Annotated in this window: 48 protein-coding genes and 3 pseudogenes (1 of these 51 running past the window's edge); 19 read left to right on the top strand and 32 right to left on the bottom strand. The window is 71.7% G+C overall.

Annotation, left to right across the window (positions count from 1 at the left end; translation table 11 throughout):
* Positions 1-236 precede the first annotated feature (236 nt).
* Both PV342_RS28725 and PV342_RS28730 read left to right on the top strand, forming a co-directional pair.
* A complete protein-coding gene (locus PV342_RS28725) occupies positions 237-734 on the top strand; it encodes a hypothetical protein (protein ID WP_234018497.1) in 498 nt (165 codons plus the stop codon).
* Between the two features lie 135 nt (positions 735-869).
* Complete coding sequence (locus tag PV342_RS28730; RefSeq protein WP_500319201.1) at positions 870-1,376, top strand: DUF1153 domain-containing protein; 507 nt, start codon at positions 870-872, stop codon at positions 1,374-1,376.
* A gap of 367 nt (positions 1,377-1,743) precedes the next feature.
* Here PV342_RS28730 and PV342_RS28735 read toward each other — a convergent pair whose 3' ends face one another.
* Positions 1,744-2,478: a polyamine aminopropyltransferase gene (locus PV342_RS28735; RefSeq protein WP_500319203.1), complete on the bottom strand. Its 735-nt coding sequence runs from the start codon at positions 2,476-2,478 to the stop codon at positions 1,744-1,746.
* Between the two features lie 1,839 nt (positions 2,479-4,317).
* Between PV342_RS28735 and PV342_RS28740 the strand changes: the two genes are divergently transcribed.
* The 3 genes from PV342_RS28740 to PV342_RS28750 are packed head-to-tail and all read left to right on the top strand — an operon-like array spanning position 4,318 to position 7,582.
* Positions 4,318-5,541: a sensor histidine kinase gene (locus PV342_RS28740; protein ID WP_400804979.1), complete on the top strand. Its 1,224-nt coding sequence runs from the start codon at positions 4,318-4,320 to the stop codon at positions 5,539-5,541.
* Entirely contained in the window at positions 5,538-6,323 is a 786-nt protein-coding gene (locus tag PV342_RS28745) for a response regulator (protein ID WP_400804981.1), read from the top strand. The genes PV342_RS28740 and PV342_RS28745 overlap by 4 nt, the downstream gene beginning before the upstream one ends.
* 59 nt (positions 6,324-6,382) lie before the next feature.
* Positions 6,383-7,582, top strand: a complete 1,200-nt coding sequence (locus tag PV342_RS28750) for a serine hydrolase domain-containing protein (RefSeq protein ID WP_500319205.1) — start codon at positions 6,383-6,385, stop codon at positions 7,580-7,582.
* A 131-nt stretch (positions 7,583-7,713) separates the two neighbouring features.
* Here PV342_RS28750 and PV342_RS28755 read toward each other — a convergent pair whose 3' ends face one another.
* The 12 genes from PV342_RS28755 to PV342_RS28810 form a co-directional block, all read right to left on the bottom strand.
* On the bottom strand, positions 7,714-8,643 hold the full coding sequence (locus tag PV342_RS28755; RefSeq protein WP_500319207.1) for a S66 peptidase family protein: 930 nt from the start codon (positions 8,641-8,643) through the stop codon (positions 7,714-7,716).
* Positions 8,644-8,705: 62 nt separating this feature from the next.
* Positions 8,706-9,875, bottom strand: a complete 1,170-nt coding sequence (locus tag PV342_RS28760) for a M20/M25/M40 family metallo-hydrolase (protein WP_500319209.1) — start codon at positions 9,873-9,875, stop codon at positions 8,706-8,708.
* Positions 9,868-10,707 (bottom strand): M55 family metallopeptidase, encoded by an 840-nt coding sequence (locus PV342_RS28765; RefSeq protein ID WP_386992725.1) that lies wholly within the window; start codon positions 10,705-10,707, stop codon positions 9,868-9,870. Before PV342_RS28765 ends, PV342_RS28760 begins: the two co-directional genes overlap by 8 nt.
* The gene (gene menC / locus PV342_RS28770; protein WP_500319211.1) at positions 10,704-11,858 is read right to left on the bottom strand and encodes an o-succinylbenzoate synthase; all 1,155 of its coding nucleotides are present in this window, start codon (positions 11,856-11,858) and stop codon (positions 10,704-10,706) included. The genes PV342_RS28765 and menC overlap by 4 nt, the downstream gene beginning before the upstream one ends.
* 32 nt (positions 11,859-11,890) lie before the next feature.
* Positions 11,891-12,685: a hypothetical protein gene (locus PV342_RS28775; RefSeq protein WP_400804991.1), complete on the bottom strand. Its 795-nt coding sequence runs from the start codon at positions 12,683-12,685 to the stop codon at positions 11,891-11,893.
* 56 nt (positions 12,686-12,741) lie between these two features.
* Positions 12,742-13,770, bottom strand: coding sequence for an ABC transporter ATP-binding protein (locus tag PV342_RS28780; protein ID WP_500319214.1), 1,029 nt, complete (start codon positions 13,768-13,770; stop codon positions 12,742-12,744).
* Complete coding sequence (locus PV342_RS28785) at positions 13,767-14,807, bottom strand: ABC transporter ATP-binding protein (RefSeq protein WP_391580849.1); 1,041 nt, start codon at positions 14,805-14,807, stop codon at positions 13,767-13,769. The genes PV342_RS28780 and PV342_RS28785 overlap by 4 nt, the downstream gene beginning before the upstream one ends.
* A 5-nt stretch (positions 14,808-14,812) precedes the next feature.
* A complete protein-coding gene (locus PV342_RS28790) occupies positions 14,813-15,778 on the bottom strand; it encodes an ABC transporter permease (RefSeq protein WP_361008868.1) in 966 nt (321 codons plus the stop codon).
* A complete protein-coding gene (locus PV342_RS28795) occupies positions 15,775-16,833 on the bottom strand; it encodes an ABC transporter permease (protein ID WP_018557549.1) in 1,059 nt (352 codons plus the stop codon). The genes PV342_RS28790 and PV342_RS28795 overlap by 4 nt, the downstream gene beginning before the upstream one ends.
* A 3-nt stretch (positions 16,834-16,836) precedes the next feature.
* Positions 16,837-18,684 carry an ABC transporter substrate-binding protein gene (locus tag PV342_RS28800; RefSeq protein ID WP_500319217.1) on the bottom strand — a complete coding sequence of 616 codons (1,848 nt, stop codon included), beginning with the start codon at positions 18,682-18,684 and terminating at the stop codon, positions 16,837-16,839.
* A 261-nt stretch (positions 18,685-18,945) separates the two neighbouring features.
* Positions 18,946-20,319: a M20/M25/M40 family metallo-hydrolase gene (locus PV342_RS28805; protein WP_500319219.1), complete on the bottom strand. Its 1,374-nt coding sequence runs from the start codon at positions 20,317-20,319 to the stop codon at positions 18,946-18,948.
* A gap of 133 nt (positions 20,320-20,452) precedes the next feature.
* The gene (locus PV342_RS28810) at positions 20,453-21,505 is read right to left on the bottom strand and encodes a MurR/RpiR family transcriptional regulator (RefSeq protein ID WP_500319221.1); all 1,053 of its coding nucleotides are present in this window, start codon (positions 21,503-21,505) and stop codon (positions 20,453-20,455) included.
* 308 nt (positions 21,506-21,813) lie between these two features.
* Between PV342_RS28810 and PV342_RS28815 the strand changes: the two genes are divergently transcribed.
* From PV342_RS28815 to PV342_RS28825, 3 genes are all read left to right on the top strand, one after another.
* The gene (locus PV342_RS28815) at positions 21,814-22,353 is read left to right on the top strand and encodes a helix-turn-helix domain-containing protein (protein WP_400804999.1); all 540 of its coding nucleotides are present in this window, start codon (positions 21,814-21,816) and stop codon (positions 22,351-22,353) included.
* A gap of 4 nt (positions 22,354-22,357) precedes the next feature.
* Positions 22,358-23,746 (top strand): diaminopimelate decarboxylase, encoded by a 1,389-nt coding sequence (gene lysA / locus PV342_RS28820; protein ID WP_400805001.1) that lies wholly within the window; start codon positions 22,358-22,360, stop codon positions 23,744-23,746.
* A gap of 223 nt (positions 23,747-23,969) precedes the next feature.
* Positions 23,970-26,042 (top strand): prolyl oligopeptidase family serine peptidase, encoded by a 2,073-nt coding sequence (locus PV342_RS28825; protein ID WP_500319223.1) that lies wholly within the window; start codon positions 23,970-23,972, stop codon positions 26,040-26,042.
* 312 nt (positions 26,043-26,354) lie between these two features.
* On the opposite strand, the gene PV342_RS28830 is transcribed toward PV342_RS28825, so the two are convergent.
* The 18 genes from PV342_RS28830 to PV342_RS28915 form a co-directional block, all read right to left on the bottom strand.
* Complete coding sequence (locus PV342_RS28830) at positions 26,355-26,762, bottom strand: YobF C-terminal domain-containing protein (RefSeq protein WP_500319225.1); 408 nt, start codon at positions 26,760-26,762, stop codon at positions 26,355-26,357.
* Positions 26,763-26,980: 218 nt separating this feature from the next.
* Positions 26,981-27,781 carry a maleylpyruvate isomerase family mycothiol-dependent enzyme gene (locus PV342_RS28835; RefSeq protein ID WP_400805010.1) on the bottom strand — a complete coding sequence of 267 codons (801 nt, stop codon included), beginning with the start codon at positions 27,779-27,781 and terminating at the stop codon, positions 26,981-26,983.
* 793 nt (positions 27,782-28,574) lie between these two features.
* Positions 28,575-29,741 (bottom strand): ROK family protein, encoded by a 1,167-nt coding sequence (locus PV342_RS28840; protein ID WP_500319227.1) that lies wholly within the window; start codon positions 29,739-29,741, stop codon positions 28,575-28,577.
* Between the two features lie 279 nt (positions 29,742-30,020).
* Entirely contained in the window at positions 30,021-33,341 is a 3,321-nt protein-coding gene (locus PV342_RS28845; RefSeq protein ID WP_500319229.1) for a PQQ-dependent sugar dehydrogenase, read from the bottom strand.
* Positions 33,342-33,457: 116 nt separating this feature from the next.
* Complete coding sequence (locus tag PV342_RS28850; RefSeq protein ID WP_386992753.1) at positions 33,458-34,426, bottom strand: sugar phosphate isomerase/epimerase family protein; 969 nt, start codon at positions 34,424-34,426, stop codon at positions 33,458-33,460.
* 88 nt (positions 34,427-34,514) lie between these two features.
* Positions 34,515-35,465: a hypothetical protein gene (locus tag PV342_RS28855; protein ID WP_500319230.1), complete on the bottom strand. Its 951-nt coding sequence runs from the start codon at positions 35,463-35,465 to the stop codon at positions 34,515-34,517.
* A gap of 534 nt (positions 35,466-35,999) precedes the next feature.
* Positions 36,000-36,266, bottom strand: coding sequence for a hypothetical protein (locus tag PV342_RS28860; protein ID WP_500319231.1), 267 nt, complete (start codon positions 36,264-36,266; stop codon positions 36,000-36,002).
* Positions 36,267-36,353: 87 nt separating this feature from the next.
* Complete coding sequence (locus PV342_RS28865; protein WP_400805017.1) at positions 36,354-37,604, bottom strand: DUF418 domain-containing protein; 1,251 nt, start codon at positions 37,602-37,604, stop codon at positions 36,354-36,356.
* Positions 37,605-37,950: 346 nt separating this feature from the next.
* Entirely contained in the window at positions 37,951-38,322 is a 372-nt protein-coding gene (locus tag PV342_RS28870) for a fic family toxin-antitoxin system, toxin component (RefSeq protein WP_329190579.1), read from the bottom strand.
* Entirely contained in the window at positions 38,319-38,642 is a 324-nt protein-coding gene (locus tag PV342_RS28875; RefSeq protein ID WP_392612334.1) for a hypothetical protein, read from the bottom strand. The genes PV342_RS28870 and PV342_RS28875 overlap by 4 nt, the downstream gene beginning before the upstream one ends.
* 211 nt (positions 38,643-38,853) lie before the next feature.
* On the bottom strand, positions 38,854-39,681 hold the full coding sequence (gene larE / locus PV342_RS28880; protein ID WP_400805018.1) for an ATP-dependent sacrificial sulfur transferase LarE: 828 nt from the start codon (positions 39,679-39,681) through the stop codon (positions 38,854-38,856).
* Positions 39,671-40,861: a nickel pincer cofactor biosynthesis protein LarC gene (larC, locus tag PV342_RS28885; protein WP_400805019.1), complete on the bottom strand. Its 1,191-nt coding sequence runs from the start codon at positions 40,859-40,861 to the stop codon at positions 39,671-39,673. The genes larE and larC overlap by 11 nt, the downstream gene beginning before the upstream one ends.
* Positions 40,858-41,547: a nickel pincer cofactor biosynthesis protein LarB gene (gene larB, locus PV342_RS28890; protein ID WP_400805021.1), complete on the bottom strand. Its 690-nt coding sequence runs from the start codon at positions 41,545-41,547 to the stop codon at positions 40,858-40,860. Before larB ends, larC begins: the two co-directional genes overlap by 4 nt.
* The gene (gene larA, locus PV342_RS28895) at positions 41,544-42,824 is read right to left on the bottom strand and encodes a nickel-dependent lactate racemase (protein ID WP_400805023.1); all 1,281 of its coding nucleotides are present in this window, start codon (positions 42,822-42,824) and stop codon (positions 41,544-41,546) included. Before larA ends, larB begins: the two co-directional genes overlap by 4 nt.
* Positions 42,821-43,768, bottom strand: a complete 948-nt coding sequence (locus tag PV342_RS28900; RefSeq protein ID WP_500319232.1) for an amidohydrolase family protein — start codon at positions 43,766-43,768, stop codon at positions 42,821-42,823. The genes larA and PV342_RS28900 overlap by 4 nt, the downstream gene beginning before the upstream one ends.
* Positions 43,765-44,754 (bottom strand): aldo/keto reductase, encoded by a 990-nt coding sequence (locus PV342_RS28905; protein WP_400805027.1) that lies wholly within the window; start codon positions 44,752-44,754, stop codon positions 43,765-43,767. The genes PV342_RS28900 and PV342_RS28905 overlap by 4 nt, the downstream gene beginning before the upstream one ends.
* The gene (locus PV342_RS28910) at positions 44,754-44,945 is read right to left on the bottom strand and encodes a hypothetical protein (RefSeq protein WP_400805029.1); all 192 of its coding nucleotides are present in this window, start codon (positions 44,943-44,945) and stop codon (positions 44,754-44,756) included. The genes PV342_RS28905 and PV342_RS28910 overlap by 1 nt, the downstream gene beginning before the upstream one ends.
* A gap of 83 nt (positions 44,946-45,028) precedes the next feature.
* Entirely contained in the window at positions 45,029-45,748 is a 720-nt protein-coding gene (locus PV342_RS28915) for a FadR/GntR family transcriptional regulator (protein ID WP_500319235.1), read from the bottom strand.
* A 305-nt stretch (positions 45,749-46,053) separates the two neighbouring features.
* On the opposite strand from PV342_RS28915, the gene PV342_RS28920 reads away from it, so the two are divergent.
* The 7 genes and pseudogenes from PV342_RS28920 (at position 46,054) to PV342_RS28950 (ending at position 54,494) form a co-directional block, all read left to right on the top strand.
* Entirely contained in the window at positions 46,054-47,361 is a 1,308-nt protein-coding gene (locus tag PV342_RS28920) for an enolase C-terminal domain-like protein (protein WP_500319237.1), read from the top strand.
* Positions 47,358-48,113: an SDR family NAD(P)-dependent oxidoreductase gene (locus tag PV342_RS28925; RefSeq protein ID WP_400805031.1), complete on the top strand. Its 756-nt coding sequence runs from the start codon at positions 47,358-47,360 to the stop codon at positions 48,111-48,113. The genes PV342_RS28920 and PV342_RS28925 overlap by 4 nt, the downstream gene beginning before the upstream one ends.
* A gap of 104 nt (positions 48,114-48,217) precedes the next feature.
* On the top strand, positions 48,218-49,288 hold the full coding sequence (locus tag PV342_RS28930) for a sugar ABC transporter substrate-binding protein (RefSeq protein ID WP_400805032.1): 1,071 nt from the start codon (positions 48,218-48,220) through the stop codon (positions 49,286-49,288).
* 101 nt (positions 49,289-49,389) lie between these two features.
* A pseudogene (locus tag PV342_RS28935) lies at positions 49,390-49,767 on the top strand (ATP-binding cassette domain-containing protein); the annotation flags it as partial.
* Positions 49,765-50,817: an ATP-binding cassette domain-containing protein gene (locus PV342_RS28940; protein ID WP_500319258.1), complete on the top strand. Its 1,053-nt coding sequence runs from the start codon at positions 49,765-49,767 to the stop codon at positions 50,815-50,817. The pseudogene PV342_RS28935 and the gene PV342_RS28940, both read left to right, overlap by 3 nt.
* On the top strand, positions 50,810-51,871 hold the full coding sequence (locus PV342_RS28945) for an ABC transporter permease (RefSeq protein WP_018557521.1): 1,062 nt from the start codon (positions 50,810-50,812) through the stop codon (positions 51,869-51,871). The genes PV342_RS28940 and PV342_RS28945 overlap by 8 nt, the downstream gene beginning before the upstream one ends.
* A gap of 202 nt (positions 51,872-52,073) precedes the next feature.
* Complete coding sequence (locus tag PV342_RS28950) at positions 52,074-54,494, top strand: glycoside hydrolase family 95 protein (RefSeq protein WP_500319239.1); 2,421 nt, start codon at positions 52,074-52,076, stop codon at positions 54,492-54,494.
* A gap of 522 nt (positions 54,495-55,016) precedes the next feature.
* On the opposite strand, the gene PV342_RS28955 is transcribed toward PV342_RS28950, so the two are convergent.
* Positions 55,017-56,027, bottom strand: a complete 1,011-nt coding sequence (locus PV342_RS28955) for an NAD(P)-dependent alcohol dehydrogenase (RefSeq protein ID WP_449705982.1) — start codon at positions 56,025-56,027, stop codon at positions 55,017-55,019.
* Positions 56,028-56,639: 612 nt separating this feature from the next.
* Between PV342_RS28955 and PV342_RS28960 the strand changes: the two are divergent.
* From PV342_RS28960 to PV342_RS28975, 4 genes and pseudogenes are all read left to right on the top strand, one after another.
* A pseudogene (locus PV342_RS28960) lies at positions 56,640-56,822 on the top strand (aldehyde dehydrogenase family protein); the annotation flags it as partial.
* 20 nt (positions 56,823-56,842) lie between these two features.
* Positions 56,843-56,980 carry a hypothetical protein gene (locus PV342_RS28965; RefSeq protein ID WP_500319241.1) on the top strand — a complete coding sequence of 46 codons (138 nt, stop codon included), beginning with the start codon at positions 56,843-56,845 and terminating at the stop codon, positions 56,978-56,980.
* Between the two features lie 73 nt (positions 56,981-57,053).
* On the top strand, positions 57,054-57,581 hold the full coding sequence (locus PV342_RS28970; RefSeq protein ID WP_500319243.1) for a YbhB/YbcL family Raf kinase inhibitor-like protein: 528 nt from the start codon (positions 57,054-57,056) through the stop codon (positions 57,579-57,581).
* 59 nt (positions 57,582-57,640) lie between these two features.
* A pseudogene (locus PV342_RS28975) lies at positions 57,641-57,671 on the top strand (helix-turn-helix domain-containing protein); its annotated part runs 47 nt beyond the window's last position; the annotation flags it as partial.

Here is a 57,671-nt window from a genome sequence, read left to right on the forward strand (position 1 = left end):
CGAGGCAGGCCCCGGCAGCAGGAATCAACGACCAAATTTCCCGTTGTCGGTCCGGATATTTCTCCGGCAATCCCATTGAATTCTCTTTTCTGAGGAGTTCCGTCATGTTTCACAGCACTCAGAGTTCTGGTCAGGTTCGTTCCCCGCGGCGTGGGCTTCGAGCGGTGGTGCTCTTCGCTTCGGCTGGTTTGATCTCCGGAGCCATCGCACTGCCGGCCTCGGCGGCGACGGTGGAGGTGAGCAGGAGCACCACCGCCGCGGCAGCTGTGGTGACCGACGGCGGAAAGGGCGGCGAGGGCGGCGCGGGGGGCAGCAGCGTGTTCGGTCCCGGCGGGTCCGGTGGCTCCGGTGGTTCCGGCGGGGGCAGCGTCTTCGGCAACGGTGGGGCGGGTGGGACCGGTGGTGCCGGTGGCGGCAGCGTCTTCGGCCCCGGCGGGGGCGGCGGTGGCGGGGGTGGCGGCGGCGAAAGCGTCTTCGGGAACGGCGGCAGGGGCGGCAACGGTGGTTCCGGCGGGGGCAGCATCTTCGGCAACGCCGGTAACGGCGGCGGCGCGGGCTCCGGTGGGGGCAGCGTCTTCGGCGCGGGAGGTGGCGGCGGCAACGGAGGCTCCGGCGGGAACAGTGTCTTCGGCGACGGCGGGAACGGCGGAAAGGCCGGCGGCGGTGGCGGCAGCGTCTTCGGCCCCGGTGGTTCCGGCGGTGTCGGTGGCGCCGGCGGAATCAGCATCTTCTGAGCACCCTTTGCGATCCCCTGGCGACCCGTTGCGGACGGCCCGCACCCTCCGTGAGGTGCGGGCCCCGCACCCTCAGTCCCGTCCCGGCCTGGCCCCTGGGGCCGGGACGGGACCCGAAGTCCCTCTCCGACGGATGTGGAGAAGCCGATGCAGTCACATCGTGTATGGAAGCGTCCTTTGGCCCTGGTGGTGATGGCGGCCGCGGTCGCCGGTGGCGGTGCCTGCTCGTTCCAGGGCTCGTCCTCAGAAGCATCGCCCGCACAGACCCGCCACGACGGCAGCCCAGGCGGGGACGGTGCTCGCGGAAGCGACTCCGTCGCCGGTCTTCTGGCGGGCTGCGCCCGCGGCGGGGAAGGCGGCCAGGGCGGCCGGCCCGGCGAGCCGGGGCAACCGGGCCGGCCGGGCGAGCCGGGTGGGGCCGCGTGTCTGCGGCTCGCTGACCTGCCGTCCGAACCCGCAGAGAGGCTGTCGGCGGTGGACAAGGCGCGGATCGTCCTGACCGTGACGTCCGGCCGTGCCACCCGCGCCGAGGTCGCCGAGAAGTACAAGGTGCCCGAGAAGACGTTCGACGTATGGAAGGAACAGGTTCTGGACGGTGACTGGCTCGGGTTGTCCGGCCGGGGTTTCCCCTTCTCGACCTGATGCCCCGGGCGTGCGGGCGACCGTGAGCCCCGAACCCGCCGATATGCCCCGGCCCGGTGCGGCCGGGGCATTCGGATGCGACGCCGTCGAACGAGTCATCAACCGGCTCAAGCAACGTTCGGCAACGTTGCGGTCCTTCAATTGAACGGCATCGAAGACTGGGGGGCGCGTGGTCGGGTGCCTGCCGATCCCCGGTGCTGCCGGTTGGCCCGATATCAAGTCGGTGCGGGTCGCCGCGGTGGAGCGGACCGGGCCGGTCGCCTGTCCGGCTGCGACGGGCAGCGGCTCCCGTACCTACGCCGGGTGGGGGACCGCTGTCGTGTCCGGGGTCAGGGCAGGCGGGCAAGGGACCTTGGCGGCGGCCTGCTCAGGTGAGGTGTGCGTATGCTGCTTTTCTCGCCACGTAGACGGTGTTGGCCGCTGTGCCTGATTGGAGCGGGTTGTCGAATTCGACGACGTGGGCTTCCGATTCCGCGAAGACTTGTGTGAGTACGGCGGTGAAGTTCTCGTCCGGCGCGTCGTTGGACCACAGGGCGAAGATGCCGCCCGGGTGGAGGTGTTCGGCGAGTGCGCGTAGTCCTGCGGGTTGGTAGAGCGCGGCGTGGCGTGGGTGGAGAACATGGCGTGGTGAGTGGTCGATGTCGAGCAGGATGGCCTGGAAGAGACGGTCCGGTGTCCGGGGGTCCAGGCCGTGCGGGTCGCCGGCCATCGCGAAGAAGTCACCCTGGACGAGCCGGCAGCGGGGGTCCGACGCCAATCGGGCGCCGAGCGGCACCATGCCGCGTTGATGCCATTCGATGACCTCGGCAAGCGCCTCGACCACGACGAGCGAGCGCACCCGTGGGTCGTCCAGTGCCGCCTTTGCCGTATACCCGAGGCCGAGCCCGCCCACTGCGACGTCCAGTTCGGTACCCGGTGCTTCGGCCAGGCCGAGTCGGGTGAGGGCGATCTCGCCTGCGGTGAAGAGGCTGGACATCAGGAACTCGTCACCGAGCTTCACCTCGTACACGTCGCTGCCGGTCTCCGGGTCTCGCCGACGGCGCAGACTGATGTCGCCCATGGGCGTGGGGCGCCAGTCGATCTCCTCGAAACGCGCGCTCATCGGTTGACCTTCCTCATCACCGGTGCCGGCGAGCTGCGTGGCCGGGCCATCGCAGGTCGTGGTGACGATCCGTGTGATGCATCGAACGGGGGCACCGCCCGCAGCTTATGCCGCCCGGTGAATCCGCAGCCGTGGTGAGGGCCTTCGGGATGGCGGCGTGTCGCTGCACCATGTGGTCGGGGTTGCCGCTTTCGCAAACCTGCGAGGAGAAGCACCCGGTGCCCGCCCATTGACGCGAGTCCGTCTGGCCCCCGGCACCGGACACCAATACGGCATACCTCACCTCCCCGCAGCCGGCGGTGGGAACGTCGCCACTGCCGACAGCGTGGGCGCTTGGGAGGTTCGGCCCTTGAGAACGTCATTTCCACGGGCTTCGAGCGGTGCCGCACGACTTCCAGTAGGACTGACTCGGCGCCTCGGGACATGGCCACCGCCGAGCCGTGAAGGCGTGGTGGAGGGGTTCCGATCGTGCAGCAGACCTGAGTGACGGTTGAATGAGGTGTGCCCAAGAGCGACGACTACGCGAGAACGAGCGCCAGACTGACCATGTGGGGGTGTCTTGCCGGGATGGTCGTGGCTCTCGCCATTCCAGTGTTGATCTTCGTGGGCGTCCTGCTGTGGGGGATGCCGACCCCGTAGGATTCCGTGGCTGTCAGACCCCGGGTCGGCGTGGCCGTGACGGTCGCGGGTGGAGCGGGGCAGGCGCTATTCCACTTCCCCGCCCACAAGTACCAACTCCACGAGTGCCGGCAAGTAGGGCATCAGAAGGACGATCGCGGCACCGGCAACGAGCGCGAGTATCAGCAGGATCACGCCTGCAGATCCACGAACGCCAAGGGGTACGTTCGCAGTTGGGTCTTCGTCAGTCACAAGTCCTCGCCGAAGGTTCCTGGCCGGTGTCCCCTCGATCCTGCCTTGGCGCGCGGGCCTCCGCCAGAACATGCGGGAGGTCAAGGAGAATCGCGGTGCGCAGGGGGACACGCCGCCCACTACGTCCGAGGTGGGGAATCCACAGGTCAGGCCGCTGATCGTCCCGCCTCGCTCCTGAAGCGGCGGTACCAGAACCCGTTTGCGACCGCGCGTCCTCGAGCGGTCGGTACGGCGTCGGCGCTCTCTGCACCCGACGACTCACAGCACGCCGTCATACGGATGGGCAACGACGAAGATCACGTATGCTACCGAGGCTCCGCTTCCGGTCAGGGAAAGCGCAATGCCGGCTGTAGCCCGAGACCTACTCGCCTGTGTACGTACTGCTGCCCGGAATTCGATGACGCCTCGTACCAGACCGGCCATCCCACCCCGCGCGAGCGCGGCCGCGGGATCTCCGCCCGGCTCGGAGCCGGTCCCGGCGGGGCGCGTTCCGTGGACGTCCACACGGCCCGGCGGGTGCTGCGTCACCTGCAACACGTGGACGAGAGCATCCAGGGGCTTGCCCGGACCTTGGAACTGCCCGTCCGTGACGCCCCGTAGAGCGGGCACCGCCAGGTCCTCGCCCAGCGGTGCGAACGGCTGCCGGCGCCGTGGCCCCTCGCGGGCTCGAGGGCCGTGAGATATTCCGCTTCCCGCGGTCACCGTTCGCGGCAGGTCGACGTACCGGGCCCGAGCCTGGCAAGGTCAGCACCGGCATTCACGGCGCAGGGGAGCGGAAGTGGCAGGGACGAGCGGCCGCACGGCGAGTGGGAAGCGGGGTCCGCAGGCCGTTCGTTCGGACACCGCGGACCATGCGCGTGTCCGGGACGACGGGCGCCGCGGCGGGTTCTGGGACCGGATCACCGCGGTGTACCCGGCCCGACAGGGCCGGGAGGCGGCGCGGTCCGGTCGGCCCGCCGGTACACCGTGATGGCAGCCCGCTGCTCGAGGCACTCGGCCTCCCGCCTTCGACTGCCGCTCGCCAACCCCTGGGTGGTGGACGCGGCGCTGATGCTGCTCGTTCAGGCGGCCGAGACGATCCCGTTCGTCGTGCCGCGTGCGCCGTCACTGCCGCCCGCCACCTGGGCGTCGTACGGTCTCACGACGCTGGGGGTGCTGCCGCTGCTGTGGCGGCGCAGGGCGCCGGTGACCGTCCTCGCCGCGGTCCTCGCCGCTCAGGTGCTCTACCGGTTCACGCTCGACGGGCCGGGGCAGCCCCTGCCGTACAACGCGTTGGTGGCGCTCTACACGGTCGCCGAGCTGACCCCGGCAAGGTGGCGCATCCCCGTGGGTGCGGGAACGCTGGTGCTGATCTTTCCGTCGGTGGCGCTGAACTCCGGTGAGGCCAGGGAGCTGCTGTTCTCGCTGTTCCTCTTCGGCGCGGCCTACGGATTCGGCCGTCTCACGCACACCCGGAAGGCCTACACGGCGGCCCTGGAGGACCGGGCGACCCAGCTGGAGCGGGCGAACCGCATCGAGGCGGAGCAGGCGGCGGCGGCCGAACGGGCCCGGATCGCACGGGAGATGCACGACATCCTCTCGCACGCGGTGAGCCTGATGGTCGTGCAGGCCGAGGCCGGCCCCGTCGCGGTCCGGACGGCGCCGGAGCGGGCCGAGGCGGCCTTCGAGGTCATCTCCGAGACGGGACGGGACGCGATGACGCAGCTGCGCCGGATGCTGGGGGTGCTCAGGCAGGACACGGGAGCGCCGGAGCCCGCGTCCCGCAGACCCCTGCCCGCTCTCGCCGATCTTCCGCTGCTCGTGGAGCAGGTGGCCTCGGGCGGCCTCGCCGTCGATTACGTGACCGTCGGTCCTCCGCGATCGCTGCCGCCCGCCACCGAGGCGACCGTCTACCGGATCGTGCAGGAGTCGCTGACCAACGTGGTCAGACACGCGTCGGCCGAATCCGCGACCGTGCGCGTGGAGTTGGGTGCCGAGACCGTGGAGGTCACGGTCACCGACAACGGCAGGGGAGCCCCGGTCGGCTCCGGGGGCCGGCCGGACAGGAGCACGGGGCACGGCCTGATCGGGCTGCGCGAGCGCGCCGCGGCGCTCGGCGGGACCGCCGAGACGGGCCCGGGCCCGGACGGCACAGGGTTCCGGGTGAGAGTGCGGTTTCCGCTGGCCGACGTCTTCACGGAGGTGGACGGGTGACCATCCGGGTGGTGGTGGCCGACGACCAGGAACTGGTACGCAGCGGCTTCGCCATGATCCTCGACGCCCAGCCCGGCATCGAGGTGGTCGCGGAGGCGGCGGACGGCGCCGAGGCCGTGGAGGCCGTGCGACTCCAGGGCGCGGACGTGGCGCTCCTCGACATCAGGATGCCGGGCACGGACGGCATCGAGGCGTGCCGCGCCATCAGCACGGCAACCGACTGCCGGACGATCATGCTCACCACCTTCGACTCCGACGAGTACGTGTACGAGGCGCTGCACGCTGGGGCGAGCGGCTTCCTCCTCAAGGACGTCAGGCGCGACGACCTGGTCCACGCGGTGCGCGTGGTCGCCGAGGGCGAATCCCTGCTCGCCCCCACGGTGGCGCGCCGGCTGGTCGAGGAGTTCAGGAGCCGGCCCCGGCCGGCGTGGGCACCTTCCTCGGCCGCGCTCGACACGTTGACCACCCGTGAGCGCGAGACCCTGCTGCATCTGGCCCGGGGACTGTCCAACTCCGAGATCGCGGCCGCGCTGACGGTCAGCGAGCACACCGTGAAGACCCATGTCGGCAACGTGCTGGCCAAGCTGGGGCTCAGGGACCGCATCCAGGCGGTCATCTGCGCCTACGAGACCGGGCTCGTGACGGCAGGGGCACCGGCCGCCGCCGGGCTCCCGGCAGACGATCCCTCGGCCGGGGGAGACGGATCCGCCGGATCCCCCGCGGGGGTGAGTCGACGGCCGCACCAAGACCGCTCGCCCGGGCGATCCCCTCGGGGGCTGTGATCAACAGGATGGCAGGCAACGGCGGCACGCGCCGTTTCCCGTCGTCAGGAGATCACCCGATGAACGCCCGCACCCGTACCGCCCTGGCCGTCCTCCTCGCCCTGAGCGCCGCGGCCTTCCCCGTGACACAGGCGGCGGTGGCATCAACCGCGCCGCCGTCGCCGTCCACGTGTACCTCCGCCGCGGACACGGGCGGGCTCGACACAGCGGCGTTGTGCGCGGCGCTCGGCTCCCTGCCCGACTCCGACACCACCGCCGCACTCGTACGCGTCGGTGGAACGGACGGCACCTGGCGCGGCAGCGCGGGCGTGCACGACCTGGACACCGCACGCCCGGCCGATCCCCGAGGCCGGTTCCGGGCCGGCTCGGTGACGAAGGTCTTCACGGCAGCGGTGGTTCTGCAGCTCGCCGCCGAGCGAAAGGTGGACCTCGGCGCGCCCGCACGCCGCTACCTGCCGGCTCTGGTCCCCGCGGCGTACGGGGACGTCACGGTGCGGCAGTTGCTCGACCACACGAGCGGCATCCCGGCGGCCGACATGCCGGGCGGCACCGTCGAGGAGGCCTACGCCCACCGATTCGATCTGCACCCGCCCGAGAGCATGGTCGAGAACGCGACCGCCAAGGCACCCGAGTTCGCGCCCGGCACGAAGCAGCACTACCTCAACATCAATTACACCGTGCTCGGTCTGCTCATCGAGAAGGTCACCGGACGCCCCTACGCCGAGGAGGTCGGCCGCCGCGTCCTGCGGCCGCTGCGGCTTCGGGACACCTCTTACCCCGGCACCGATCCGCGCATCGAGGGGCCCCACAACCACGGCTACCAGCGCTTCGCGCACCCCGACGGTACGACCGAGCTCCGCGACGTGACGACATGGGGCCAGACGGAGAGCTACGCGGCGGGCGACATCATCTCCACCACCGCCGACCTGGAACGGTTCCTGCGGGCGCTGTTCACCGGCCGCGTGGTGCCCCGGCCGCAACTGGAGGAGATGTTCACCCTGCCGGCGGCGTCGGTGCGCGAGTACGGTTCCGGCGCCCCGGCCTCCTACAGTGCTGGGCTGTCCGTGATCACACTCGGCGGCCGCGAGGTCTGGGGCAAGACGGGCAGCCGGTACGGCTACACCAGCGCCATCGCCGCCACCCGCGACCTGTCGCGCACGATGGTGCTCGACGTCGGAGCAACGGACGCGAAGGGCGAGGACATGAACTCCACAGAACTGGCCCTGATCGTGGCGGCGTTCGGCGCTCCGTCCGCTTGAGCGCGCCGGTGCCCTGACCCGTCACCCGGTGCCTGTGGCCTGCCCCTGGAGGGGCAGGCCACAGGCACCGGGGTCCTCCAGCCGTGGACTCCGGGCAGACCACCACAAGGGAGTCGTCCGCCCGCGACGGCTCAAGCGAGCACGGGCTGCGAGAAGGTGAGGACGCCCGCGTCGGCGTCGAGCGTGGCCGGGGTGCCGATGGGGAACGTCTGCTGCGGTACGCCGTGGCCGATGTCGGCGCCGACCAGGACCGGGATGCCGAGGTCGCCGAGGCGGTCATGGAGCAGCTCCTCGACGCGCTCGCGTGTGCCGCAGCCCGTGAAGGTGCCGCAGACGATGCCGGCGGCGCCGTCGAAGTAGCCGCTGCGCCGCAGCTGGGTGAGGAACCGGTCGAGCCGGAACGTCTCCTCCTCCACGTCCTCCAGCAGCACGATGCCGCCGCGCGCGGGCAGCGAGGTGTCCGTGCCCAGGGAGCAGGCGAGCAGGGTGACCGTGCCTCCGAGTGTGACGCCCTCGGCGGTGCCGCCGACCAGGGCGCGGGAGTCGGGGAAGCGCAGTTCCTTGACGGACGCCGGGTCGGTGAGCAGCGTGGCGAGCCCGTCGAAGTCGGCCCGGCCCGGATGGAAGCCGCGGATGGCGGGCATCGGCCCGAACAGCCCTGTCCAGCCCAGCTTCACCGCCACCGCCTCCAGCAGCGCCGTCACGTCGGAGAAGCCGATGACGGTACGTGGGGTGGGCGTGCCGACGGCGTCCCATTCGACCAGCTCCAGGGTGCGCTGGGCGCCGTAGCCGCCGGCCGCGCAGAAGACCGCCGTGAACGCCGGGTCGGTGAGCGCCGCGGTGAGGTCGCGGGCGCGCAGCGCGTCGTCACCGGCGAGGTACTCGCCGTCCGCCTGGGCGGAGGCGAACACCTCCGGCTGGAGGCCGAGTCCGCGCAGGGACTCGAGGCCGACCTCCAGGTTCTCCTGGTTGGGCGGCCCGCTGGCGGCGATGACGGCGACGCGGTCACCGGGCTTGGGCGCTGCGGGGCGGATGAGGCCCCCGACGGGCAGGGTGGGCATGCGGCTCCTTGGAAGAGGGGTGGGTGTGCGGCCGGTGCCCGCGTGGGACGCCGGTGCGGCGTTCAGTGGGTGTCGAGGAACGCGGCGATCAGCGCGGCCCTTTCCAGCAGGGAGGACAGCGAGGCGTGTTCGTCCTCGCCGTGGGCGCCGGCGCCCGCGGGGCCCAGACCGTCGACCGTCGGGATGCCGAGCGCGCCGGTGAGGTTGGTGTCGCCGGCGCCGCCGGAGGAGCCGATGGGCAGATCCATGCCCAGTGTGGCGGCGAGCGCGATCAGTTCGGCCGCGAGGGGGTTTGCGGGGTCCATCGCCCAGGCCGGCCGGTGGGAGAGCAGCTCGGCGGACAGGGCGGCCCGCTCCCGCACCGCGGTCGGTTCCAGCAGGGCCCGGAGCAGCGCCTGTTCGGTCTCGGGCGTCGTGTAGCGCAGGCCGATCTCGGCCTCGGCGTGGTCGGCGACCACGTTGGCGCGGGTGCCGCCCGTGATCGTGCCGACGTTCAGTGCGGCGTCCGGGTGGGAGGTGGCCGTCGCCCGCAACCCGGTGAGCTGGTCGACGAGTTCGTCGATCGCCGAGACGCCGAGGGCGGCGTCGAGGCCCGCGTGGGCGCTGACCCCGCGCACGCTCAGCCGCACCCGGGCGACGCCACGCCGGCCGATCTTCAACGCTCCGCCGGGCAGTGGCGGTTCCAGACCGAGGACGGCGTGGGCGCCTTCGGCGTGCCGGGCCACGAGGCGGCTGCCGTCGGGACTGCCGATCTCCTCGTCGTTGACCACGACCAGGCGTACCGGACGCCTGGGCGAGGCGCCCGTGCGGGACAGCAGGTCCATGGCCAGCTCGACGGCCACCAGGGAGCCCTTCATGTCGAAGACTCCGGGACCGGTGACCGTGTCGCCGTCCTCGGCGAGGGCGAACGGGCGCCGGGTGATCGTCCCGGCCGGGAAGACGGTGTCGCTGTGGGCCACGAGCAGTGTGTGCCCCGCCGGCGGGCCTTCCCCCTCGTCGTCCTTCGCCTCGCGGCCGTTCCAGTACGCCACCAGGTGGGCGCCGTCCGGTCCCGGCGGCTGCCGGACGCTGTCGGCGGTGGCGGCGAGACCCGCGGCGAGCCGCTCGCCGAACACGGCGGCACGTCCGGCGTCGCCGGACGGTGTCTCCAACGCGACCAGCGTCTGCCAGCGTTCCAGGACCGGGTCGGCCATCGTGCGGGCCAGGGCGAGGAGTTCGTGCGGGTCAGCCATAGCAGTTCTCCACGGCAGAGGTGACCACCCGGGTCAGGGCGCGGAAGCAGCGGATCGCCTCGTACATCGTCGGCAGGGTGAACCGCACGGTCAGCGGGTCGGTCTGGACGACGCCCGGTATGTAGCTCGCGGCCGGCGCCAAGTGGGCGGCGTCGAAGGACACCTCGTAGGTGTAGCCCGCGGCGGGCGGGGCCGCCGGCCGGATGCCGGCGGGCAGGGACGCGAGGCCTTCCCGGGCGGCCTCGGTGATCCGGGGGCCGCTCACCTCGGGCGGCAGGCAGATCGCGGAGTAGCGGTCCACACAGGTCTTCACCACGGCGTGGGCGGCGTGCGGTGCCCAGCCACGGGCGTCCTCGCAGCACAGGTCGTCGCCGGTGACCAGGACCACCGGGACGCCGTACTCGTCGGCGAGCAGCGCGTTCATGCGGCCCTCGGAGGCGGGCTCGCCGTTGATCCGCACGGCGGTGATGGTGTTGGGCAGGTAGGTGTGCGCGAGGACGCCCGGCTGGCCGGCACCGGTGTGGTAGCCGACGAAGGCCACCGCGTCCGGGGAGCGGTCGATGCCCTCCATCATGCCGAGCGGCTTGTGCGTGCCGATCAGCAGCGTGGCCCGTTTGTCGAGCCGGTCGAGGAGCAGGTTGCGCTGGTCGGCGTGGGCCTCGTTGACGAGGATCTCGGTGGCGCCGGCGGCGGCGAAACCGGCGACTGCGGCGTTGACGTCCGCGGTGAGGAACTGCCGGTTGTACTCCCAGCGGGCGTGACCGGGCTCGCAGTCGTCGGGGAAGGTGACGCCGGTGACGCCCTCCATGTCGGCGGAGATCAGGACCTTCATGCTGCCTTCTCCTCAGAGGTGGTGAGACGGGCGCGGGGACGGATGGTCCAGGTGCGCATGGTGTGCCGGCCCAGCTGGTCGAGGTCCACGTCGAGGCCGATTCCGGGCCGGGACCGGGGCACGGGGACCATGCCGTCCACGGCGCGGATCGCCGGCGTGACGATGTCCCGCCGGTAGTACTTGTCCGAGCCGGAGACGTCCGAGGGCAGGGTGAAGCCGGGCAGACCGGCGAGCGCCAGGTTGGCGGCCCTGCCGATGCCGAACTCGTGCATCCCGCCGCACCACACCGGCACCCCGGCGTCCAGGCACAGGTCGTGCACGGTCTTCGACGGGCCGATCCCGCCGAGCCGGGACACCTTGATGTTGACGACGTCGGCCGCGCCCAGGTGGAGCGCGGTGCGCAGCACGTCCGGGGTGGTGATCGACTCGTCCAGGCAGACCGGGGTGTCCAGGCGGGCGGCGAGCCGGGCGTGGGAGAGCAGGTCCGTCGTTGCGTACGGCTGCTCGATCATGAGCAGCCCGCGGCCGTCCAGCTCCGCCAGTACCGCCTCCTGCTCGGGCCGGTACGCGGTGTTGGCGTCGACCTGGAGGGCGACGCCGGGGAAGGCGTCCTGGACGGCGCGGACCGGCTCGAGGTCCCAGCCGGGGCGGATCTTCAGCTTGACGCGGCGGTAGCCGTCGGCCACGTGCCGGGAGACCTGGGCGAGCAGCGCGTCGATCGTCGGCTCGATGCCGAGGCTGACCCCGGCGGGCACGGTGCGGGCGCCGGCGCCGAGCAGGTCCGCCAGCGGTTCTCCCCGCCGCTGGCCGTACAGGTCCCAGCAGGCCATGTCGAGGCCGGCTCGGGCGAAGTGGTTGCCGCTCACCTTGGCGGTGAGCCGGGCGGCGTCGTCGGGGTGGTCCCAGGGGCGGCCGAGCAGCATCGGGGCGAAGTACTCGCCCAGCACCTGCCAGCAGCTCCAGGTGGACTCGCCGCAGTAGTACGGGTCGCTCGGAGAGGCGCACTCGCCCCAGCCGACGCTGCCGTCCTCGGCGGTCGCGCGGACCACGATGTGTTCCAGGTACGACTTGCGGTGCGAACTGGTCTCGAAGGAGTGGACGAGATCGAGTCGGACCAGCGCCAGCTCGATCTCGGCAAGGGTGACGGTCATGTGTGCGGTCGTCCTACCGTGCGGGGCCCCGGTCAGGGGCGAGGGTCCGTGCCGTGTGCGGCGGCACGGGGGATGAAGCGATAAGCGGCGAGCCCGCCCGAAAGGCGTACGCAGGACACGAGCGTGCGGTCGGCGAGCAGCCGGGCGAACGCGTCGGTCAGGCGGCCGCGCAGCCGGGCGGCGTGCTCCGGCCCGGCTTCGGCGCGCAACCGGTGCCAGTCGTCGGGCAGCACCACGATCCGGTCGTCGCCGTCGTCGTACACCCGGCCGACGCTCCAGCCGTCCGGCGGCGGCGGGGGAGCGGGTGCTTCCGGCCGTGCCGGGGTGTCCAGCCGCCAGGAGACGATGAAGCGGTCGGTGGACTCGCCGGTGGCGGCGCCGAAGCCCGAGGTGCCGTACATCGCGGGCTTGAAGGCGTCCACCACCGCGCCGAGCACGTCCAGGTTGAAGTGGGCGTTGCGGGTCTGCATCGGGTCGTACGCCCAGCGGATCAGCGTCGTCCCCTCGGCCAGGCAGCGGTCGCGCTGGCCGAGCTTGAGCAGGCGCCCGATGCCCAGGCCCTGGCGTTCCTGCGCCACCACGGCCAACTGCGAGTACTGGTACAGGCGCGGGGCCCGCCCGTCGGCGCCCTGCTCCCGGGCGAGGAAGCTGTAGGTGAAGCCCACCAGCGCGTCCCCGAGATAGGCGCCGACGACCAGGCCGCTGTTGTCCTGGAGGGCGGTCAGCAGGCGCGGGTTGAGACTGCCGTCGTCGCGGCGCAGCCCCATGACCTGCTCGTACAGTGCGACGCAGTCCGCCATTTCCAGCGGGCCGTCCACATCGCGCACGACCAGCGGCGGACCTTGCCGGGAGCGGGCGGCGGACCTCGGTGTCGCGGTCGAGTTCACGACGCGCCCGCGAGATGGCACGCGGCCTGACCGCCGGTCGGAGCCTGCGCGGGCAGGATCGGCAGCGTCCGCCGGTCGCAGCCGGCCTCCGCGCGGCCCGCCGTGTCGAGGCCGGCCCGCACCGGGCAGCGCGGGTGGAACCGGCAGCCCTCGGGGACGGCGGTCGGGTCCGGTGGCTCGCCCTGGAGGAGCTGGGGCCGCTCCCCGCGCCCGCCCTCCGCCGACACCACCGACAGCAGCGCCTTCGTGTACGGGTGCTTCGGCGCGAGCAGGACCTCCTCCACGGTGCCCACCTCGACGATGCGGCCGAGGTACATCACGGCCACCCGGTCGGCGATGTTCCAGGCCAGGCCCAGGTCGTGACTGACCACCAGGGAGGAGAGGCCGAGGTCGCGGCGCAGGTCGAGGACGAGCTTGAGGATCTCGCCGCGTACGGAGGCGTCCAGCGAGGCCACCGGTTCGTCGGCGACGATCACCGAGGGTTCCAGCGCCAGGGCGCCCGCGATCACCACGCGCTGCTGCTGACCGCCGGACATCTCGTGCGGGAAGCGCGAGAGGAACTGCTCCGGAGGGCGCAGACCGGCCTTCGACAGGGCGGAGTGCACGCGCTGTTCGAGGCCCTCCTTCATCCGGTGCAGCCGGGGCCCCTCGGCGACCGCGTCGAACACGTTCTGGCGCGGGTTCAGGGCGCCGCCGGGGTCCTGGAGAACGAACTGGACCTCGCGGCGGTGCGCCTTGAGCGCGGCGCTGGTGTAGCGCAGCGGCACGCCGTCGTACAGCACCTCGCCGGACGTGGGCCTGACGAGTCCGGTCAGGGCCCGTGCCAGGGTGGACTTGCCGCAGCCGGACTCGCCGATCAGGGCGAGGATCTCGCCGCGTCCCAGCTGGAGGTCGACGCCGTCCACCGCCCGGGCGGGGCCGCGGCCGGCTCGGGGCGGATAGGTGATGTGCAGATCGCGGACCTCCAGCGCGGGCGCCGTGTCCGCGGTGGGTCCGGTGACCGTGCCGGTGGGGGTGGCGGTCATGAGCGGGCTCCTTCCGCGGACGGTCCGGTCGCGTCCGAGGCCGTGGCGACGTTCGGGAATCCGGGCAGCACCCGCAGGCACGCCGACTGCCGTCCGGGGCCGGCCGGCCACAGGGCGACGGGGGCGCCGTCGCATACCTCGTGCACGTCGGGGCAGCGGGCGGCGAAGGGGCAGCCCGAGCCGAGCGCGGCCGGGTCGGGCGGGTCCCCGGGCAGCCCGGACGGTGCCATGCGGGAGGCGGGGTCCCCGATGGTCGGGAAGGCGCGGGACAGCGCCCGGGTGTAGGGGTGCCTCGGGTCGTCCAGGAGCAGGCGTGAGGGTCCGGACTCGACCAGCTCACCGGCGTACATCACCGCCAGCCGGTCGCACATCTGCCCGAGGACGGACAGGTCGTGGCTGATCATGATGACGCCGATACCCTCCTCGCGGACCAGGTCCGTCAGCAGGTCCAGGATCTGGGCCTGCACCATCACGTCCAGCGCCGTCGTCGGCTCGTCCGCGATGATGAGGTTCGGGCGGCAGGCGAGCGCCATGGCGATCATGATGCGCTGGCGCTGCCCGCCGGAGAACTCGTGCGGGTAGCTGCGCATCCGCCGCGCCGGGACGCCCACCGACTCCAGCAGCTCGGCCGCGCGGGCGCGGGCCTGCTTCTCGGTGATCCGGCCACCCTCCTCGCCGGCCCGCCGGCCGTGCAGCAGGATCGGCTCGATCACCTGGTCGCCGATGGTGTGCACCGGATTGAGGGCGGTCATCGCGCCCTGGAAGACCACGGAGGCCTCCGCCCAGCGCACCGCGCGCATCCGGCTCCACTTGGCGGTGAGCAGGTCCTCGCCCTGGTACAGCACCTGGCCGGTGACCTCGGCGGCGGCCGGCAGCAGCCGCAGCAGGCTCATCGCCAGGGTGGACTTGCCCGAGCCGGACTCGCCGGCCAGGCCGAGCGTCTGCCCGGCGTCCAGCGTGAGGTCCACCCCGCGCACGGCGGGCACCGTGCGCCCGCCGCCGCGGTACGTGACCTTGAGGTCCCTGACCTCCAGCATCGCGTTCAACGTGTCTTCACCGACCTCGGGTTGAGAATGGTCTCCACGGCGCGGCCGGTCAGGGTGAAGCCGAGGACGACGATCAGGATGGCGACGCCCGGCGGATACAGGTACCACCAGGCGCCGGAGGTGACGGCGCCGCCGCTCAGCGCCGAGTTCAGCATCGCGCCCCAGGAGATGCCGGTCGGATCGCCGAGGCCGAGGAAGGTCAGGGTCGCCTCGGACAGGATCGCCGCGGCCACGGTCAGCGTGGAGGAGACCAGGATCAGCGGGGTGACGTTCGGCAGGACGTGCCGCAGCATCACCTGCGGCCCGCCCGCTCCCAGTGCCCTGGCCCGTTCGATGAACGGCTTCGCCTCCACGGCCAGGGTCTGCGCCCGCACCAGGCGGGCCGTGGACGACCAGCTGGTGACCGCGATGGCGATGGTGATGGAGGCGGTTCCCTGCCCGATCACCGCCGACAGCGAGATCGCGAGGGGCAGGCTGGGCAGGGCGATGAACCAGTCGGTGAGGTGCATCAGCGCCTTGCCGATCCAGCCGCCGTAGTGCCCGGCGACCAGGCCGACGGCGCTGCCGAGCGCCACCGTCAGCACGGTGGCCATCAGACCGATGGACAGGGAGGAGCGGGCTCCCCAGATGACCAGCAGCAGGATGGAGCGCCCCGCCTGGTCGGTGCCGAGGGGGTAGCCGTCGGTGGGGGAGTGCAGGGAGGGTCCGTCCACCTTGATGACGTCGAGGTCGTCGCCGGTGATGAACAGCGGTGCGCACAGGGCGAGCAGGCCGAACACGACCAGGATGCCGAGGCCCGCCACCCCGGACCGGATGCGCACGAAGGACCGTACGAAACCGGTGGATCCGTTGCTGCGTGGCTTCGCAGCGACAGGTGCGACCGGTACGGCCGGGCCGGCGCCCGCCTGGGGTGCTGCGGCGACCGGTGCGTCGGTCTTGGTGAGGGGTTCGTGGTCGGTCACTGGGCACGCACCCGGGGGTCGAGGAAGCGGTAGATCACGTCGGCGAGGAGGTTCATGAGGATCACCGACGCGCTGAACACGATGAACGTGCCCTGCAGCAGTGGCAGGTCGGGGACCTTGAGGGCCTGGTAGCTGAGCTGGCCCAGGCCCGGCCAGGAGTAGACGGTCTCCACGGTGATGGCACCGCCGAGCACGGTGCCCAGGTGCATGAAGATCATGGTGACCGAGGGGAGCAGGGCGTTGGGCACGGCGTGCCTGCGGCGTACGTCGTCGTCGCGCAGTCCCTTGGCGCGGGCGGTGAGCAGGTAGGGGCTGCCCAGCTCGTCGATGATCGACGAGCGCATGACGGCCACGTACTGGGCGAAGACCACCAGGACCATGGTCAGGCAGGGCAGGATCAGGTGCTCGGCCACGTCGAGGACGTGGTCCAGGCCGCCGGTGATCGCGGGGTCGGTCATGCCGCCCGCGGGCAGGAAGCCGGGGAACGGGCCGAGGCCGACGCTGAAGGTGATCAGCAGGATCATGCCGAGCCAGAAGGTGGGGACCGACCACAGCGTCAGCGAGGCCCCGGTGGCGATCCGGTCCAGCCAGCTGCCCTGCCGCCAGCCGGACCTGACACCCAGCCAGAGACCTAGCAGGACGGAGATCACGGTGGCGGTGCCCATCAGCAGCAGCGTCGGCCAGAGCCGGTCGCCGATGAGGGTGCTGACCGGCTGCTGGAACTCCCAGGAGGTGCCGAGGTGGCCGGTCAGGGTGTCGGTCACGAAATGGAGGAAGCGTTCCGGCACCGACTGGTCGAGGCCCAGCTGGTGCCGCAGCCGGGCCATCTGCGCGTCGCTGGTGGGACGGCCGCGGGTGATGGACTGGACGGGGTCGGACGGCATCAGGCTGAACAGGACGAAGCCGATGACGAGCGTGGCCAGGAAGCTGACCGCCGCGGCCGTCAGCTTCGTGACCAGGTAGCGCGCGAAGCCCGTGCCGTTGCGGCGCCCGCCGCCCGGGGCGCCGTCGGGCCCCGCCGCGACGGCGCCGGTGACGTCGATGGTGTCTGCCACGGCCTACTCGCGGTCGTCGGAGGAGGAGCGGCGGCGCGCCAGGAACACACCGCCGGCGGCCAGCACGACGACCACGGCCGCGGACACGCCGATCACCGTGCCGGAGCTGCCGCCGGAGGAGGAGGCCGAGGCCTTGACCGGGGCCGCGTTCAGGTACTGGGCGAAGGAGACCTGCGCGGGGAAGGCGCCGGCGGAGTCCGCCTTGCCCGTCACGATGCCGTCCACCCGGTCGGTGCGGTACGCGGCGAGGCCGCTGGCGTTGTAGATCATGATGTTCTCGTTGGCCTTGTACAGGATCGCCTGCATCTGCTTGAGCAGTGCGGCGCGCTCCCCGTCGTCGAAGGCGCTCTGCTGACGCAGGAACAGGTCGTCGTAGTCCTTGTCGCAGAAGAACGAGTCCGTGCTGCCACCCTCACCCTTGCTGTCGGGCAGCGCCGAGCAGGTCTGGATGCCCAGCAGGTACGTCGGGTCCGGCCCGGTGGACCAGGAGTCCATCAGGATGTCCCAGTCGCCCTTGGCCAGATCGGCGTTGAGCTTGGAGGAGCTCATCGCCTGGATGTCGGCCTTGACCCCGATCTCCTTGAACCAGCCCGTGAGATAGGTGGAGACCTTGGCGTCCCCGTCGTCGTCGGAGTGGATGCCGAGACGGAACTCCAGCTTGCGCCCGGACTTCGGGTCGACCCGGATCCCGTCGGACCCCTTCTTGTAGCCCGCCTCGTCGAGGGTCGAGTTCGCCTTGGCCGGGTCGAAGCCGAACTTCTCCGATTCGGAGGGCTGCCAGGCGTACTGCGGGAGCGACGGCGGCAGGTAGCTGGCGCCGACCTGTGCCAGGCCGTCGCGGACCTTCTTCACGATCGTCGCCCGGTCGATGGCCAGGGCCAGCGCCTCACGGACCTTGACGTCGCCGAGGGCCGGGTGGCCGGTGCCGATCTTCTTGCCGTCACGGGTGCGGGCGCCGCCGTTCACCTCGATACCGTTCCAGCGGTTGCCGACAGCCTCGAACGCCTTGATGCCGGACTGGCCCTTGAGGGCCTTGTACTGGGTGGGGTTGAGACCGCTGACGTAGTCGAGCTGGCCGGATCGCAACGCGGCGACGGCGGCGTCCGTGTTCTTGAACGCCTGCTGGATCATGTGGTCGTACTTGGGCGCGCCGAGCAGGAAGTCCTTGTTCGCGTCGAACTTCACGTACTGCTCGGGCTTGTAGTCCGTCAGCGTCCACGGTCCGTAGCCGACGATCGGGTAGCTGTCGTTCTTGTAGGTCTTCAGATCCTTCACGTGTGATTCCCATATGTGCTTGGGCACGATCGGGATGCCGGACACCGGGATGCTGACCGAGAGCATCGTGGCCTGCGGCTTCTTGGTCCTGACGACCAGTGTGGTGTCGTCCGGCGCGGTGACCGAGGCGAAGTTGCCGACCAGCGAGCCGTTGGCGGTGGCCGCGGTGGAGTTCGTCATGATCAGGTTGAAGGTCCAGGCGGCGTCCTCGGCCGTGATCGGCTTGCCGTCGCTCCACTTCAGACCCTTGTGGATCTTGAAGGTCCAGGTGAGCTTGTCGCCGGAGGTCGTCCAGGAGTCGGCGAGGTATGGCTTGACGGTGCCGTCCTGCTCCACCGTGTCCAGCGTGGGATAGATGCCGGAGAACACGTCGAGGCTGCCCGCGAAGTAGGCGAGGAACGGGTTGAGCGAGTCGATGCCGATGCCCGTGATGGGCATCCGCAGCGTCTTGCCGCCGTCGTCGGCCGTGGCGGCGGGCGCGGCGAGCAGGCCCGCGGTGGTGCCGAGCAGCAGGGAGGCGGCCAGCGCGGCGGCGGCCGTGCGGCCGCTTCTGCGCGAGGGGCGGGACGTGGTCATCGTGAACTTCTCCAGGAGGTGCGGGCGGCCGGGGCCGCGTGGGGACGGGAGGGGGGTACGAGTGACGTACGGGCCGTGGGGGCTCGGTGAGCGGGTGTATAGGGCATCTGTCGGTGCGTGCGGGTGCGCGGGTGCGGGGTGTGCGGGTGCGGTGTGCGGGTGCGGTGTGCGGGTCGGTACTCCCGGGGCAGTCCGGGGGAGGGCGGCCGGTGCGGACGTGGCGACGGTGCGGCCCGGTGGTTCAGGCGGTGCGGGACCCGGTCACCCGTCCGTGCGCACGGCGAGCGGGTCGCTGCGCAGGAAGTCCTCCAGTACCCGCACGCCGAATTCCAGACTGCTCACCAGGACCTGCTCGTCGACGCCGTGCACGTACCGCCAGGCGTCGAAGCCGGGCGGGGTCAGGCCGGGGCCGAAGCCGTAGCACTCGATGCCGAGGCGGGCGAACGCCTTGGCGTCGGTGCCGCCGGACATGATGAACGGAAGGACCAGCGCCTCGGGATCGGCCCGGCGCAGCGCCGCCGCCATCGCCGCGAACTCACGGGACGTGTGGTCGGCGAAGACCGGGGCGGCGAAGCTGTGGAAGGAGCGGGAGACCTTCTCGCCGAGCAGCGCGTCGACGGTGGCGAAGAACTCCTCCTCCGCGCCCGGCAGAATCCGGCCGTCCACACCCGCCGTCGCATCGCTGGGGATCACGTTGTGCTTGTAACCCGCCTTCAGCATGGTGGGGTTGAGCGTGTTGGCGACAGTGGCCCCGACCAGCTTCGCCGCCTCGCCCAACTGCGCCAGCGACGCGGGATCCGCGGGGTCGACCGTGATGCCCAGGTGGGTGGAGAGGCCCTCCAGCAGGGCGGCCACCGCCGGCACTGTCCTGACCGGCCAGCGGTGCGCGGCGAGCGCGGCCAGGGTCGCGGCCAGGGTTGCGACAGCGTTGTCAGACCCGGGACGGGAACCGTGGCCGGCCGCGCCGCGCGCGGTCAGGTCCATCCAGGCGCTGCCGCGCTCGCCGACGGCGACCGGATAGAGCCGTGAGGCGTCGGGCAGGTGTACCGAGTAGCCGCCGGACTCGCCGATCGCGGTGGCCACCCCCTCGAAGAGGCCCGGGTGCCGGTCGACGAGGAAGCCCGCGCCCAGCTCGCCCGTGTCCTCCTCGTCGGCGACGAAGGCCATCACGACGTCACGCGGCGGACGCACGCCACGGCGCGCCCACGAGCGGGCGACGGCCAGCATCATCGCGTCCATGTCCTTCATGTCCAGCGCGCCCCGGCCCAGGATCGCCCCGTCGTGTATCTCCCCGCAGAACGGGTCGAAGCTCCAGTCGGCGGGCTCGGCCGGGACCACGTCCAGATGGCCGTGGACCAGCAGCGCGGGTGCGGCGCGGTCCTCGCCGGGGATGCGGACCACCGTGCTGGCCCGGCGCGGCGCCGACTCCAGCACGACCGGCTCGTAACCGGAGTCGGAGAGCAGTCCGGCGGTCCACTCGGCCGCCTCCCGCTCACCGCGGGAGTCGCCCGCGCCGTAGTTGCTGGTGTCGAAGCGGATCAACCGGGCACACAGCTCGGTGACTTCCGCGGTCAGGGCGGCGTCCTCGGCGGTGGAGAGGGCGGCGCTGTCCTGATGGCTGGCGGGATCGTTCATACAGAGAGGACCAGATGCCTTCCCGGCGGCAGAGGCTGAGGGCGAACCTTGCGCCGCCGTTGGCTCCGCGAGACGGGCATGCGGAGGTGGGGGAGCGGGTGGGACGGGGGACGAGCGCGGGCGGAGGGGACGGTCACCGCGCGGGCGGGTGACGGTCGCCGGGGAAGGAGGGCGAGTCGGCGGCGTCCGCGGGGTAGGTGCCGGGGGCGCCGGCGGCGGCCGCCGGGAGGCCGGTGGCGCCGTCGGCGTCCCCTAAGGTGTCCGCAGCCGTGTCCGGAGCCGTGTCCGCAGCCGCGTCCGAGGCCGGACGGCCGAGGCCGTAGCTGCCCAGGGAACGGAAGACCTCCGTCCGACGCCGGCTGCGACGGGCGGCGCCCTTGGCGCCCGCGGCGGCCAGGGCCGCCAGGACATGGGCCGCGGCCACCACCGCCGTCGGGGAGTGGTGCGGCGACTCGCTGCGCGTGTCCACCGCGAGGACGTGCGAGGCGAAGGAGCACACCGGACTGGTGTAGCTGTCGGTCAGCGCGATCACCGAGGCGCCCAGCACGTGGAACTCGCGTGCCACGTCCACCGTCAGGCGGCTGTAGTTGCGGAAGCTGAACACGACCAGGGCGTCGTCCGCGTGTGCGTCGCTGATGGCGTTGACCGCAGCGCCCGTGGCCGGCTGCACCAGGAACACGTCCCGCATGCTGCTGGTGAGGTCGCTGGTCAGCAAAGAGGCGTAACCGGCCGACTTCAGGTCGCCCAGCACCCATCTCCGCCGCGCCCGCAGCAGGGCCGCGGCCGCCACCTCCAGGGCCCCGTTGGCCTGGAGGTCCGCCAGCGTGCGGCGGAGGTTGTCCTCCTCCGTGGTGATCATCCGGCGAAGCGCCGACCGCTCGCGCGGCTCGGACTGCGGCTCCCGGCTGGTGAACCGCAGATCCGGCTCGGCCAGCCGCAGACCGATCTCGCGGGCCGCCAGCATGCGCAGGTCGTCGGTCGAGGCGACTCCCGCCGCCGCCAGGAGTCCGTCCAGGTCCGCGGCGGTCGCGCGAGCGGCGCGCAGCAACTGCCCCGGGCGGCGCTCCAGTGAGGCCGGGTAGTCCTCCGCCAGCACCGCGAACAGGCGCTGGGCGGTGCGCCCGCGCAGCTCGGCCGCCGCACGCAGCAGCTCGAGGGTCGACGTCGGCGCCAGCGGACGGGTCACTGCTCACCTCTCCCACTCGGGGCGGTCCACACCCGGATGTCCGGGTGTCGAACTGCCTCTGTGCTGACAGTTAAACGACGGTGCCAGATTGCTTGATCTAAGTGATGCGTGAGTCTTACTGTCGCCACATGACCTCGTCAAGAGTCACAGGGGTGGAAAACTCCCCGGCCGATTCCCCTGCCCCGGACCGGATTTCGCCGCCATCGCCGGACGATCCCGGACAACAGCGTGCCGAACCGGCCACAGGGGCAGACGCGGTCGACCCCACCGTTTCCGGTCGCGCCGCGGTTGCCGGCAGCGCCGACACCGTGGACGTGCTCGCGGCCTCCGTCGCCCGTGCGCGCCGGGCCGCCGGCCTCACCCTCAGCGCGGTGGCCGCACGGGCCGGTGTCTCACCGGCCTACGTCTCGCAGATGGAGTCGGGCGCCGCCAATCCCACGGTCCGCACCCTCTGCCAGATCGCCGACGCCCTCGGCGTCACGGCCGCCGAACTCCTCGGCGGTGCCCGGCCGGGCACCGCCGCCCCCGGCTTCCCGCCGCGGTACGCACCCGCTCCGCTGCTCGCCGGCGTCGACGGTCACCACGGCATCTGGGACCTGACAGCACCGGGCGCGAGCCGCGTCGGCGCCCGGCTGCTCCACGCCGACCTCGGCGACCACGACCGCCCCACCGCCCACCCCGGCGAGGAGTTCGTGCTCGTCCTCGCCGGCTCCTGCCGGGTGACGGTGGCGGGCACCGGACGCCTGCTGCGCACCAACGACAGCTGCCACTTGGCCGCCACCGACGAACACCACTTCACCGACCCGAGCGACGACCTGCTGATGCTCGTCGTCCTCACCGAGGAGTAACCCCGTGTCCTCCGCTCCCTCCCTGCCCGCGCCGCGTGCGGGGACCCCGCTGCCCGACGGACTGGCCGCGGCCGCCTCACCCGAGTCGGCCCCCGAGGTGTGGCCGCTGACCGCCCGGACCGTCGAAGGCCGGCTGCACGTCGGAGGCGTCGCCCTGGACGACCTGGCCGACGCCTGCGGCACGGCGCTGTACGTGGTGGACGAGGCCGACTTCCGCCACCGCGCCCGGCTGTGGCGCGAGTCCGGTGCGGACCGGGTGCACTACGCCTCCAAGGCTTTCCTGTGCGCGGAGATGGTCCGCTGGGTCGACTCCGAGGGGCTGCACCTGGACGTGTGCAGCGGCGGCGAACTCCAACTCGCCGTGGACACCGGCTTCGACGCCGCCCGGATCGTCTTCCACGGCAACAACAAGTCCGTCGCCGAACTGGAGGCGGCCGTCGCCCACGGCGTCGGCGTGGTCGTCGTCGACTGCCTGGAGGAGATCGACCGGCTGGCGGCCGCGGCGGCCGCGGGCGGCCACGTCCAGGACGTCTACGTCCGGATCGCCCCCGGCGTCGCCGCCGAGACCCACGACTACATGGCCACCGGCGGCGACGACGTGAAGTTCGGCTTCCCGGTGCGCGGCGGTCACGCCGAGCAGGCCGTGCTCGCCGTCGCGGCGCGCCCCTCGCTGCGGCTCGCCGGAGTCCATTCCCACATCGGCTCCCAGATCACCGCGACCGAGGGGCTGACCCTCGCCGCAGAACGGGTCGGCGCCTTCGTCGCCCTGCTCGGCGAACGGCACGGCATCGCGGTGGCGGAGATCGACCTCGGCGGCGGCGCCGGCATTCCCTACCTGCCGGGCCAACCCCGCCTGGAGCCCGAGGCGTTCACCGCCGCCCTGCGAGCCGGCCTGGAGCGCGTGCTGCCCGGCTCATCCATACGGCTCGCCGTCGAACCCGGCCGGTCGATGATCGGTACGGCCGGGGTCACGCTCTACCGCGTCGGAGCCGTCAAGGACGGGCTGCGCCGCCGGTTCGTCTCCGTCGACGGCGGAATGAGCGACGCACTGCGCTCCTCCCTCTACCTCGCCCGCTACACCGCGTGGACCGCCGACCGCCCCGCCGAAGGCGAACCGGTGCACGCCGTGGTCGTGGGCCGCCACTGCGAGAGCGGGGACGTGGTCGTGCCCGACATCGCCCTGCCCTCGGGCGTGGCCACGGGAGACCTGCTGGCGGTCCCCGCCACCGGGGCCTACCACCACGCCATGGCGAGCAACTACAACGCCCAGCCCAGGCCCGCGGTCGTCGCCGTACGGGACGGCCGCGCCCGCCTCATGGTCCGCCGGGAGACCCCGGCCGACCTGCGTCGCCGCGACGCCCACGGCGAGCCGGTGCGGCTCACCGCCGGGTGAGCCCCCGGGCCTGTCCGCCCGTCGCCGCCGGAGCGTCCTCCGATCGGATCGAGTGACGCCCGACTCCCATGACGTGTGGGGGCGATGCCGGGCGCGTGCCCCCAGCCGCTACAGCCGCTACGCCACCGGAAGCATCCACCCAGGGGCGGTGCGCGCACAGACCCATGCCCGCGCCGCCCCACCGCACGCACCGCCGCCCCACCCCTGCACTCGGAGTCACCCCATGCCCTCCACCCTTCACCTGCCCTACGGCACCTGGCCGTCCCCGATCACCGCAGAAGCGGTCGCCGACGCCTCCGGATCCACCGCCTGGCCCTGCGGAGCGGGCGACGAGAACTGGTGGTGCGCCTCCGACCCGGCGACCGCGACCGTACGGCTGCTGCGCAACGCCCCCGGCCACGAGAAGCCCGTCCCGGTGCTCGCCCCCGAGGTGTCCGTGCGCAACCGCTCCCTCGGCTACGGCGGCAAGCCGTACTGGGTGCGCGCCGCGGCCCCGGCCTCCGGCAGCCACCTGCTGGTCTACACCGACCACCGGGACCAGCGGCTGTACCGCGCGGAGGTGCCCCGCCTCGGGACCGCCGGGGACGATGCGCTCCCCGTGCCCGTCCCGCTCACCCCCGCCGACCCGCCCGGCCGCGAGACCTGCTGGGCCGATCCGGTGACCGGGCCCGACGGGACCGAGGTGTGGTGCGTGCGCGAGACCACCCGTGCCGCCACCGGACCCCACGACGCCGACCCGGCCGTCCGCACCACCCGCGAGATCGTCGCCGTACCGCTGTCCGGCGCCGCCGCCGACGACCCCGGCGCGCTGCGCGTCGTCGCCCGCTCGCACCACTTCCTCTGCGGACACCGCCTTTCACCGGACGGCCGGCGGCTCGCCTGGATCGGCTGGGACCACCCTCATATGCCCTGGGACAGCTCCGAGTTGCTGGTCGCCGACCTGCGTGACGGCGTCGCGGGTGAACCCGTCCGGCTCCTGGGCGGCAGCCACGACGGCACCGAGGTCTCCGTCGCCCAGGCCGCATGGGCGAACCCCGACACCCTCTACGCCATGGCCGACCCGGACGGCTGGTGGAACCTGCACCGCGTCGACCTGGCCACCGACCGGCCGACAGCCATCGCGATCACCAACGTCCTGCCCCTGCGGGAGGACTGCGCCGGCCCCATCTGGCGGGTCGGCGCGAGCTGGTTCACCGTCACACCGCACGGCGTAGTGCTTCCGCACGGCAACGGAGCGCAGCGGCTCGCCCGCTGGTCGCCCGGGGACGGCGAACTGACCGAACTCGCCGAAGGCTGGGACAGATTCCAGGGCGACCTGTGGTCGGACGGCGAACGGATCCTGGTCAGGGCCGCGTCCCCGGCGCTCGGCTCGGCCCTGCTCTCGGTGCCCGTGGCACCCGGTTCCGGTCCGGCACGACGCACCAGGCCCGAGTCCGTGGATCCGCTGGCCCCCTGGCAGCCCCTGCCGGAACGCCGCACCGCGTACGACGCGCAGGGCCGGCCCGTCCACTTCGTGCTGCACCGGCCCACCCATCCCACCGTCAGCGCGGCCGAGGGCGAACTGCCGCCGCTGCTGGTGCAGGTGCACGGCGGCCCGACGAGTTCCACCGGCGTCACCGCCGACCTGGAGTACTCCTTCTTCACCAGCCGGGGCTTCACCGTCGCGGACGTCGACTACGGCGGCTCCACCGGTTACGGCAGGGCCTACCGCGACCGGCTGCGCGGGCAGTGGGGAGTGGTGGACGTCGACGACTGCGTCACGGTCGCCCGCGCACTGGCCGAAGAGGGCCTGGCCGACCCCGCCCGCACGGCCGTGCGCGGCGGCTCGGCCGGCGGCTGGACCACCCTGGCCTGCCTGGCCCACACCGACGTCTTCTGCGCGGGAACCGTCCTCTACCCGATCAGCGAACCCGCGCAGTGGCGGGCGGAGCAGACCCACGACTTCGAGTCCCGCTACGTGGACTCCCTGGTCGGCGTGCTTCCGCAGGACCGGGCCCGGTTCGACGAGGTCTCACCCGCCGCGAACGCGGACGGCATCACCGTGCCGCTGGTGATGCTCCAGGGCGCGGACGACTTCATCTGCCGCCCGGACCAGGCCACACGCATCGTGGACAACCTGGCCGAACGCGGAGTGTGGCACCGCTTCCTGCTCTTCGAGGGCGAGGGACACGGCTTCCGTCGCGCCGACAGCGTCCGCCGTTCACTGCTGGCGGAGGTCGCCCTCTACCGCGAAGTCCTCGGCGCCCACATCGCCCCCGACGTCCCCCTGGACGCCGAGTCGTCGGTGGACGCCTGATCGGCCGGTAGGAGCCGCCGTTCGCGCCGTTCGACACGACGGCGACGATCGTTCCGCCGCCGGACCCGAGGTCGACGCGCCCGGCCGGGAGCCGTCGAAACCGCGGGCTTCGCGGGCCAGGCCGGCGGCAGCGGACACGACGCCTGGTGGTAGACCGCGGGCGGCCCGGCGCACCTTGAGGCGCGCCGGGCCCGTCCGGTCAGGAGACAGCAGTCTCAGCGGCGGTGTTGCCGCCCCATCTGCTTGCCTGGCAGCGCTGGGTACCGACGTGCACGGTGACCGTGCCGCGCTGACGACTTCGCCGGAGACGCTTCACACAGTACGTGAGGAGAGTTCGGTCCGCAGCCGCTCGTAGGTCGGTGCCAACCGGCGCAGCGCGTCCGCCGCCACCCGGTCGTCGCCCGTGACCAGCGGGTGCTGAAGACCGCCGACCAGCCGTGCCTGCCCGGCCGCTACGGACGCCGCGCCGGAGAGCCCCAGCGACTCCAGGCAGTGGGCGGCATCGGAGAGACGGCGCGCACCGACTCGGATCGCGAAGTGCGCCAGAAAGCCACGCAAGCCGTCGTCGGGTCCTCGTTCCACAAGGGCGGCCAGCGCCTCCACTTGTTCGACCCCTACGGCTGGGACCCGGATGCTTCGACACCCTTTGAGCTGCCAAGAAGCTCCGCTCTCGTGCACCGCAGCCGCAGCCGCAGCCGCAGCCGCAGCCGCCGCAGCCACCCGGTCGACTGACTTGTCGACGAGATCGGGACGACGGCGGTCGCGTCGCTTCTCGTGATCGCTGAGACGGACAGATTCGCACTGCCATCCAGGTAGACGGTCGGCTCGGTGACGCCCCGAGGCGGCCTCGCGGGTTTGAGCCCGGTGCCGCGTTGACGAACCTGGCGAAGAGTCGTGTCTTACCGGCTCGAGGCGCGGTCAACCGCCCCCGCTACGTCCTACTTCTCCTCCGGCTCCCAGGCGCGGAGCAGGTCGAGCAGCCCTGCGTCTCCGTCAACGTGCAAGGAGTCGGCCTGGATCCGGTCGTACAGGTAGAGGACCAGCTCACTGGCCGTGCCGTGGACGGATGCGCCGGCTGCGTCCGGGTCTTCGCCGGTCGCGGCGGTGGGCGCGGGGATGCGGGTGGTTCGTGCACCGTCGCCGTCGACGGTGAGGCGCCAGGAGCGGCCCTCGGCGGCGTGGAAGTCGAAGGCCGTGGGCTTGTGCGGCCAGGCACTCGGCGTTGCGCAGACGGTGAACAGGAACTCCTCCACACCGTCGAGCGCCAGCTCGACCGGCAGCGGCTGCGTGGCGCTCCCGGCGAGCTGGGCGTCGTAGGTGTGCACCGCGGTCTCCTGGACCCGGTGCCGGGCGGTGCCGCCGGCGGTCTGCGGTGACTGCGACGCGGGCCACCACGTCCAGCAACCGTTCTCCGGCCCCGCCGCGCGCAGGGCTCCCAGCAGAAGCTGCGTCGACGCGTCCAGCCAGGCCAGCAGGGCCTCACGCTCCTGCGGCACTTCCAGCGCGGCGCGCGCGGCGACGGCCTCGGCCGGGGGAGCGTCGGCAGACCCCGCGTCGACGATGGCGGCCCAGAAACGGTCTCCCCCACCCAGGTGCTTCACCAGATCGAACAGCGTCCACCCGGGGCAGGTCGGCACCTGCGCGTCGAGACCGGGCGCGGCGGCGACCACGGCGCGGAAGGCGGTCGACCGTTCCTCGATCAGTCGCAACAGGTCAGGGAACTCAAGAGTCTTTGCCACGCCGGATGTCTATCACCGTGCTCCGGTGATCGGATAGCGATTTTCACAGTCGCCGCCGGTTGGCCATTGCGGACGCCCTCGCCTCCCACCGCTCGGGTGACAAGCTGCGCACTGCTGCGAGGACGCTGGTGGTGGCGGTACGCGAGGCATCGTGCCTGTGGGTGCTCTGGCAGGGGCAGCCTGGTGCCGGACGCCCTCACCGTGGCCACATATGCCCGGCCCGGCCTCCCGAAAGGGGGCGGCACAGACGAGGCAGGGGACAAGCGCATGTGGGACTGGATCGAACTGTGGCTGCGCAAGGCCGGCGGTCCGCTACTCATGGGCGTGTCCGTGGCGGCCAGTGCGGTGGCCCATGAGCAGTGGTGGCTGCGATGGCGTGTATTGGTTCTTCTCGCGGGTCTCGGGTCCGTGGCGGGTTGTGGGGTCGAGACGTGGAAACTGCTCCGCGGCCGGGTCCCTGCCAAGACGGTTCTGGACCGCCTGGAAGCAGTCGGGAGCGGAGAAGGGCCGCGTCGGGGCCCGGACGCGCCGCCTGCGGTCGAGGATGCCCTCGCCACCCCTCTTCGCCCCGGTCGATGACGGCCTGTCCCACCCGCCCGGCGCGATGATGAGCCGCCCCACCTCCGGTTCATGCTCGGCACCTGCGGGCAGAGCGGCGCAGCACCATGGCCACCCGGTTGGGGTCGATCCGCTCAATGTCCGTCAGGCCGAGGTGGAGATGGCCGCCGGGGACCGGTACGTCGCGCCCCAGCGCCGCCTTCAGGCGGGGTGGCCGGCGAACACGCCGTCTTCGTCAGAGATGTCTCTTGAAGTCGAGTTCGCTGGCCAGCAGCGCCGCGCCGGCCACTCCGGCGCGCGGGCCGAGTTCCGACAGCGCGATCTGCAGGTTTCCTGTGGCGAGCGGTAGCGAGCCCTTGTAGACGACGCTGCGGATCTCGGCGAGCAGCAGATGGCCGAGCCCGGAGACGCCGCCGCCGATCACGATCATCGACGGGTTGATGAAGCTGACCAGCGTGGCGAGGACCTGCCCCACCCGGTGGCCGCCGTCCCGGATCAGGTTGACGCACGTGACGTCTCCGCCGGCCGCGCATTCCGCCACGTCGACCGCGGTGAGGCCGCCCTCCGCGGCGAGGCGTTCGGCCAGCGCCGGCGACCGCCCCGAACGGGCGGCGGCGGTGGCGTCGCGGGCCAGGGCCACACCGCCGAAGAAGGCCTCCAGGCACCCGGTCCTGCCGCACGCGCAGGCCGGTCCCTCCGCCGCGACCTGGATGTGGCCGATGTCGCCCGCGGATCCCTCCGACCCGCGGTAGATCTGCCCGTGGACCTGGACACCGCAGCCTATGCCGCTGCCGATCTTGACGAAGAGCAGGTTGTCGACGGACCTGGCGACCCCGGCGTACCTCTCGCCGAGGGCCATCACGTTCACGTCGTTGTCCACCACGACCGGGCAGCCGTGCGCGTCGGTGAGGGTGTTCCGGACGGGAAAGCGGTCCCAGCCCGGCATGATCGGCGGGGAGACCGAGATGCCTTCCTTGAAGCTGACCGGTCCCGGCAGTCCGATGCCTATGGAGTTGAACCGCGCGCACCCGGACTTGCCCGCCATTTTGTTCAGGAGTTCGTTGACCCTGTCCAGGACCGCACGCGGGCCTTTGCGGATGTCGGCGGCCTCGGCATAGGAGGCGATCGGTTTCAGCCCTCCGTCGGTGATCTCGATGTCGATCGAACTGGCCCCCAGGTCCACCGCCGCGAACCGGATCTCGGGGTCGAGTTGGACGAGTGTGGAAGGGCGGCCGCCGCGAGAGGTGGCGCGTCCTGCCTCGAGCACCTTCCCGGCCGCGATCAGGGCTTCGAGTTCAGCCAGCAGCCTCGGCCTCGCCACTTCCAGCTCGTCGGACAGCTGCGCGCGCGACAGCGGTCCGAGGTCGCGCAACAGGCTCAGCACGCGGTACTGGATGCTCACAGACTCACTTCCCGAGTATCGGCCGAATGTATGACAAAACGTTAGGGGCGTTACTCGATAAGCGTCAATGGCTTTCACGCGGATCATCGAAAGTTAAATCCGAAACGAAAAAAGCATCGGTACCGGAAGTCGCCCGACGGGGATATCAGCTCGGGAACGGAGGGCATGTGGAAGGACTCCAGGGCGGGCAGCCGCCGTCCCGCGACGGCCACCGGTGAGCCCTGGAGCCACTGACAAGGTGCTGCCCGGCCCTTCGACCGCCGGGCAGCACTCCTGGCGTCAGCCGGTCAGGCCTCCCTTCACGGCGAGGGCATCGCGGGCGATCGCGGTCCGCGCGGCCGTGTCGGTCACCAGATGGGCGTCCGCGGCCAGTTGGGCGACCTGGTCCAGGACCGCGGCCGCCTGGTTGGTGCGCCCCGCGTCAGCGTGCGCCCGGGCCTGGTCGAGCCGGACCGTCAGCCGCTGCCGGCCCTGCTCGGTCAGCCGGTTCTCCGTACGCAGCTGGGTGATCAGAGTGTCCAGCTCGTCGAAGGAGGTGCTGGTGGTGAAGTGCACCGTGCGAGTGGTGGTGTTGCCCGCCGCGTCACGGCCTGTGACCACCAGGTCGTGGCCCCCCAACGGCAACCGCCACAGCAGCAGGGGCTGCCCCGGCGTGACCGCCGTACCGTCCAGCAGCGCGGTCGCGGTCGGCCCCCCGGAGACGGCGTCCGTGACCGATACCACCGGCGTCGGGCGCTGGGAGTTCCCGTAGGCGGTGTCGGCCGTCACACCGGTGACCGTCACGGCGGGTCCGGTCCGGTCGATGCGGACGGCGATGGTGCCCACCGTGGAGACGTTGTCGGCCGTGTCCGTCGCCCGGTACCGGATGGAACTCATCCCCTCCGCGGAGAGGGTGACGGTGCTGTTCGCGCTCAGCCAGGTCGTTCCGCCGTTGAGCGAGTACTCCCGGCTCTTGACGGCCCCGTTGTCGGTGGCGCTGACGGTCAGCGACACGTTGCCGGTGTACCAGCCGTTGCTGCCCGTGGGCTGCGCCGGGTTGAGGGTGGCCGTCACCGTCGGCGGGGTCCTGTCGGCGATACCGGACCCCTGGAAGGTGAAGGAGTCCACGTCGACGCCGCCCGAGGAGGTGATGTAGAGCTGCCCTGTGCCGGTGGGAGCCGAACTGAGCGCCGTGTTGACGGTCTGCCAGCCGTCGCCCGCCGGCACCGTGATCGTGGCGAACGGGTCGGACCTGGGCGTGCCCCAGCGCAGCGACAGGGTTCCTGCGCCGGCGGCGCGAGTCTGCACGCCGGTGATCCCGGCGAAGGACACCGGGTCGTAGCCGATCCAGTCGCCGGCGTCGAAGGCGGTCAGCTTGCGCTGTCCGGAGGCGGTGGTGTCATCGGTGATCGTGACGCCCTGTGCCGAGTCGTAGTGCTCGCCCTGCATCAGCGCGGGGTTGAGGACGACCTGGGCGTCGCTGGTCGCCGGGGGCACACTGCCGGCGCCCCGGTCGGTGTAGGTGAGACCGAGGACGCCGAAGACGTTCTCCGTGTCACCGTGGCCGGCGTCGGCCGGGGTGGTGATCGCCCCCGAGCAGCCGGTCCCGCTGGTCACCGGGTGGCCGTGCTGGTTGTGGCCGAGGCCGAGGGTCCAGGCGGCCTTGGTGCAGTCGATGTTGGTGCCGTCCTCCGGATCGTCGATCCGGGTGGCGTACGGCACCACGTCGCCCCAGGTGAAGAAGCCACCGTTGGGCGGGGAGCTGAACGCGACCGTCGGCGCGGTGTTGCCCACGGTGATCTGCTTGCTGGTCAGGCCGGTCTTGCCCTCGGGGTCGGTGACCTTGAGGCGGGCCTGGAGCTGCCCGTTGTCGGGATACGTGCGGCTGGCCGTCGGGCCGGAGGTCTCGAACGTGCCGTTGCCGTCGAGGTCCCACTGGTAGGTGAGGGCACTGCCTTCCGGGTCGCTGGAACCGGTGGCGCTGAAGGAGACGGTCAGCGGCGCCTGGCCCGAGGAGGGGCTGGCGCTGATCACCGCGGTGGGGGCCTTGTTGCCCTCCGCGTAGTCGATCCGGTAGAGGCCCGCGTCGGGGTTCTGCCGGAAGAAGCCGTCACCGTAGTCGAGGACGTAGAGCGCGCCGTCGGGGCCGAACTCCAGGTCCATCGGGTTGTCCCATGGCGGGATGCCGTTGCCGGCACGCTCGCTGTTGGGCAGGACGTTCTCCAGCTTGGTGACCGGCCCGTCCGGGCCCGCCAGGGTCAGGGCGGCGACGTAGTCCTGGGAGAACTCCCCGAGGAAGGCCTTGCCGTCCCAGTAGGCGGGGAACTTGCCCGGAGCCGGGTTGGACTCGTCGTAGTGGTAGACCGGGCCGCCCATCGGCGCCTGGCCGCCGGGGCCGCCAGGACCGCGGAAGGCGGTCAGTTCCGGCCACGGCTGGTCGGTGTCGCGGTCGCCGTACCACAAGGTGGCCGCCCTCGCCGGGGGCAGCTCGGTGAGGCCGGTGTTCCAGCGGGAGTCGTTGACCGGCGCGGCGCAGTCGAAGGCGGGGCCGGGAGTGAGGGTGGCGAAGTCGAAGTCCCGGTAGGGACGGGTGTTGTCACCGGTGCAGAACGGCCAGCCGCTGTTCATGGCGGTGGTGGTGGTGTCCCACTCGACGTAGCCCATCGGCCCCCGGTTGGCGTCGGCGTTGCCGGCGTCGGGGCCGTAGTCGCCCCACATCACGGCGCCCGTGGCCTTGTCCACCGCCATGCGGTAGGGGTTGCGCAGGCCCATCACGAAGATCTCGGGACGGGTCTTGGGCGTACCGACGGGGAACAGGTTGCCCGACGGGATGGTGTAGCTGCCGTCGTCCTGGACGTGGATGCGCAGGATCTTGCCGCGCAGGTCGTTGGTGTTGCCGGAGCCGCGGCGCTCGTCGAGGCCGGGGTTGTAGGTGGCCGCGTCGTTGATCGGCGTGTAACCGTTCACATTCGGCCCGGACGCGGGCGTGTTGCCGCCGGTGGACAGGTAGAGGTTGCCCTGCGCGTCGAAGTCGACGTCACCGGCGACGTGGCAGCACTGACCGCGGTTGGTGGTGACGCGGATGATCTCCTGGCCGGTGGACAGGTCGAGCTGGTCACCCGTCCACTTGAAGCGGGTGAGGGCGTCGTAGCCCTCCCACTGCTTCCAGTAGGCGTCGGTCTGCCCGGACGGCAGCCGCTCGGGGGCCGAACCGGTGGGAGTGTTCAGCGGCGGCGAGTAGTAGAGGTAGACCCAGTGGTTGTTGGCGAAGTCCGGGTCGAGGGTGACGGTCTGCAGACCCATCTCTGAGTTCTGGTAGACGTCGAGGTGGTTCACGACCTTGGTGATGCCGGTGCCGGGGTCGGTCATCCGCAGATCGCCGTTGCGGGCGGTGTGCAGGACGCGCAGATCGGGCAGCACGGCGAGGTCGATCGGCTCTCCGGTGGTCTTGCTGAGCGTGACCTTCTCGTAGTTCGACCAGTCCACGGCGGGGTCGGCGGCAGCGCTCGCGCGCGCGTCGTCCGGGCGCGCCTGCACTGCCGGTGCTAAGGCGAGGCCGCCCAGCATGGGCAGCGATGCGAGGAGCACCCCGGCCATGAGGCCTCTGAGGGTACGGTACACAGTGATGCGTCTCCTTGGTCTGTGCCGGTCAGGAGGTGCGCGGCCGGGCCGGCCCGCCGATCGGGCCGTGGCAGCGGAACGCCGATGGCGGGCTGTGCCCGGTGGGGTGCCCGCGGTCAGGCGAGCAGCTGCTGCAGTGCGGTGAAGCTGCGCTGCGCGGCGCCGAACGAACCCGGCGGGTTGGGCTGGGTGTTGGGAGCGGTGTCCTGCTCCCAGACGCCGACGTGGCTGCCGCGGGCGCCGATGTCCCGGATGAACTGCTGGTACGGCAGGACGCCGGCGCCGAACTCGACGATGGAGTAGCCGTCCGCCCCCGTGCTGGCGGCGCCGTCCTTCATGTGGAACAGCGGGTAGCGGTAGGGCTGGTTGCGCACGTAGGCCGCGGGGTCGAAGCCCGGCCAGCGGTGCTGGCCCACGTAGGCCCAGTACACGTCCATCTCCAGGTAGACGTAGCGCGGGTCGGTGTTGCGCAGGAAGACGTCGTACAGCCGGACCGACGGCTGGTCGGTGGCGAAGGCGAACTCGCCGGCGTGGTTGTGCTGGTAGAGCTTCAGACCGCGGGCGGCGGCCGCCTGCCCCCAGGTGTTGAACTCCTCCGCCGCGGCGAGGTAGCCCGCGACCGTGTTGGAGTTCGACGGCGCGTTGGCGGTGCCGACGTGAGGCATGCCCAGGATCTGCGCCGCGTCGAGCTGGGCCTGGAGGTTGGAGCGCAGGTCCCCGATGCCGACGTGGCTGCCGATCGCCTTCAGACCGTTGTCGTCCAGCAGCTGCCGGATCTCCTGGAGCGTGATCTGCCGGCCGAGGATCGAGGTGTTCTGGGTGTAGCCCGCGAACTCGATCTCCTTGTAGCCGATGCGTGCCATCTCCTCCAGGACGACCCGGAAGCCGAGCGAGGAGACCTTGTCACGGACGCTGTAGAGCTGCAGGGAGATGCGGTCCTTCGGGATGGACAGGATGCTGGGCGCGGCGGAGGCGGCCGGTGCCGTCGCGGCGCCGACGACGGAGGCGGCGGCGAGCGCCACGGTGGTGCCGGCGGTGGCCCGCAGGAAGTCTCTGCGGTCGAAGGATTTGTTCAGGTGGCCCACGGTCACTCCTTGGTGGATGCGGCGAAGAAGAGTGGGGTGTGACGTGTGCGGTGGTGCGGAGCGCTTTCCGCCCGTGGACGGAGTGGGGTCACAGCCCGGTGCCCGCGGCGGCCGCCGCGGCCTCCGCCTGCGCGGTACGCTCCGCCACCTTCGCGGCGAGGTCGGCGCCGCGGTCCTGCGGGGCCGCCTTGGCCGCACGGGCGAGTGACGCCGAGGGGGCGGTGGTGGTCGCGGTGATGCCGCCGCGGACGCGGGCCAGTTCGCCCACCTGGAGTGCGGGGCTGTTGTCGCTGGCGATGAGCTTGCCGCGGACGATGGTGTTGTCCAGGATCGCGTTCGCGTTGTTGTCGGTGACCGCGAGGTCGCCGCGGAGGTAGGTGGCCTGCGCGCAGGAACTGAGCGGGCCGTCGCCGCCGAGCTGGAGGGTGTCGGAGTTGTTCCGGTACGCCGTGTCGCCCTCGACCTCGCTTGCGCACAGGACACCGCCGAGCGTGTTGGCGCTCACGGTGAGCGTCGTGCCGACGGTGGTGTCGTAGACGTCGGTGTAGAGGTTCGCGTCGCCTGTGACGGCGCCGGAGACGGTGGTGCCCGAGATGTACAGCTCGCCCGAGGAGGCTCTGACGTCTCCCTTGACCGTGGAGTCGACGCTGTACAGGAAGCCGTCGACGGCCGAAATGCCGCCGTTCGCCGCGGTGTTCTGCACGTGGACGCCGAAGGCTCCCTGCTGGGTCACCGCGCCCTTGACGCTGCTGTCGGTGATGTCCAGGTAGGCGTTGTTCCCGACGGCGACGGTGCTGCTGAAGGTGACGCCCTTCGCCACGAGGTCGGCGCCGGCCTCGATCGTCACCGTGCCCTTGACCTTCGTACCGGTCAGCGTGCAGGACGCGCCGGCCGGTACCACGAGGGCGCCGCTCACGGTGACGGCCCCGCCTTCTCCCACACAGGTCGTCGTGAGCGCCGCCTGCGCGGGCGCCGCGATCGTGACCAGCCCGCCCGAGGCCACCAACGAGACTGCGACGAGGTAGGAACGGATCTTCATGGGGCTTCCCTTCTGCTGCGTTGACGGCCGCGACGACATGCCGCGGCCGGGAACCCCCGCCAGGGCGGGGTGCTGCGGAGTGCGGGACAGCTGTGACGAGGTGGAGCCGCCGCTCGCGGCGGGTGGGAGGTCAGCTCTCGTCGGCGGTACGGACGCGTCACATATGGCCCCGGCGTGCGGGGCGGGTGGGTAGCAAGGCCGTACTGGCGTTACATCGACGCAACATCGTGTGGATCGGCTGGAACGCTAACCAGGGTCCCCAGTGCTGTCCAGAGCTTTGGACGGAGTCGGCAGAATCTTTTTGGCGAACCGTCAAAAGATCGCCGACATCCGTGAAATGAATTCAATGAAATGTTGGATAGCGCCTTGACAGGGGTGACGCTCTGCAGCACGCTCGTGACGCTGCGCCAACTGCCACCACGACAGCTCTCGGTCTGCTCGGTCTGCTCGGTCTGCGGACCGGATCGGACCGGCCGTACCCACCGGAGGCGCGACCGTGTTTTCCCCTTCGCCGATGCCGGCCTTCCTGACCGGTCAGGCCTGGTCGTGGACTGCCACGACGTAGCCGATCCGCGCCTGCGGTCCCCGTGCGGTCGTCGGCACGCCGCCGATGGGAACCCTCTGCTCGGCGCGGAGGGATGAGGAAGTGGCCGCCCTCGTCCACGTCACGGCGATCGGCGGCCACGGCGGTGTGGAGGGGGTCCACTTCGTACGGGCGGCCGCGGCGCCGAGGTTTCCGGGACGCTCACCGGGCCGTCCGCCCTGCAAGAGCAGCTGGTAGCAGCTCTCCCGGCCCACCACGGACGCGAGCGGGGCGGCGTTCGCGCTCCCGCCGGGGTCACGATCCTCCGCGTTCCGCCACCGGACGCCGGAAGCACTCGCCGTCGCTCAGCTGATCAGCCGGGCCGGGGCGGTGGCCGCGTGCATGAGGACCTCCAGTGGCCCTCGCCGGAAGATCCGGGTCCAGGCGTGGGCCAGCACCATCGCTGCCGCGGCGAAGGAGAGCAGGACCGGCAGAGCGGCGGAGTCGGGCATGTCGTCGACGCCCAGGACCTTGATGGCGATGATGTGGCCGACGTACGCGGTCAGCGAGATCGAACCGACGGCGATCAAGGGCGTGGCCGCCCACCGCACGCGTGCCGACCGCTCGACCACGGCCAGGCACATGGCCAGCACCAGGAGTGCGATCCCCGTGTTGCCGAGGATCGAGAACGTCGTCTGGCTGTGCGGGGCGGCCACCAGCAACCAGGAGGGTGTGTCGACGACCTGGTCCCCGTAGACCCCGGACAGCGTGTCCGACCACCAGGCCGAGGCGGCGGGTGCGCCGTCCGCGGCCGCGCTGATCGCGGCCCGCGCGCCCGGAGCCAGGTGCAGGGCCAGCCAGGAGCCGCCGTAGCCGAGCAGGGCCAGTGCCGCCCCGCACACGGCGACCTTCGCGCGCACGCCGGGCCGCCGCAGGTCGAGCCGGGCCACGGCCATCCCGGCGATGAGGAAGGACATCCACGTCAGCACCGGGTAGTCCCCGGTGACCAGCAGCTCCAGAAAACCGTCCGAGCCGGTCAGCCGGGCCAGCGGGTCGTGCGCGATCACCGCGTCGCTCCAGCCGCCGTTGTCGACGGCGACCCGCAGTACGTACAGGATCTGTGGCAGCACGAGCGCGGTGGCCGCCGCGACCAGCGTCAGCGTGCGGGCCCGCAGCCGGTGCAGGGGCAGGACGAAGACGAAGGCAAGACCGTAAGAGGAGAGGATCACGTCGATGGACGTGCCCAGGTCCGTCAGCAGGTACCCGAGGACGATGAGGACGACGGCGCGGATCAGCACCCGTCCCACGGCCTGCCGGCCCGCCCGGCCGGCACGCGGCTCCGGCCGGCCGGTGAGCAGGACCAGGGAGAACCCGGCGAGGAGGGCGAACAGCGCGGAGGACCGGCCCCGGGCCAGCTCCATCACCCAGCCGAGCGGGCCGCCCGCGGAGGGGTCGGGACCCACATGAGCGGCGAACATTCCCAGGATGGCCAGACCCCGCGCGAGGTCGACGCCGATCAGCCGTCCCGCCGCCACGGAGCGGAATCGGGAGCCGGCCTCCGGGACCTTGTCGAGCGATGCCGGAACCTGGGCCGCGCCGGGTGATGCGTGGGTCATGCGCATCAGACTCGCGACGCCACCGGTCCCACGCCATCCGGCAGGTGCCGGGAATTCCCCCGCCAGGCGGCTGTGGCCTCCGCCACGCATACCCGAGACCGTCCCGCCCCCCGCCGGTGCACGGGCCACCCCTGCCTGCGCGGGAGCTACCGAGTGGTGAAAGCCGCGTGCTTCCCGCGGCCGGCGCACCGTCGGCGGCTTCCGGTTCGGGGGCGATGTCCGGCCGGGCGCCCTGCCGACGAGTGCACCGTCGAGATGTGCCTGTCGCGTCGTCCCTGTGCAGTCGGCAACCCGTCCCGGACCGGGGCCGGAACATCGTAGTGGCGGCGAAGGTTCTCGCCGGAGCTCAGCGGACGGTCCAGCCGCGAAGGGTCACGGCGATCTCCTCCACGATGACCTTGCCGGCCTCCACGTCGCGGACGAGAGCGGCTGCGACCTTGGGCTGGTAGTCCAGGCTGTGGCCCTGCAGGGTCAGGAATCCGACGGTGCTCACCCACGCGAACTGCAGGTTCGAGTGCTCCAGGGAGGGCAGCCGGGCCAGGGTGTGCAGCAGCGCGGCCGCCTTGAGGTAGACGGAGCCGTACACGTCGCGTTCCATGGCGCTGGCTTGCACGCGGGCCACCGCGGCGTACAGCGGTCCCAGCTCGTGCACCTGCGGGTCGCCATCGATCTGCTCGGCGGCATGCAGCAGGAACGGCACGTCGATGCGGTGGATCACGCGGCGTTCCCGTGACCGGCCTCGGCGCCGTCCAGCTCGTCCAGGCGGCGGCGCGCGGCCTGAGCGGCGGCGCGCCGCTCGGTGTCGGGCTCGTTGTCGCCGATCTCGGCGAAGGCATCGCGGGTGTAGTCCCCGTGCCGCTTGGCAGCCTCGAGGAAGACCCGCTCGACGGCGGTGGCGCGTTCGTAGGCGGCGGAGAGCACGTAGTCCTGCATGCTCATGTCGGCTGCCTTCGCGGCCGCGGCGATGGCCGCGTACTGGTCGGGGTCAGGGAAGCGAAGGCTCATGGCCTTCTTCTCTGTTTTCTCTGATGCCGTCATGGTAGCCACGGTATCACTGGTATCCACAGTGAGTGGCAGCTTGCCGTTCCCGTCGGCGGCCGGGTTCCCGCCGGCCGCAGCGTTTGCCGGCGGCAGCTGAGGTTCTGGCTTCCGTTCGTCTGGATGGATTCCTGGGGTCCGTGGACATGGGCGGTCGGGGGCGGGGCAGGCAGGTCGCCTGCCGGCCATCGGTTACTGCCCGACGTCGCGATCAGGCCTCGAAGTTGAGTCGACCCGAGCGAAACGGCTCGACACGGTGGGGCACGCCGCCGAAGCCTGCCTCGGTGAGGGCTTCGGCGAGGCCCGGCAGTGCCGCGATCCGGACCACGAGGGCCGGATCCACCTCGATGCGAGCCAGGTCTCCGAGGTCGCGGACCCGAAGGTCCCTCATTCCCCGCACCCCGGCCTCGGCCGCCAGCGCCCTTACCGCCTTCTCCGCGCGGTCGATGCGTGCCAGGCGGTAGGAGGTGACCTCGATGCCGTGGCGGACGCGGCTGGCAAGACAGGGAGTCGCGGGTTTGTCCCAGGTGGGCAGCGACCAGTGCCGGCTGAGGCGGCGCACGTCCGCCTTCGTCAGGGCGGCGTCGAGGAGCGGTGTCCGGATGCCGCGTTCCCGCCCCGCGCGGATGCCCGGACGGTGCGGATCGGCCGCGTCGTCGGCGTTGGTGCCGGTGGCCACCAGGTCGAAGCCGTGCTCGTGTGCGAGCGCGGTGATGGTGTCCAGCACCTCGGACTTGCAGAAGTAGCAGCGGTCGGGCCCGTTGGCCCGGTAACCGGCTTGGGACAACTCATCGGTGCGCGGCGCCAGATGGACGATGCCGAGGTCGTCGGTGAGATGCCGCGCGCGGGAGAGCTCACCGTCGGCCAGACTCTCCGAGACGGCGGTGACGGCCAGGACGCGCTCGGGCCCGAGAGCCCGTGCGGCCGCGGCGAGGACGAGGGCGGAATCGGCGCCGCCCGAGTAGGCGACGGCGACGGGGCCGCCGAGCGCGCGCACGCGGTCCAGGAGCCGGCGCTCCAGGACGTCGTCAATCGTCACTGTTCTCCTCCTGGCTCGTCACCGTTGCCGGTCCCCGGCTCAGACGCAGTGCGCGCGCGGCGACGGCGCGCAGGGGCAGACCCAGCGCGCCGGCCGCGGCCGCCAGGTCGTCGTGCTCGGGCTTGGCCGCGTACGGACCGTGTTTGATCCGGACGGTGTGTCCGTCGACGTCGACGGTCTCGAAGGCGCGCGGCAGCGTGGTGCGGGTCGCACCGACGCGCCGGATGCCGAGCGTGCCGGTCTCGGCCAGGACCAGGTCGCGCAGCCGCCGTTCGTGGTGCGGGGTGGTGAGGACGTGGAGGACCTGCGCGGGCCTGCCCTTCTTCATCACCGCGGCGGTCGTCCAGGCGTCGAGGGCACCGGCGTCCAGCGCGCGGGCGATGACGTGCCCGAGAAGCTCTCCGGTGACGTCGTCGAGATTGGTCTCCAGGACGATGACCGCCTCGTTCGCCGCGTCCGGGGCGGCCGGCGCCGCGGAGCCCAAGGTGACGGAGACGACGTTGGGCCGGTCGGGCAGGCGGCGGGTGCCCGCTCCGTAGCCGGTGGGGCCCAGTGTCATGGGCGGCGGCGGGCCGTAGCGGGCGGCGACGGCGTGCAGCAGCGCGGCGCCGGTGGGCGTGACCGTTTCCCCCGGCAGGTCGGTGCCCCGGACGGCTGCCCCGGCCAGCAGGGCGAGGGTGGCCGGAGCGGGGACGGGCAGGACGCCGTGCGCGGAGTTGACCTCGCCCCGGCCGAGTGGCAGAGGCGAGCTGACGACGTCGCTGACGCCGAGGGCGTGCAAGGCCGCGGCGCTGCCGACGACGTCGACAAGGGTGTCGTGGCCGCCGAGTTCGTGCAGATGGACGTCGGCAGGGTCGGCGTCGTGCAGTCGCCCCTCCGCCTCGGCGACGGCGGTGAGGGCGGCGACGGCGAGGGCCGCGACGGGACGTGGAGCGGCCCGGGAGGCAAGCTCGACCATCTCCGCGGCGCGGCGCTCGGTGTGGGGATCGGTCACCTCCACGCGTACGCGCGTGGCGGCCAGTCCGTGGTCGGTGACGCGTTCGGCCGTCAGGCCCCAGCCGGTCAGGCCGGTGGCGGCGATGGCGGCCCGGATCCTGTCGAGCGGTGCTCCCGCGTCGATCAGGGCGGCCAGCAGCATGTCGCCGGCCAGTCCGGTGAACGGGTTGATCCAGCAGATCATCCGGTGTCCTCGCGACCTGCCGCCGGGCGGGACCGAGCGATGCGGTGGACCGCCATGGCCGCCGAGAACCCGGAGTCGATGTTGACCACGGTCACCCCGGCCGCGCAGGAGGCGTGCATGGCGAGCAGCGCGGTCACACCCTCCAGCGAGGCGCCGTAGCCGGTGGAAACCGGTACCGCCACGACGGGGGCGCACACCAGTCCGCCCACGACACTGGCCAGGGCGCCTTCCATGCCCGCCACGACGATCACCGCGTCGGCGGACTGCAACAGGCCGCGCACCTGCAGGACGCGGTCGAGCCCGGCGACTCCCACGTCGTGCACGACCGTTGTGTCCAGACCGATGGCCGAGGCCACAGCGATGGCTTCGGCGGCCACCGGACGGTCGGACGTCCCGGCGGCGGCCACCACGACGGAGAAGCGCACGGAGGCCGCCGGCCGCCAGTGCAGCAGCCGGGCCTCCTCGTCGTACGCGCCGGCGTCCACCCTCTCCAGGACCGCCGCCGCCGTTTCGGGGGCGACGCGGGTGGCGAGGACGGGCCCGGAGTTGTGCTCCAGGAGGCCGCCGACGATGCCGGCGATCTGCTCCACGGTCTTGCCGGGGCCGTACACGACCTCGGGCAGTCCCTGCCGTGCCTCGCGACCGATGTCGAGTCGCGCGTATCCCAGGTCCAGTACCTCGTTCACGGCCGGGCCCCTTCCACGTACGGGATGGTCTGCGGACCTTCCGGCAGGACGCACAGGCGGGCGTCCGGACCCGCGGCGGCCAGCGCCTCGGCGACGGTGGCGGAGATGTCGTGGGTCTGCTCCAGGTGCGCGGTCGCCAGTTCCGCGTCGCTGAGGAAGGAGGTGTGCATGATGACCCGGCTGCCCGACTGGATGCGGGCCTGGATCTGCACCTGCCACTGGTCGGGAACCGTCTCGGCCCGCGCGGTGATCTCGGCGAACAGCGCCTGGGGGGACGGGGCGGAAGCCAGAACCCGGCGGTAGGCGCCGTGGTCGGGGAAGCCGTCACGGCACTCGGCCGCGCACACGATCGTCCCTCCGGGCCGGACCACCTGGTAGGCCGCCGACATGCCCTTGACCGCCTGGTACAGGTTCTGGTCCAGCGGATGGCCGGAGTTGGTGGTGACGACGACGTCGAACGGCGCCTCCACCGGGCGCATCGCCATCCGGGCGGCCGTGGCCGTGGCGGCGGCGTGCATCGGCAGCAGATCGCCGCCGAACGCGGCGACGACGTCCTTGTCCCGGTTGAGCACCACGTCCAGGGCGAAGGTGACCCCCGTGGCCTGCGCGATGGCGCGCACGTCGTCGTGGACCGGGTTCCCACGGGTGATGCCCCAGGTGGCGCGCGGATCGCCGATGCGGGCCGCGTCGTGCAGCACGAGCACGGTCTCCAGTGCGGCGAGCCCGGGCGCGACGAGTTTCGGGCCGCCGGAGAAGCCGGCGAAGAAGTGGGGTTCGACGAAGCCGGTGGTGATCCGGACGTCCGCCTCCACCCATTCCCGGTTGAGCCACACCGGTACGCCGTTGCCGTGCCTGCCCATCCATGTCAGCTGCCCGGCGTCGCGGGCGTCGTGGTTGACGATCCTCACCGTGTCCACGGTGTCGTCGCCGAACATCGCCCGCAGCTCGGACTCGTCGTTGCCGCGGTGGGTGCCCGTCGCCACGAGGATCACGACGTCCTCCCGGCGGACGACGCCGTCGAGTTCGTCCAGGACGGCCGGGATCATCAGGTGCCGGGGCTGCGGCCGGGTGCCGTCGCATGCCGAGATGGCCACCGTCTGCCCAGGGCGCACCCTCTCGCGCAGTGGGGGCCCGGCGACCGGGTCGCGCAGGGCCGCGCGCAGGACGGCCGGCTGGTCCGCGGCCGCAGCGTGGTGGACGGGCTCGACGACGGTCGTTCTCCGCGGATCCACCTCGATGTCCAGCCCTGACCGCCCGTAGGCGAGACGTACCTTCATCGCGCCCCCTCCGCGGCCCTTCCTTCGCCGGGGCGCCCTCGGCGATGCACCTCGCCCAGGCGATAGGCGCGTTCCGCCGTCGCGCCGAAGACGTGGGAACGCTCCATCCCGGTCAGGCCGGCGGTCAGTTCCTCCGCGGCGCCGACGACCTCCTCGTACGAGGCGGCCAGCAGGCATACCGGCCAGTCCGAGCCGAACATCACCCGCTCCGGGCCGAAGGCGTCGAGGACCACGTCGGCGAAGGGGCGCAGGGCGGCCACATCCCACTCGTGCCAGTCGGCCTCGGTGACCATTCCGGACAGCTTGCAGAACACGTTGGGCAGCGCCGCCAGTTCGCGGATCGACGAGGCCCAGGGCCGCAGTTCGCCCGCGGCGATGGGCGGCTTGGCCAGATGGTCCAGGACGAAGGTGAGTTCCGGCAGCTCCCTGACGGCGGCGACGGCCGCGGGCAGCTGCCGCGGAAGGACGAGCAGGTCGTAGGCGAGGCCGGCCTCCGCGACCGTGCGCAGCCCCCGATGCACGTCGGGCCGGGTCAGCCAGCCCGGGTCCCGCTCGGCCTGCACCAGGTGCCGGATGCCCACCAGGAGGTCGCCGCCGGGCGACGCCCGCAGGGCGTCCAGCGTGCCGGTGAGACCGTCCGCGGTGAGGTCGGCCCAGCCGACGACGCCGGCGACCCTCCCCGCCGACGAGGCCAGAGCCAGGAACTCCGTGGTCTCGTCGGCGTCGGGCAGGACCTGGACCAGGATCGTCCGGTCGATGCCCGCCGCCAGGGCCGCAGGTGCCAGGTCCTCCAAGGTGAAGTCCTGGCGCACCGGGGCCATTTCGGGTGCGTCGAGCCATGCGTGCACGCGGCGCCGCGGCCCGGGACCGCTGCGCGGGGAGGGGGAGGGCGGAGGCGCCGGTGCCGGCCTCCAGATGTGGTGGTGCGCGTCGATCCTGCTCATCGCCTGTCCCGTTCCAGGGCGTCGAGTTCCGCCCACAGCTCTTCGGGGATCGTCGCGGAGGTGTGCGCGACGTTCACGGTGACCTCCTGCGCACTGCGCGCCCCGACGACGACACCGGTGACGGCCGGGTGCCGCAGCGGGAACCGCAGCGCCGCCGCCGCCAGCGGGACGCCGTACTCGGCGCATCGTTCCTTGAGGGCGAGCGCGTGGTGCAGGACCTCTTGGGGAGCCGGCGCGTAGTCGTACATGGCGTCGGGGGCCAGATTCGCGAGGATGCCGCTGTTGAACACACCGCCGACCAGGACGCCCACCCCGCGTTCGGCGCACGCGGGCAGCAACTCGTCGGCCGCGCTGTGGTCCAGCAGGGAGTAGCGGCCTGCCACGAGCACGCAGTCGAGGTCGGTCTCGGTGACGAGGCGGGTGAGTATCCCCGTCTGGTTCATGCCCGCGCCGATCGCCCGTACGGCTCCCTCGTCGCGCAGCCGTGCCAGTGCCGGGTACGCGCCGGTGACGGCCTCCTCCCAGTGCTCGTCCGGGTCGTGGATGAGGACGACGTCGAAGGCGTCGAGGCCGGAGCGCTCCAGGCTCTCGGCGAGTGAGCGGTAGACGCCTTCGGCACTGTAGTCGCGGACCCTGACGAGTCCGGGGTCGCCGTGGAAGGCCTCGTCTCCCGGTGCGGATGCGCCGGGTACGAGCAGCCGGCCGACCTTGGTGGACACCGTGCATTCCGCGCGCGGATGGCCCGCTCCGGTGAGGAAGGCGCCGAGCCGCTGCTCGGCGAGCCCGGCACCGTAGTGCGGGGCGGTGTCGAAGTACCGGATCCCGGCCCTCCAGGCGGCGTCGAGTGTGTCGGCGGCCTGCCGTCCGCCGACAGCCGAGTACAGGCCGCCCAGCGGAGCGGTGCCCAGCCCGATGCGGCTGACGGTCACGCCGGAGCGTCCCAGAGGAACCCGTTCCGCGTACCAGGGGCGTTCGGTGGGGATCATCAGGCCCGCCCGAGGACGTGCCGCCGACGGCCGGGCCGGTCGATGTCCGCCTCGGCCACGTCGCGGCCGTTGCCGGACGGGAAGACGCCGTCGATGCCGGCGGCGCGCTGTGTCAGGTCGTGGGCGACGCCGTCGGCGTCGAGGGCGGGGGGACGTTCGAAGCCCGCCGGGCCGACGCGCGGGAAGATCATGGGGTGCTCCTCGCTGATGGCACGTGCCCGCCCGCGGACGGCGGGTCCTCGGGCCGGCCACGGGGTGGCGATGAGATGTAAGGTCAATGCCGCGGGTCGGCGGCGTCGCCCGGGACGCCGCCGTTCGGTTCCAGGTGCTCGCGCAGCCACTGCTCGGTGGTACTGACGTGCAGGAGGGCGGCCGCCTGGGCCAGGGGGGCGTCCCCGGCGGCCAGCGCCCGGTGGATCGCCTCGTGTTCGGCGACCGTGCGTGCCGCGGCGTCGTCGTCGACCAGACCGCGCCAGACACGGGCACGCAGCGTCCGGCCGGAGATCCCCTCCAGCAGGGTGGCGAGGGTGGCGTTGCCGGTGGCCGCGATGACCGCACGGTGGAAGGCGGCGTCGTGCTGGTTGAGCTGCTCCACGTCGTCCCGGGCGGCCCGCATCGCGTCGAGATGCCGTTCGACCTCCGCCAGCCCCTCGGCCGAGATGCGTGTGGCGGCGAGCCCGGTGGCGACCGGTTCGAACAGCCGGCGCACCTCGGTCAGCTCCAGCAGGGTGTCGCCGCGCAGCAGTTCCACCGCGGACCCGATGCTGCTCAGCAGCAACTCGGGTTCGAGGCTGGTCACATATGTGCCGTCCCCCCGGCGGATCTCCAGCACCCGCGCGACGACCAGCGCTTTCACCGCTTCCCGCATCAGGTTGCGGGACAGCCCGAGTTCGGATGCCAGTTGCTGCTCGGGCGGGAGCTTGGCACCCGGTCGCAGCTCGCCGGAGTGAATGAGGTCCCTGATGCGGTCGATCGCCTTGTCGGTCAATGACATCCGTCTGCTCCCTGATGGTTGCCCGGGCGGCGGCAGCGTAGCAATACATCCCATCGCTGCAAAAGAGATGGGATGGCTTGCAGTTGGGTCCAGATCCAAGTGCACCAGCTATTGGCTGGTCAGATGGTGTGCCTGAAACCTTTGCCTTCCGGGGGTATGGACACCGGGACGGGTCGACCCTATAAATCCATCCAATGTCCGAGCCCTGCTGTGGCTGTATGGACATCTCGTTGACACATGAGGATGGGTGGTTGCGATGATGCCGGGACAGCACCGGAGCCTCCGAGCCGGAAGTGCCGGAAGCCATGCCTGACCTGATCACCGCGGTCGAGGCGGTGGACGTACGGTTCCCGACCTCGCGCGAACTCGACGGCTCCGACGCCATGAACCCCGAGCCCGACTACTCGGCCGCCTATGTGACCATCCGTACCAGCGCCGGGGACGAGGGGTACGGGCTCGCCTTCACCGTCGGCCGCGGCAACGACGTGGAGGTCGCCGCCGTACGGGCCTTGGCCCCGCTGGTGGTGGGACTGCCGGTGGCGGAGGTGCTCGCCGACCTGGGCGGCTTCTCGCGGCGCCTGACCGGCGACAGCCAGCTGCGCTGGCTCGGCCCGGAGAAGGGGGCCATCCACATGGCCGCCGCGGCCATCGTCAACGCGGTCTGGGACCTGTACGGGCGCCGCACCGGAAAGCCGGTCTGGCGGCTGCTGGCCGAACTCTCCCCGGAGCAACTGGTCGACCTGGTCGACTTCCGCTACCTCCAGGACGCCCTCACCCGTGACGAGGCCCTGGAGATCCTGCGCCGCGCCGAGCCCGGCCGCGCCGAGCGCACCGCGCGCCTGCTGGAGCACGGCTACCCGGCGTACACCACGACCCCCGGCTGGCTCGGATACGACGACGAGAAGCTGGTGCGGCTGTCCAAGGAGGCGGTCGCCGAGGGCTTCGGCCAGATCAAGCTGAAAGTCGGCGCCGATCGCGAGGCGGACGAACGCCGCATGCGGCTCGCGCGCGAAGCGGTCGGCCCGGATGTCAGGATCGCCGTCGACGCCAACCAGGCGTGGGGGGTCCAGCAGGCCATCGACTGGATGGCGTCACTCGTGCGCTACGACCCGTACTGGATCGAGGAGCCGACCTCGCCGGACGACATCCTCGGCCACGCCGCCATCCGCAGGGCGCTGGCGCCGGTCAAGGTGGCCACCGGCGAACACACCCACAACCAGGTGATGTTCAAGCAACTGCTCCAGGCGGGCGCGCTCGACGTGCTGCAGCTCGACGCCAGCCGCACCGCGGGAGTCACCGAGAACGTCGCCATCCTCCTGCTGGCCGCCAAGTTCGGCGTCCCGGTCTGCCCGCACGCCGGCGGGGTCGGGCTGTGCGAGATGGTCCAGCACCTGGCGATGTTCGACTACGTGGCCGTCTCCGGCACCACCGAGGACCGGGTGATCGAGTACGTCGACCACCTGCACGAGCACTTCACCGACCCGGTGCGCATCCGCGACGGCCGCTACCTCGCGCCCCTGGCTCCCGGCATCAGCGCCGAACTGCACTCGCGGTCGCGGGAGGACCACCGCTACCCCGACGGCCCCGTGTGGAGGGGGGAGACCGGCAGATGAGCGCGCCCGAGTTCGCGGGCCTGAAGGCCGTGGTGACCGGCGGCGCCTCCGGTATAGGCCTCGCCACCGCCCGTCTGCTGGCGGTCCGTGGGGCCCGCGTCGCCTGCCTCGACCTCACGCCTGAGGTTCCCGAACCGCTCATCGGGATCAGCGCGGACGTCGCCGACGACGCGAGCGTCCGGGCGGCCGTCGAAGAGGCCGCGCGGCGGCTCGACGGCATCGACGTCCTGGTCAACAACGCCGGGATCGGCGCCCAGGGCACGATCGAGGACAACACCGACGACGAGTGGCACCGGGTCTTCGACGTCAACGTCCTCGGCATGGTCAGGGTGACCCGCGCGGCGCTGCCCCATCTGCGCCGTTCCGGCAGCGCGGCCGTCGTCAACACCTGTTCCGTGGCCGCCACCGCCGGGCTGCCCGACAGGGCGCTGTACTCCGCGACGAAGGGCGCCGTGCTCGCCCTGACCCGGGCGACCGCCGCCGACCTTGTGCGCTCCGGCATCCGCGTGAACTGCGTCAACCCCGGTACCGCCGACACACCGTGGATCGGCCGCCTGCTCGCCCGCGCGGCCGACCCCGAAGCCGAACGCGCGGCCCTCCGCGCACGTCAGCCCATGGGCCGCCTCGTCACCGCGGACGAGGTCGCCGCTGCCGTCGCCCACCTCGCGAGCCCGTCGTCGGGCTCCACCACCGGCACCGCCCTCGCCGTCGACGGCGGCATGGAAGGCCTGCGGATCCGCCCGCGTACCTGACCACGGCCCGCTTCCCCCGACTCGCCGCGCCGGCACCGCCCCCACACCCGCCGGCGCCCGGCATCCGACACGTCCTCGCGACCCACCGGCAAGGAGAACGAGCAATGAAGCTCAGATTCACCCGGCACGCATGCTTCGCCGGCCTCGGCGCCCTGACCGTCCTCGCACTCACCGCCTGCGGCGGCTCCGGACCAGCGCCGGGCGCGAGCGGCGGTTCGACGGTGATCGGGGTCGACTACCCGCGCTCCGACACCGACTTCTGGAACTCGTACATCAAGTACACGCCGGAGTCCGCGAAGGAGCTCGGGCTGGAACTGAAGACCACCAACTCGCAGAACGACGTCGCCAAGCTCACCGCCAACGCGCAGACCTTCATCAGCCAGGGCGTGAAGGGCGTCGCGATGGCACCCCAGGACACCGCGGCCATCGCGCCCACGCTGGCGCAGATGGACGCGAAGAAGATCCCGGTCGTCACGGTGGACACCCGGCCGGACACCGGCAAGGTCTACATGGTGGTCCGCGCCGACAACCGTGCCTACGGCGAGAAGGCCTGCCAGTTCCTCGGCACCAAGCTGGGCGGCAAGGGCAAGGTCGTCATGCTCCAGGGCGACCTCGCCTCGATCAACGGCCGCGACCGCACCGAGGCCTTCAACGCGTGCATGAAGAAGAACTACCCCGCCATCAGGGTCTTCGGTGAGGCGACCAACTGGGACGGGGCGCTGGCCGCTCAGAAGCTCCAGACCGACCTGACCGCGCACCCCGACATCAAGGGTGTGTACATGCAGTCCAGTTTCGCGCTCGCCGGCACCCTCCAGGTGCTGAAGCAGAAGAACCTGCTGGTGGGTCCGGAGGACAAGAAGCACGTGTTCATCGTCTCCAACGACGGGATCCCCGAGGAACTCAAGAACATCGGCGAGGGGAAGATCGACGCCACCGTCTCCCAGCCCGCCGACCTCTACGCCAAGTACGCGCTCTACTACCTCAAGGCGGCGATCGACGGGAAGACGTTCAAGCCCGGCAAGACCGACCACGACAGCACGATCATCCAGGTGCGCGACGGTGTGCTGGAGGACCAGCTCTCCGCCCCGCTCGTCACCGCGGACGGCGGCACGTACGGCGGGGTTCCCAGCCTCAAGAGCGACGACTCCTCCCTGTGGGGCAACAACCTCGGCTGACCGGAAGGGCGATGCACAGCATGGTTACGGCTCCCCCCGTCGCCCAGGCGACGGGGATAACGAAGCGGTTCGGGCCCACGGTCGCACTGCACGACGCCGGGATCACGATCAGGCCCGGCGAGACGCACGCGCTCGTGGGGCGCAACGGGGCGGGCAAGTCCACCCTGGTCTCCGTCCTCACCGGACTCCAGGCACCGGACGAGGGATCGGTGACCTTCGGTGGCCAGCCGGCTCCCCGGCTCGCCGAACGGGACGCGTGGCGGCAGCGGGTGGCCTGTGTCTACCAGAAGTCCACCATCATCCCCCAGCTGACGGTCGCGGAGAACCTCTTCCTGAACCGGCACGGTCGCGGCCGGGGCGGCCTGATCAGCTGGCGGACGGTCCGCGCCAGGGCCCGGGAGGTCCTGCGGACCTGGTCGGTCGACGTGGACGTGCGCACCCTCGCCGGGGAACTCGACATCGAGCAACGGCAGTTCGTGGAGATCGCCCGGGCGCTGTCGTTCGGCGCACGCTTCATCATCCTCGACGAGCCGACCGCACAGCTGGACGGAGCCGCCATCAACCGGCTGTTCGCCCGGATCCGGGACCTCCAGCAGCAGGGAATCACCTTCCTGTTCATCAGCCACCACCTGCAGGAGGTCTACGAGATCTGCGACACGGTGACGGTGTTCCGCGACGCCCGGCACATCCTCACCGCTCCCGTGGCCGAACTGCCCCGTGCCGAACTGGTGGCCGCCATGACGGGCGAGGGCGCCGCCAAGGGCGGCGGGCCATCCCGCCGCCCCGTCGCCGCCGGGTCCCCGACGGTGCTTGCGATGGAAGGCTCCGCCGTCGAGGGCGCCTACCACGACGTGTCCTTCCGGATCCGCGGCGGGGAGATCGTCGGTCTCGCCGGCGCGGCGGGCAGCGGCCGTACCGAGGTCGCGGAGACGGTCGTCGGACTGCGGGCCGCCGACACGGGAACGGTGCGGATCGCGGGGGTGCGCCCACGGCCGGGCAGCGTACCGGCGGCCCTGCGGGCAGGGGTGGGTTTCGTCCCGCAGGACCGCCACCAACAAGGCCTCGTGCCGGAGATGTCCATCGCGGACAACGGGACCCTGACCATCCCCGAGCGTCTGGGCCCACGCGGGCTCATCGACGGCCGCCGCCGCGACGCCTACGCACGCTCCATGATCGAAAAGCTGGCGATCAAGACACCGGGGCCCCAGCTGCCCGTCGCCGGGCTCTCCGGAGGCAACCAGCAGAAGGTCGTCATGGCACGGGCCATGGCCAACGACCCGAAACTGCTGGTGCTGATCAATCCGACCGCCGGCGTCGACGTGCGGTCCAAGGAGTTCCTCCTCGGCAAGGTCGAGGAGATCGCCGAGTCCGGCACCGGGGTGCTCATCGCCTCCGACGAACTCGACGACCTGCGTACCTGCGACCGGGTCCTGGTGATGTTCCAGGGGCGCGTCGTGGCCGAGAAGGCCGGTGACTGGCACGACCACGAGCTCGTGGCCGCGATGGAAGGAGTGGACCTCGATGTCTGAGAGCGCGACCGCGGCCTCCGCGAAGAGCCCGGACGGCGGGCGGCCGGACACCGCGAGCGAGCCGCCGGCCACCGGGGGAGGAGGGGAACGCAGGATCGCCTTCGCGCGGCTGCGCGACCTGGCGCTTGTTCCCGCGATCATCGTCATGGCGATCGTCGGACAGCTCGTCAACCCGGTGTTCCTGCAGGCCGACAACCTCATCAACGTCCTGCAGACCATGTCCGAGATCGCACTCCTGGTCCTCGCCCAGACTCTGGTGCTGATCGTCAAGAAGATGGACCTCTCCCTGGAGTCCACCGTCGGGATCGCCCCCGGCGTCGCGGCCTGGCTCACCGTCCCCGCGGGCGCCACGCACGGCCTCGGTCTGCTGCCCGGCGGATGGTCCGTGCCCGTCACCCTGGCGGTCGGCCTGCTGATCGGTGTGGTCAACGCCCTGTTCATCATCCGGTTCGGGCTCAACGGCTTCATCGTGACGCTCGGCATGCTGATCGTGCTGCGCGGCGTCCTCACCGGCATCTCCGGCGGCCAGACCTTCTTTCAGCTGCCACCGTCGATGCTCTACCTCGGCACCGCCCAGTGGGCCGGCATGCCCGCCTCGGTGTGGATCTGCCTGATCCTTTTCGCCGTCGGGATCGTGGTGCTCGGCTTCACCAGCTTCGGCCGCTCGCTGTACGCGATCGGCGGCAACGTCGACGCGGCCAAGGCCGCGGGCATCCGCACCGACCGGGTGCTGTGGACCGTCATCGTGGGCGCCAGCGTTCTCGCCGCGCTCAGCGGCCTGCTCCTGTCGGGGCGCCTGGCCTCGGTGGCCTCCGCCCAGGGCAACGGCTACATCTTCACCGTCTTCGCCGCCGCGGTCATCGGCGGTATCAGCCTCAACGGCGGCAAGGGAACCATGTTCGGCGCCTTCACCGGCATCCTGCTCCTGTTCATGATCCAGAACGTCCTCACCCTCGGCGGCGTCCCCGCACAGTGGATCGGCGCCCTCAACGGCACGATCATCCTCATCGCCCTGGCGCTGTCCCGCATCACCGGGGGCAAGGTCCAGGACTAGGCCGTGTCGTCGTCCGGCCGGACCGGACGACGACCGAGCCGGGACCACAGGCCTTCGCGAGGACCGGGTCCGTTCTCCGGCCGAGGACGACCAGCGCGGGCGGCGGCTCTGCCGCCCGCGCGTACAGCCGCGCTCGCACCACCGGGGGCACGCGCCCTCCCATGACCGGCCCACACCCGCGACAGAATGGATTGGCACACCCATGGAACGAAGAGAGTTCCTCGTCGCCTCCGCAGCCGCGTCCACCGCGCTCGCCGCCGGCCTCCCGGCCGCCGAAGCAACCGCGGCCCCGCAGCCCGCCCCGGACGCGCCGGGCGCTCCCCCCGGCAAGCCCTCCCCCCTCACTCTGTGGTACGACAAGCCCGCCGGGCAGTGGCTGGAGGCGTTGCCGCTCGGCAACGGCCGCCTCGGCGCCATGGTGTTCGGTGGCGTGGAGACCGAACAGCTCCAGCTCAACGAGGACACGCTGTGGGCCGGGGGCCCGTACGAACCCGCCAACCCCCAGGGCCTGGCCAACCTCGCGGAGATCCGGCGCAGGGTCTTCGCCGGGGAATGGAACTCCGCCCAGAACCTGATCAACTCCTCCTTCATGGGCATCCCGGTCGGCGAGCTGATGTACCAGACCGTGGGCAACCTGCGGCTGACGATCCCCGGCACGGGCGAGGTCAGCGGCTACCGGCGGGATCTGGACCTCGAGACAGCGGTCGCGACCACGACGTACACGCGCGGCGGAGTCGCGTACCGGCGGGAGGTCTTCGCCAGCCACCCCGACCAGGTGATCGTGGTTCGGCTCACCGCCGGCACCCGCGGCGGTCTCTCCTTCACCGCGGCCTTCGACAGCCCCCAGCAGTCCCTGACGGAGTCCCCGGACCCGATGACCGCCGCGCTGGAAGGGACCGGGCAGACCCGCGAGGGCGTCACCGGCCAGGTCCGCTTCCGCGCCCTGGTCCGCGCCCACGCCGAGGGCGGCACCGTACGCAGCGAGAACGGCACGCTCGCGGTGACCGGGGCCGACGCGGTGACCCTGCTGGTGTCCGTCGGCACCAGCTACAACGACTACCGGGACGCCTCCGGCGACCACCGTGCCCGCGCCGAGCGCCCGCTGAACGCCGCCGCCGGCACTCCGTACGGGCGGCTGCGCTCCCGGCACGAGTCCGACCACCGTGCGCTCTTCCGCCGGGTCACGCTCGACCTCGGCACCACGGAGGCGGCCGACGCGCCGACCGACCGGCGGGTCGCCGCCTTCACCGAGGCGGACGACCCGCAACTGGTCACCCTGCACTACCAGTACGGCCGCTACCTGCTCATCGCCTCCTCCCGCCCGGGCACCCAGCCCGCGAACCTCCAGGGCATCTGGAACGACCAGCTCTCACCGCCCTGGGACGCCAAGTACACGATCAACATCAATACGGAGATGAACTACTGGCCCGCGCCCACCACCAACCTCCTGGAGTGCTGGGAGCCGATCTTCGTGCTCCTCGACGACCTGGCACAGGCCGGCCAGAGGACCGCACGGGTGCAGTACGGCGCGGACGGCTGGGTGGCCCACCACAACACCGACGCCTGGCGCGGGACCGCGCCCGTCGACGGCGCGTTCTGGGGAATGTGGCCCACCGGCGGCGCCTGGCTGGCGAACTCCGTATGGGAGCACTACCGCTTCACCGGTGACCGCGAAGCCCTGCTCCGCCGCCTGCCCGTGGTCGAAGGAGCGGTCCGCTTCTTCCTCGACTCACTCGTTCCCGACCCCGGCACGGGACACCTGGTCACCTGCCCGTCGGTGTCGCCCGAGAACGCCCACCACGGCGGCGTGTCGGTGTGCGCGGGCCCGACCATGGACAACCAGATCCTGCGCGACCTCTTCGACGGCTACCTCGCGGCCTGCGACGCCCTCGGCGTCACGAGCCCGTACGCCGACCGGGCGCGGGCGGCCAGGGCCCAGTTGCCGCCCATGAGGATCGGCGCCTTGGGACAGCTGCAGGAGTGGCAGCAGGACTGGGACGCGGGAGCCCCGGAGCGCCAGCACCGCCACGTCTCCCACCTGTACGGCCTGCACCCCAGCAACCAGATCACCAAGCGTGGTACACCGGAGCTGTTCCAGGCCGCCCTGAAAACGCTGGAGATGCGCGGGGACGCCGGCACCGGCTGGTCCCTCGCCTGGAAGATCAACTTTTGGGCGCGTGCGGAGGACGGCGCCCGCTCCTACAAGCTCCTCACCGACCTGCTCACGCCCGACCGCACCGCGCCGAACCTGTTCGACCTCCACCCGCCGTTCCAGATCGACGGCAATTTCGGCGCCACCGCGGGTGTGACCGAGTGGCTGCTCCAGTCCCACGCCGACGAGGTCCATCTGCTGCCCGCACTGCCGCCGGAGCTCCCGCAGGGCCGCGTCACCGGCCTGCTCGCCCGCGGGGGCCTCACGGTCGATCTCACCTGGCGCGACGGCGTGCTGTCCCGTGCCCGCCTGAGGGCGGGGCACGGCGGCACCGTCCGGCTGCGCACCGCGGCCCCGGTCGCGGTGCACCGCACCGGCCCCCCTGCTCAGTTCGCTGTGGAACGTCCGGAGAGCACTCTCGCCGTCTTCGAGGCCACGGCAGGCGGCGACTACGTGATCACGCCGCGCTGACACCGCGGGGCGCCGCCCGCGCAGGGCCTCCCGACGGGAGCCGGCACGGGCGGCGCACCAGCGGCGAGGGGCTGGATCCCACGTCGGGGCTGTCACCCGCACCTGCACCTGGGGCTGTCGTCCCCGCTCGAACGACTCGTATTCCGTGAAGAGGTCGTGCGGCCCCTGGCCACGGCGGACACGGACCACGGCCCCTTCGCGGAGTTGCTTCGCGAAGGGGCTCACGTCTGTTGCCGGCGCCCGCACCTCGAACGGTCTGCCGCCGTTCGTCCGGCAGCGCGGGCCACAACAGGAGGCGTGCGAACTCGCGGCCGTCGGCGTGCTTCCGGGTGGCCGTCGACCCGGTAGCTCGCACGCCGCCACCGAGACGGCCACGCGACCAGGTCGCACGCCCCACGCCCTGGATCGAGGCGTGCGCAGGCGAGGGCGCGCTCTGCTCGCCGCCTGGCCGGCCCGTGCGGCGAGCACATATCTCTGCGGCCGACGGAAGCCCTGTCGTCGGCCTCGTCTACCGTGCGGTCGTCACTCGAAGACGATGACCTGGCGTCCGACGACGTCGCCGCGTCCGAGGGCCTCCAGGTTGTCGTTGATGTCCTCGAGCCTGACTTTGGTGACGTTGTGCTTGACGAGTCCGGCTTCGGCGAGGGAGAGCACCTCGACCAGGTCCAGGTGGTTGCCCCAGAAGGAGCCCATGTAGGTCAGCTCCGTCCCCACGAAGGGGAACTGCCTGTGTTCGACGTGGTGGCTCATGAGGCCGACGGCCGCCAACACGCCCTCGGGGCCGAGCAGGTCGAACCCCATCGAGATGGACGCGTTGCTGCCGACGCAGTCGAGGATGGCGTCGATCGTCCTGCGGCCGGTGAGCTGTTCCAGTTCGTCCTGGATGGCTTCGGTGGACTTGTCGCGGACGTTGATCCCGTGGTCGGCGCCGTTCTCCTTCGCCACGTCCAGCTTGCCGTCCTTGCGGGCGAGGGCCACCACGGTCGCTCCGCCGCCGAGGAGCTTCGCGTACTGGACGGCGTAGCTGCCCAGGCCTCCGATGCCCGTGACGGCGACGATGCGGCCGGGGCCGAGCTTGCCGGTGTCCCGGAGCTTGCGCATCCCGCGGTACGGGGTCATGCCCGCGTCGGTCATCGGGGCGAGAAGTTCAGGTGACTTTGCCGCGTTCTCCGATACGGGGATCGCGTGGCGGCATTCCACGGCCATGTACTCGGCGAAGCCTCCGGGAGGTCCGAAGCCCACCCACCTGCCGTTGCCGCTGCACAGCTGTTCGTTGCCCTCCCGGCACTGGCGGCATGTGCCGTCGCCCCAGCTGGGGTTGACCACGACCATGTCGCCCTCGGAGTACCCCACCGACTTCGGTACGGCGCTGCCCAGGCCGGCCACCCGGCCGGTGACCTCGTGGCCGGGGATGTAGGGGAGGTCCACGGGGAACGGGCCCTCGAAGTAGCCGTTGAGGAGTTGGTAGTCGCTGCGACACATGCCGGTCGCGGCGACCTTCAGCAGGATCTCGTCCGGGCCCGGGTCGGGCATGGGGACTTCTTCGATTCGCAGGGGCTCTTTGTATCCGTGCATCCGAGCTGCTTGCATCTGCATAGGGGTGCCTCGCTTTCGCCGGCAAGCAGCCGTGCGAGCCGGTGCAGCGTGACAGGGTACGGATGCCTCGCCGGCCGGCACGGCCGCCGCTCCGCTTCCAACCTCTTCAGGGTCCTGCCCATACCGTCGCGGCGCATCCCGAGTCGGGGGAGGGCGAGGGAGATCGCTGCCGCGTGTGCACGAAGTCGTCCGCTGACCGCACTGCACGGGATGTACTGGTCGCCACAGAAGGCACGTGGGTCACAAGCGCCCCTCCTGCCACGCCCGGGCTCACCCGCTGAGCCGCTCGCCGGGTCACCCAGTAGCTGACTCCGCCGCCGGATCGTACGGTTGGTGGGTGGGAGTGCCACGTCGGACACGTGGTTGCGCGGCGGTATCGGTGCGTGTGCAGCGTGCCCGTACCGCCGTGTCTGTCTTCGGCGCCGATGTGGTGACAGTCGGCTGGTCGTGGAGTATCCGATGGACGAGGCGCCCGACATCGGCCTACCGGTCTACCGAGTCGGCCCCGTATGACGTGGAGGCTCACGCGGATGATGCCGTGAGCAAGGGGTCACGGTGTCGGTGGGCGGCAAGCGTCCGGACCGCCCCGGCTGGTTCCGTCCGCCGACGACGCTGACGGACAACACGACCGACATGCAGATGTTCCGCGAGGAGGTCTCCGGCCTGGTGGCCCAGGTGTGGACAGTCTCCTGGCTGGAGGAGGCTCTTCAGATCACCGACGCCCACCTGTAAGCGAGGACGAGGCGGACCGGGTGCTGTTCGTACGCGATGTGCAGTGGGGTAGGGCCCGCACCAACGGCAGTACGGCCGGCTACCCGGAGGTCCCCGTCGGCGGGGCGAAGCGCAGCGGGTACGGGCGTGAGGTGTCGGATCCGGGCATGCGCGAGTGAGCGAACGCCAAGACGGTCTGGGTCGGCGAAAGCGCGGACGGCACGTCGAAGGCGGCGAAAGCGAGGGATCGTCATGATCAAGCCGTATGCACCTTACGACTTCATGCCGCCGATCCCGGGCTTCGCGCTGAGCTCCCAGTCCCTGGCGAACGGGGAGCAACTGGCGCGCGAGCACGTGAGCGGCATCCTGGGAGCGGGCGGATCGGACGTCTCACCGCAGCTGAGCTGGTCCGGCTTCCCCGAGGAGACCCGCAGTTTCACGGTCGCGATGTTCGACCCCGACGTGCCCACCGCCTCGGGCTTCTGGCACTGGGCCGTGGCCAACCTCCCCGTCTCCGTGACCGACCTGCCGGCCGGGGCAGGAGACGGAAGCGCGCTGCCGGGCGGCGCGGTGACGCTGCCCAACGACGCCGGTTACCGAAGGTACCTCGGTCCGGCGACACCTCCGGGCAACGGCCCGGACCGCTACTTCTTGGTGGTGCACGCCGTCGACGTGGAAAAGCTGGACGTGTCCGAGACGACGGCCCCCGCCATGATGGACTTCCAGCTCTATACGCACGCGATCGCGCGAGCGACCATGTACGGCACCTTCGAGCGCTGAGCGGGCTGGACGTCCGGCCTCGGTAGGTTCCGGTGCTCGTTGCATACGATGCCCAGACCACCACGCGGCAACTCGCCCCGCGGTTCGGGG

The organism is Streptomyces sp. PA03-3a, assembly GCF_033792735.1.
GTDB lineage: Bacteria > Actinomycetota > Actinomycetes > Streptomycetales > Streptomycetaceae > Actinacidiphila.

Coding starts and splice junctions, on each gene's coding strand:
- PV342_RS28950 (WP_500319239.1), top strand. CDS start 52,074: ATGGAACGAAGAGAGTTCCTCGTCGCCTCCGCAGCCGCGTCCACCGCG.
- PV342_RS28900 (WP_500319232.1), bottom strand. CDS start 43,768: ATGAGCAGGATCGACGCGCACCACCACATCTGGAGGCCGGCACCGGCG.
- PV342_RS28905 (WP_400805027.1), bottom strand. CDS start 44,754: ATGATCCCCACCGAACGCCCCTGGTACGCGGAACGGGTTCCTCTGGGA.
- PV342_RS28875 (WP_392612334.1), bottom strand. CDS start 38,642: ATGACGGCATCAGAGAAAACAGAGAAGAAGGCCATGAGCCTTCGCTTC.
- PV342_RS28755 (WP_500319207.1), bottom strand. CDS start 8,643: ATGCCCACCCTGCCCGTCGGGGGCCTCATCCGCCCCGCAGCGCCCAAG.
- PV342_RS28945 (WP_018557521.1), top strand. CDS start 50,810: ATGTCTGAGAGCGCGACCGCGGCCTCCGCGAAGAGCCCGGACGGCGGG.
- PV342_RS28825 (WP_500319223.1), top strand. CDS start 23,970: ATGCCCTCCACCCTTCACCTGCCCTACGGCACCTGGCCGTCCCCGATC.
- PV342_RS28955 (WP_449705982.1), bottom strand. CDS start 56,027: ATGCCCGACCCGGGCCCGGACGAGATCCTGCTGAAGGTCGCCGCGACC.
- PV342_RS28915 (WP_500319235.1), bottom strand. CDS start 45,748: ATGTCATTGACCGACAAGGCGATCGACCGCATCAGGGACCTCATTCAC.
- PV342_RS28750 (WP_500319205.1), top strand. CDS start 6,383: ATGAACGCCCGCACCCGTACCGCCCTGGCCGTCCTCCTCGCCCTGAGC.
- PV342_RS28735 (WP_500319203.1), bottom strand. CDS start 2,478: ATGAGCGCGCGTTTCGAGGAGATCGACTGGCGCCCCACGCCCATGGGC.
- larA (WP_400805023.1), bottom strand. CDS start 42,824: ATGAAGGTACGTCTCGCCTACGGGCGGTCAGGGCTGGACATCGAGGTG.
- PV342_RS28760 (WP_500319209.1), bottom strand. CDS start 9,875: ATGGCTGACCCGCACGAACTCCTCGCCCTGGCCCGCACGATGGCCGAC.
- PV342_RS28805 (WP_500319219.1), bottom strand. CDS start 20,319: ATGAACGATCCCGCCAGCCATCAGGACAGCGCCGCCCTCTCCACCGCC.
- PV342_RS28800 (WP_500319217.1), bottom strand. CDS start 18,684: ATGACCACGTCCCGCCCCTCGCGCAGAAGCGGCCGCACGGCCGCCGCC.
- menC (WP_500319211.1), bottom strand. CDS start 11,858: ATGACCGTCACCCTTGCCGAGATCGAGCTGGCGCTGGTCCGACTCGAT.
- PV342_RS28925 (WP_400805031.1), top strand. CDS start 47,358: ATGAGCGCGCCCGAGTTCGCGGGCCTGAAGGCCGTGGTGACCGGCGGC.
- PV342_RS28785 (WP_391580849.1), bottom strand. CDS start 14,807: ATGCTGGAGGTCAGGGACCTCAAGGTCACGTACCGCGGCGGCGGGCGC.
- PV342_RS28930 (WP_400805032.1), top strand. CDS start 48,218: ATGAAGCTCAGATTCACCCGGCACGCATGCTTCGCCGGCCTCGGCGCC.
- PV342_RS28765 (WP_386992725.1), bottom strand. CDS start 10,707: ATGAAGGTCCTGATCTCCGCCGACATGGAGGGCGTCACCGGCGTCACC.
- larC (WP_400805019.1), bottom strand. CDS start 40,861: ATGATCTGCTGGATCAACCCGTTCACCGGACTGGCCGGCGACATGCTG.
- PV342_RS28910 (WP_400805029.1), bottom strand. CDS start 44,945: ATGATCTTCCCGCGCGTCGGCCCGGCGGGCTTCGAACGTCCCCCCGCC.
- PV342_RS28920 (WP_500319237.1), top strand. CDS start 46,054: ATGCCTGACCTGATCACCGCGGTCGAGGCGGTGGACGTACGGTTCCCG.
- PV342_RS28855 (WP_500319230.1), bottom strand. CDS start 35,465: ATGAAGATCCGTTCCTACCTCGTCGCAGTCTCGTTGGTGGCCTCGGGC.
- PV342_RS28970 (WP_500319243.1), top strand. CDS start 57,054: ATGATCAAGCCGTATGCACCTTACGACTTCATGCCGCCGATCCCGGGC.
- PV342_RS28740 (WP_400804979.1), top strand. CDS start 4,318: ATGGCAGCCCGCTGCTCGAGGCACTCGGCCTCCCGCCTTCGACTGCCG.
- PV342_RS28780 (WP_500319214.1), bottom strand. CDS start 13,770: ATGACCGCCACCCCCACCGGCACGGTCACCGGACCCACCGCGGACACG.
- PV342_RS28865 (WP_400805017.1), bottom strand. CDS start 37,604: ATGACCCACGCATCACCCGGCGCGGCCCAGGTTCCGGCATCGCTCGAC.